This window comes from Microbacterium sp. SZ1 (assembly GCF_002362255.1).
GTDB lineage: Bacteria > Actinomycetota > Actinomycetes > Actinomycetales > Microbacteriaceae > Microbacterium.
Map to the genome: position 1 here is coordinate 111,183 of NZ_LPVV01000004.1, position 56,741 is coordinate 167,923.

A 56,741-nucleotide genomic window follows, 5' to 3' on the forward strand; every position below is an offset into this window, starting at 1 on the left:
GCGCGGAGCGCCGGCGATCATCGCGGGGTGGGCCACGGGCGGACTCTTCCTCTCGCTCGGCGCGACCATCGTGCGCAGCGAGCTCGGCGAAGAGGCGCACACCTGGCAGGGGCTCTCGGTCGCGATGCTCGCGGGCGTCGGCGCGATCACGGCGTTCGCGTTCCGCCACCGCTCCCCTCGGACGTCGGTGATCTTCGGCACGGCCGCGCTCGCCGTCGGTACGGCGCTCTCGCTCGTGGCCCTGGCCGTCGGATCGCTGCCCTGCTACCTCGCGGTCACGGCCATCACCGGCATGGGATTCGGCACCGCCTTCTCGGGCGTGGTCGCATCGCTGGCACCGCGCATCCCGGCGACCGAGCGTGCCGACGCCTTCGCCGTGATCTACGTGCTCGCGTATCTCGCTTTCGCCGTGCCCGCGGTCGTCGCCGGCATGCTCGTCGGCGTCTTCGGTTTGGGAGCCGTGTGCGTCGGGTACGGCGCTGTCGTCATGCTGCTCGCCGTGATCGCGCTCGTACTGCGCGTGCGCCGGGGCGCGTAGGGGCTGCGGGCTCCTGCACCCCGCGCCCGCCCCTGCCCACGCATTGCAGGAGATCTCACCCACTGCAGGAGCATCCGCCCCGGAATCTCCTTCGTAACGCGCGAACTCCTGCAATAAGGGGCGTGGCACCGGCTGCGTCGCACTTGTACACCCGTGTCGCAGGGTCGCGCCAGATCCCTGCGACGCGAGGGCGAATCTGCGACCGCAGATCCGCGGGATGCGCTACTCCGCAGGACGGCAGACGGCGGAAGCAGGATGCCGGATGCCGAGCGCGACAGCACCTCGCGCCAGTGCCCCCGCCCGCACGCGCCTCTTGCCCCGACACACGCAATGCAGGAAATCTCACGCGATGCAGGAGCATCCGCTCCGGAATCTCCCTCGAAAGGCGCGAACTCCTGCAATACGCGTGCGGGCATGACGTCGGATGCCGGATGCCCGGGGCCACCGCACCCGGCGCCCGTTCTCCACTCGAGCCCGCACGCGCCCCTGCCCCGCTCGCACACATTGCAGGAGATCACACGCACTGCAGGAGCATCCGCTCAGGAATCTCCTGCGTAACGCGCGAACTCCTGCAAGACGAGCGCGCAGGATGCCGCGACGGCGCCGCCCCAGCATCCAATCGGCCTTGTCCTTTCGAACGATTAACGATAGATTCCTGTTGTTCTTCGATGAGAGGGTGCAGTCATGGGTCGAGCGACGATCGTCGTGCTGAGGGTGCTGATCGCGATCGCGCTGGTGGGGTCGGTGGCCGTGCAGGCCCTGATCGCGCCGATGCTGTGGCTCGATCTGGGGGCCGAGGAGCTGTGGGGACGCATCGCGATCGTCGGCCTCATCGTGCTGGGGGTCGGCACGATGCAGGTGTTCGGCATCTGCGTGTGGATGCTGCTGACCAGAGTCCGGAAGGGGTCGATCTTCTCGGCATCCTCGTTCCGGCTGGTCGACGTGATCATCGGGGCGATCCTCGTCGCGGCAGTGCTGACGTTCGCGTTCGCGGCACTGCTGGCTCCGGGCGATGCGGCTCCGGGGATCGTGCTGCTGATCGGAGGCGCCGGACTCGTGCTGTGTGGCATGGCGCTGCTCGTCGTCGTGATGAAGGCGCTGCTGCGGCAGGCGATCGATCGCGACGTCGAGGCGCGCTCGCTGCGGTCCGAACTCGACAACGAGGTGATCTGATGCCCGTCGTCGTCGACATCGACGTGATGATGGCCCGGCGCAAGATGAGCGTCGGGGAGCTCGCCGAACGGATCGGCATCACTCCCACGAACCTGGCCGTGCTGAAGAACGGCCGCGCGAAGGCGGTGCGGTTCACGACGCTCGACGCGCTGTGCGAGGTGCTGGAGTGCCAGCCCGGAGACCTACTGCGCTGGGAGCCCTGACCGCGCGGTTCTTCCCGCGGCCGGATGCCGTTCGCTCGGCCACATCCCGCGGCCGGATGCCGTTCCCGCGGCCACATCCCGCGGTCGGATGCCGTTCGCTCGGCCACATCCCGAGCGCGCGGCCGAAGGAAGGCGAGAAGGCCGAGCGAGCGGGCCCTACCGCTCCGCGAGCAGCTCCTGCAGCCGCGCGACCTCGGCCTCCGGCATCCGGTATCCGTGCTCGGGCGCGGGATACGCACCCGACCGCACCTCGTCCGCGTACGCCGCGACTCCGGCGACGGACGCCGCCCGCACCTCGGCATACCGCTTGACGAAAGCAGCGGCCGGTCCGTCGTAGATGCCGAGCAGGTCGTGGAACACGAGCACCTGCCCGTCGGCATCCGCTCCAGCGCCGATTCCGATGACCGGCACTCGCAGCAGCGGCATGAGCGCCGCGGTCACCGCCGACGGCACCGCCTCGACCACGATCAGCGAGACTCCGGCATCCTGCAGCGCGAGGGCGTCGTCGATCACGGCGAGCGCGGCCTCGGCGGTGCGCCCCTGCGCGCGGAAGCCGCCGAGCGCGGTCGCGGTCTGCGGCGTGAGGCCGACGTGTCCGACGACGGGGATGCCGGCATTCACCAGTGCGCGGGCGCGATCGACCGTCGTGCCTCCGCGCTCGATCTTCACGAGGTCGACGCCGGCCTCTTTCACGAAGCGCTGCGCGGTCTCGAGCGCGAGCGCGTCGGACGCCTCGTACGACCCGAACGGCAGGTCGCCCACGAGCAGGGGTCGCGAGAGTCCGCGGCGCACGGCCTTCGTGAGCATGAGCATCTCGTCGATCGTGACGGGCACGGTGCTGTCGTAGCCGAGCACGGTCATCGCGGCGGAGTCGCCGACCAGCACCATGTCGACCCCGGCCTCCTCGACGATCCGCGCGCCGGGGTGGTCGTAGGCCGTGACCATGACGATCGGCTCGCCGGCATCCTTCTTCTTCGCGAGGTCGGCGATGGTCACGCGGCGGGTCGGAGCGGCGTGGGCGCTCATGCGGGGGTTCCCCTCAGCAGATGGTTGTCGATCAGGCGGGCGGCGCCGACACGGGCGGCGACGAGCAGCAGGGAGTCGCGGTCGGCGCGGGCGACGGGCTCGAGCGTCTCGGCATCCCGGAGTTCCAGGTACTCGGGCGCGATACCCGCTTCGCTGAGCACGGCGAGGGCAGCCGGCACGATCTCGTGCCCGGCCCGGTACGCTGCCTCCCCCGCATCCAGCGCCCGGCTCAGCGCGGTGGCCTGCGCCCGCGCGTCCGGGTCGAGATAGACGTTGCGCGAGCTCATGGCGAGTCCGTCGGGTTCGCGCACGATCGGGCACGCGACGATCCGCACGTCGAGGTCGAGGTCGCGCACGACGCGGCGCACCACGAGCACCTGCTGCGCATCCTTCTGCCCGAAGAACGCGACATCGGGACGCACGATGCCGAAGAGCTTGGTGACGACCGTCGCCACGCCGTCGAAGTGGTGGGGCCCGCGGCTGGCGCCATCGAGCACGCCGGTGATACCCGCGACGTGGATGTTCGTGGCGAAGCCATCCGGGTAGATCTCGGCGGGCTCCGGAGCGAAGAGGATGTCGACACCCTCCGCCTCAGCGAGCGCCGCATCACGCGCCTCATCGCGCGGGTAGGTGCTGAGGTCTTCGTTCGCGGCGAACTGGGTCGGGTTCACGAAGAGCGAGACGACGACAAGGTCGGTCTGCTCTCGCGCCGCGCGCATGAGCGAGAGGTGCCCCTCGTGGAAAGCGCCCATGGTGGGAACGAGTCCGACGCTCTGGCCGGCCGTTCGTGCGTCGCGAACAGCGGCGCGCACCTCAGCGATCGTGCGCAGGATTCTCATGCTCGGGGCTCCTCTGGGGTGGCGGACCCGTGGGGCGCGCGCTCGACGATCGCGCGGGTGGCGGCCGCGAGCGCGTCGAACAGCTCTCGGTAGTCGGCGGATGCTGCGCGCTGCCGCGCCACCGTCTCCTCGTCGCCGCGGACGATGGGCCCGGTGAGGGCGGATGCCGCGCCGGACGCCGTCCAGTTGTCGACCGTCTGGCGGACGAGCGGCGCGAGATGGGCGCGGTCGACACCGGCATCCTTGGCGAGGTGCTCCGCCGCATCGAGAACCGTGAGCACGAAGTTCGAGGCGAAGGATGCTGCGGCGTGATACTCCGCGCGATGGGCGTCGTCGACGCGGAACGGGTTGGCGCCCAGCGCCCGCGCCAGACGTTCCGCGACCTCGAGCCCCTCGGGTGTGCGGCCGTCGACGGCGACGCCGATGCCGCGGAAGACGTCGGACGACTCGGTGCCGGTGAAGGTCTGCAGCGGGTGGAGGCTGAAGTCGACGTCGATGAGGGGCGTCGCCCCCGAGACATGGGCGACGAGCCGCGAGTGCGGTCGAGCGGCGAACGCCACCGCCGCGATGGCGGAATCCGGAACGCAGAGCAGGGCGATGTCGGCATCCGGCACCGTGTCGTCGCGACGAAGCGGTCCGATGACGATGAATCCCGCCGCGCGGAGGGCCCGCGCGAGGACGCCGCCGAGACGGCCGGCGCCGACAATGGCGATGGTCGCGTGGGGAGGGAGAGCGGGGGTGCTGTGCATGGTGGGGTCCGCGTGAGGTTGGCGTCGCGGGATGCGTCGAGTATCCGCCCGCGGGGCGTGCCGCGCCAAATGAGGGAGCAGGTAGACACGCGCGACACGGGTTCTGATGGTGAACATGCGCATTCTGTAAACGCCTCACTGCGCATAGTGCTCCAGGCATCCGCGCCGTACCCACCGTTCCCGAACGGCGACCAAAGAGTGATTGACCAATCACTCTCCCGCTAGTACAGTCGGTGACATGACCCCGCGCACTCCCGTCCTCTCGACCGCCGACGTCCGCCGACCCCTGGTCGCCGCCGCCGCGCTGGTGGAGTTCGCGCGGGGTGGCTACTTCCGCACGACGGTCGCCGACGTCGCGCGCGAGGCGAAGATCTCGCCCGCGTACGTGTTCAAGCTCTACCCGCGCAAGGAGCAGCTGTTCGTGGCGGCGCTCGAGGCGTGCTTCGAGCGGATCGTCGAGGCGCTGGATGCCGGTGCCGACGCCGCCGAGTCCCCCACACCCGATGAGGTGTTGGATGCCATGGGCGAGGCGTATGCCAACCTCATCCGCGACCGGTCGCTGCTGATGCTGCAGGTGCATGCGCAGTCGGCGGCGGAGATCCCCGAGATCGGCGATGCGCTGCGCGCCGGACTCGCGAAGGTCACCGAGTTCGTGCGGCAGCGCTCGGCCGCGAGCGACGATGCCGTGCAGCGCTTCATCGCGTACGGGCAGCTGTGCCACCTGATCGTCACGGCTCGCGTCGACGAGAGCAGCGCGCCGTGGGCGAAGATCGTCGCGCACGGCATCCGTCATCCCGAATGAACCATCCCGCCCTCTTGCACTTTCTCATGCTCTCTTGAGTGAGTGACCACTCACTAACATCCACATCACTAAGGAGTTCATCATGACCCTCACCACACCCACACCCACCGCGACCGCGGGAAGCAGTCGGCGCTGGCTCGCCCTGAGCTTCCTCGCTCTCGCGCAGTTCCTCGTCGTGCTCGATGCGTCGATCGTGAACATCGCGCTGCCCGTGCTCGGCGAGCAGCTCGCCATGAGCACCGCCGCGCTCGCCTGGGTGATCACGGCGTATGTCCTCGCGTTCGGCGGGCTGCTTCTTCTCGGCGGCCGGCTCGCCGACCGCTACGGCCACCGCCGTGTCTTCCTGATCGGCACGGCCGGGTTCGTCGCGGCATCCGCTCTCGCCGGGCTGTCTTTCTCGAGCGAGATGCTGCTCGGAGCGCGTGCCCTGCAGGGGGTGTCGGCGGCGCTGCTCGCTCCGTCGGCGCTCGCGCTGCTGACCCGCCTCTTCCCCGAGGCGCGCGATCGGTCGAAGGCGCTCGGCGTCTGGGGCGGCGTGGCCGGCATCGGCTCGGCTGCCGGGGTGCTCCTCGGCGGAGTACTCACCGGCGCGTTCGGGTGGCAGTCGGTGTTCTTCGTGAACGTGCCGGTCGGGATCGTCGTGCTCGTGGCCGTGCCGCTGCTGATCTCGCGTGACGCCGCGTCGACGAGCGAACGGCTCGACGTGTGGGGAGCCGTCACCATCACCGGCGCGCTCGTCTCGATCGTCGGGGCGCTCAGCGCGGTCGAGCAGGTCGGGATCCTGCATCCGCTCCCGCTGGGCGTGCTCGTGGTCGCGGTCGCGCTCGGAGTGGCCTTCGTGATGATCGAGCGGCGCACGGCATCCCCGCTCGTGCCGCTCGGGATCTTCCGCACCCGCACCCTCGCGATCGGCAACCTCGTCGTGCTGCTGGTCGGCGCCGGGATGGTCGCGCTGTTCTTCGCCCTCTCCGTCTACATGCAGGCGGTGCTCGGCTATGACGCGCTCACCACCGGACTCTCGCAGCTCCCCCTTGCCGGAGCGCTCGTCGTAGTCGCCGGCATCGTGCCTGCGGTCGTGCAGCGGGTCGGGCTGACGACGACGCTGATCGGTTCGCTGCTCGTGCTGGCGGCGGGGCTCGTGTGGCTGTCGTCCGCACCCGCGGATGCCGGATTCCTGGCACAGCTGCTCGGCCCGACACTGCTGATCGGCGTCGGTCTCGGTGGCGCGTTCGTCACCGCGACGCAGCTGTCGGTCGACGGGGTCGAGGGCGGCGAGGCCGGTCTCGCCGGCGGACTCGTGAACACCAGTCAGCAGATCGGCGGCGCGCTCGGACTCGCGGTGCTCGGCACGATCGCCTCGCTGCGGACGGAGGCGCTGACCTCAGCCGGGGTGTCGGCGCCGGAGGCACTGACCGGCGGGTTCTCGTGGCTGTTCCTCGGGGCAGCGGTGGTCACCGTGGCCGGGGCTGTCGTGGCGGGGTTCGCGCGGCGGCGGTGAGGTCGTTCGCTCGGTGATGTGCGCTTCGCTCGGCCGGATTCCGTAGATCAGGCCGCGCGAAGCTTCTTTTACCGCGGTAGCCCGCAGGTCGTCGAGCGAGCGAAGCGAGACGAAACGCGGTGAGCCAGTCCGGAACGCGTTTCGTCTCGTCGCTGCGCTCCTCGCTCAACGACCGCGCGGCGGCGGAGCCACGGCATCCGCCGTACTCTGGACTGTCGGCCCCTTTCGCGTGGCCCTTCTCTGGAGCATCCCCCATGTCTGCACTCACGGTCGATGATCGTGCCCGCTATCGGGCGAAGCCTTCTGTTCTCGACGCGTTGAAGAGTCCGCGGATGCTGACGCGCGAGGTCCTGGCGGGGCTCGTCGTGGGGCTCGCGCTGATTCCCGAGGCGATCGCGTTCTCGGTGATCGCGGGCGTCGATCCGAAGGTCGGGCTGTTCTCGTCGTTCATCATGGCGGTGTCGATCGCGTTCCTCGGCGGGCGCCCGGCGATGGTCACGGCCGCGACCGGAGCCGTCGCGCTCGTGATCGCACCCGTCGCCCCGACGTACGGCATGGACTACTTCATCGCGACCGTCATCCTCGCGGGGATCTTCCAGGTGATCCTCGGGGTGCTGGGAGTCGCGAAGCTCATGCGGTTCATCCCACGCAGCGTCATGGTCGGGTTCGTGAACGCGCTGGCGATCTTCGTGTTCAGCTCGCAGTTCCCGCAGCTGATCGATGTGCCGTGGCTGGTGTATCCGCTGGTGGCGCTCGGCATCCTGGTGATGATCGTCATGCCGCGGATCACGAAGATCGTGCCAGCGCCGCTCGTGTCGGTGATCATCGTGACCGCGGTCGTGCTGACGATGGGCATCGCGGTGCCGACGGTCGGCGATCAGGGTGAGCTGCCGCGGAGTCTGCCGTCGCTGTTCCTGCCCGACATCCCGTGGACGTGGGAGACGTTCGGCATCATCGCGCCGTTCGCGCTCGGTGTCGCGCTCGTCGGACTCATGGAGTCGCTGCTCACCGCGAAGCTCGTCGACGAGATCACCGACACGCACTCGAACAAAACGCGCGAGTCGTGGGCGCAGGGCGTCGCGAACATGCTGTCGGGATTCTTCGGCGGCATGGGCGGATGCGCGGTCATCGGCCAGACCATGATCGGCGTCAAGGCGTCGGGCGCGCGGACCCGCATCTCAACGTTCTGCGCCGGACTGTTCCTCTTCGTGCTCGTCGTGGTGTTCGGCAACTTCGTCGGGACCATCCCGATGGCAGCGCTCGTCGCGGTCATGATCATGGTGGCGATCGGCGCGTTCGACTGGCATTCCGTGAAGCCGTCGACTCTCAAGCGGATGCCGAAGAGCGAGACCTTCGTGATGGTCGCGACCGTCGTGCTCGTGCTGTTGACCCACAACCTCGCGATCGGAGTGGTGGGTGGAGTGCTGGTCGCGTCGGTGCTGTTCGTGCGACGGGTGGCGCACTTCGTCTCTGTGACGCGCTCTGTCTCGGGCGATTCCGTGACGTATGTCGTGGACGGGGAGCTGTTCTTCGCGTCGAGCAATGATCTGACGACGTTGTTCTCGTACTCGGAGGATCCTTCGCGGGTTGTCGTGGATCTGTCGCGATCGCACGTGTGGGATGCGTCGACCGTCGCCGCGCTGGACGCGATCGAGACGAAGTATGCGGCGCTGGGGAAGACCGTGGAGATCGTCGGGATGAACGACGCGAGTGAGCGGATGCGGGGACGGTTGACGGGCGGGTTCGAGTAGGGCGCCTCGCGGGTCGTTGAGCGAGCCGCCCCCGAGCGCACGCCCCCTCCCGGGTCGTTGAGCGGGCGGCTCCCCTTCCGGTCGTTGAGCGAGCGAGCGCACCTCCGGGTCGTTGAGCGAGCGAAGCAAGACGAAACGCGGTAACAACGCGAATCAACCGAGGTTCATGTCGGAACGATAGGCCTTGACCGCTCGAGACCCGTGGCACGACGGGCGAAGGTCCCGCGCAGTACACCGGAATGAACTGCCACGAAAAGCCGGCGAATGCCCACCCCGGCGCCGTCGACCCGACCTGCTACGGTGTTCCACAGCGTCGCGTGTCGGTGGCAGTCTGTGTCAGGCATGGAGGCGTGGGACCCGAGGAGGACGACCGTGACAACGGCGATCTCTTCGCCCTCTCGTGTCTGAGGGCGAGAAGACCAGGCTGATCGCCTGGGCGAACGAACTGCGCGCGGTGCACGGACGGCTGCGCGCGGCATTGAAGATGGCGCAGGATGCCGTGGCATCCGGCGCTCCCGCGGAGGTCGCGTCCCGCGATCTGCTGCTGTTCTGCCATGGATTCTGCGTGGCCCTGAACGGGCATCACGAGGGCGAGGACCGCACGCTGTTCCCCGCGCTCAGCGCGGCGCATCCGGAGCTGCGCGAGACGATCAGCAAGCTCAGGCAGGACCACTCGATGATCGGGCACCTGCTCGGCGGGCTGCAGGCGGCCGTCTCGTCGGGCGCGACGACCACCACGATGGCCTCGCATCTGGAGGGCATCGCCGCCATCATGGAGAGCCACTTCCGCTACGAGGAACGCGAACTGCTCGACGTGCTCGACGGTTTCATCCTCGACGCGGATCCGGCGGAGGTCTTCGGTCCTCTCTGAGCTGGCACCAGTTTGTTCTGGCATCGGCATCCGACCCCCTTCTCGAATGGAGCATCATGACTGACACGACCTGCCACATGTCCATCTCGCTCGACGGGTTCGTCGCGGGGCCCGATCAGAGCCGCGAGAACCCTCTCGGGATCGGCGGCGTCGAGCTGCACCGGTGGCACATCGGCGATCCGCGAGCGGTGGATGCCGACGCCACCGCGAGCTCGTGGCTGGGGCGGCCGCGAGGCGCGTACGTGATGGGTCGGAACATGTTCGGTCCGATCCGCGGTGAGTGGGATGACGAGGAGTGGCGTGGATGGTGGGGCGAGGAGCCGCCGTACCACGCGCCCGTCTTCGTGCTGTCGCACTTCGCGCATGAGCCGATCGAGATGCAGGGCGGCACGACGTTCCACTTCGTCACCGACGGCTTCGACGCGGCGTATGCGGCGGCGGTCGAGGCTGCGGGCGATCAGGGCGTCGACATCGCGGGTGGAGCGTCTGTCGTGCGGCAGGCGCTGCAGGCCGGCGTGATCGACGAGCTCACGCTCGACATCGCGCCGGTGCTGCTCGGGTCGGGAGAGCGGCTCTTCGACGGGATCGATGAGTTCGGCTTCACCCCGGTCGAGGTGCTGCACTCGCCGCTGGCGACCCACGTGCGGTATCGGAGGGATGGTGAAGCAGGTCGCTAACCGAGCCGACAAGAGCGCGTTTCGGGTCGTTGCGCGAGCCCGACGAAGTGGAGCCCCGTTTCCGGTCGTTGAGCGAGCCCGACGAAGTCGAGCGAGACGAAACGCGGCGACCGTCCACGCAACGCTGCTACGAGGCTGATCTACCCAGGTGAGTCGCTGTATCAGGCTGGCGGACCGTCACCCGCGAGGCAACAGTCCGCCAGCGACGATCAGCGTCCCGAACAGTGCCCGCACATCGGGTACCCGTTCGTACCCGAACGCTTGTTCTGAGGCGGAATCTGTCTTCCACTCACGCAGTCGTCGTAGACGTGATGAACGTCCGGGTCACTCGGATTGATCGAATAGTAGGGCGAGACTCGCATCATGCTCCTTTGCATCAAGGGCGCGGGGCCACCCCGCGTCTGTCCTACAGGAGCATCGAGCCCAGCGTTTGATACAGGCGATAAATCCAATAGGCCCTACTAAACGACTCGGGCCGTAGCCCGTCGACGCTTGCTCAGTCAGCCGAGCGCAGCCTGAATCTGTCCGGCGAGCTTCTCGACGGCCTTCTTGTTCTTGACACCGTCCATGAGTGCCGGCGGACGGTTGTGGTGCACGTTCAGAGACAGGTGCACGTCGGATCCGGATGCCGCGGGCACGACGTTCGCACGGCCCAGCAGCTCCCAGTTGAACATCGTCTTGCGCGTCTGGAGATCGATCTGAGTCCCGTCAGGGCTCTGCCCGAGGATGGTGCTCTTGTTGTCGGCGAGCACGCGCTGCACGGCGGCCGCGGTGGTCGCCGCGTCGGCGTTCGAATGGAACGTGGTGGTCGCTTCAGATGACATCGTGATCCCCCTCAGGTCGTGGTGGTTTTCACGATAGCCAACGGGGACGTCAGTCGCCGGTTTCGCGGCGGGGCGAAATGCCCGGGGAGTTCTCCCCATCCGTCGTTGCGGCCGCGAGCCGTTGTTCCGCACGGGTGAGGTGGCGTGCCGTCAGGCTGGAGGAAACAGCATCCAGGGCGACGCGGTAGAACTTGGGCCAGCGGAAGAGGAGCGCGACGCCGTGCAGGGTCGAGATGACGATCACCAGCCAGCCCATGAGCGCAAAGTCGACGACACCGAAGAACGTGTACGCGAACGCTGCGTTGGCAAGAACACCGATGGTTGCGAACGCCCATCCTCGCCAAGCCCTCGCTTGTGGTGATTCCGCTTTGTCGGCGGTTGACAGCCAGGCGAGCGAATAGATGATCGAGCCATAGCCCGCCAGAAGCGGCACGGGCCACCAATGCGGCGAGAGTCCGAAGGCGCCGCCCTTCACCGCGATCGCGAGTACGACCCCGAGGAGCGCCTGCACGGCGACAGGCGCGGTCGCGAGCGCCGCGAAGCCCCACCAGGCGCGCCTCGCCGACACGGGGGTCCACCGCGCCCCGAGCGCTGACCTCGCCCAGAGCTGACGGCTGCGCAGGTCGCGCACGCGCTGGTCGGATTCCGCCTCAGCAGAGAGCGCGGCCGGAGGATCGAGCCGCTCGGCGAGCACGAAAGTGACGAATCCCAGCAGCAGGGCGAAGAGCACCTCGGGCAGGACGTGCGGATCGACGACCACCACGACCACGACGAAGCTGAGCACGAGGGCCAGGGCGACGCGCACCGCCCAGGCGATCAGCCGGGCCGCCTCACGCAGTTCGCCGGTGTTCTCCCTCGTGAGGCCCAGTCCGCTGAGCACGCTGATCAAAGTGGTGAAGATCAGGAGCTCGGGTGAGAACAGTCCGCTCACGAATGGGAAGAGGAACTCGAAGACCGTTGCGATCGGCAGGCTCACCGGAGGCGTTGACGCCATCACCGCGGCTAGCACTATGGTCAGGTTGCCGGTCGCGGCGATCCACACCCATGCCATGCTGCGGCGAAATAGGGAGGGACTCGTCGATGGCGTCATCCCACTCGTCTACCAGAGACCGCTGACGTTCGGGAGACCTTCACTACGGATGCCGCGCCGCAGTGACACACGTCGGCCACCAGTATCCGCGTCGGCCATGATCGGTGTCATGGAAACAGCTCCGATTCTCACGTGGACCCTGCAGCAGGAGATCCCCGTCCCGCCCGATGTCTACGCCCTGCTCGTCGAGGGCGAGCAGCCGATCACCTCGTTCAAGACGTTCCGAGATTCAGCGACGTTCACGACCAAGCGCCTGATCGTCCGCGACGCCCAGGGCGTCACGGGCAAGAAGGTCGAGATCTACTCCTTGCCCTACAGCGCGATCAACATGTGGTCGTCGGAGAACGCGGGCACTCTCGACTGGAACTCCGAGATCGAACTGTGGACCCGCGCCGGACACATCAAGGTGAAACTGTCGAAGGGTGCGGATGTGCGCCGTATCGACAGCCTGATCGCGTGGGCTGTGCTTCAGGCGCACTGAGCTGTGAGATGCGCGGGCCGAAGGCGCTGCCGTCAGTCGGCCCGCACCTGAACGGCGCTGACATCGTTCAATTCGATCTGTGCGACGCCGTCGTAGTTCGTGATCGTTCCTGAGGTGCACACCTCTGTGCCAGAGGGCAGCGACTCGACTCCTCCGACGTCCCAGAGGACAATCGTGAAACGCGCGACGTCCGGATAGTCGCGACCGAGGTTCAGGAACACATCGTCGTCAGAACCGCGGATGCTGGCGAGCGGCCCGCACACATGCCGACTTTCGCCCACGTGAGCTATGGCCTGGTCCCACCTGATGCTGCCGTCGGACGGTGCCTGAGCGGGTGCCCCGGCCGACACGCTGCAAAGTTGCTCTGCCCGGAGTAGTGCGGTCGCGGCTTCACCGACGCGATCGGCCCAAACGTCACAAGTGTCAGCGCCGAACTGCGCAATCGATCCCTTCGCTGAAACGTACCCGACCAGGGCGTCATACTCCTCAGGGCAGGAGCTGCTCAGCCAGTCCAACTTCTCGTTGATGCTCCCGGCTGTGTCGCCCACGCGCTCCTGTCTGAGTGCGGCGTTAAAGACGTCCTGGCAGTTGGCTGGCGTTGCCTGAGACGGCTGTCGATCGTCGCTCGCCTGGGCGTTCCACCACCAGACCCCGCCGATGATGAGAGCGCTGACGACAACCCACGGCGTCCAGTTCTTCTCCGACTCGGGCATGGTCAGCCCGCGAGTTCACAGGCGATGGCCTTGTAGGTCGTGGTGACCGGGCCGGTCCATGTCCGCCACAGCGTGCGATCCTCCATACAGGCTCCTGACACCAGCGGTTCCCGATATATCAGCCTGAGCATAGCGGTCTGCGTCCGTCGTCCACGCGCCGAGACGTCGCCCGTGATCCCCTATGCTGACGTGGTCTTCAACAACTACAGAAAGCACCGTGATGTTCGCACAGCGCGTGGCCGGGATCTCCGCCGCACTCATTCTCGGATTGGCCCTCACCGCATGCGGATCCGGTGAGCCGACTGTCATGCCCGACGTCATCGGCTCCACTCTCGAAAAGGCGAAGAGCGACATCGAGCGAGCCGGGTTCTCGTCTGACGTCGAGGTTCTCGGCGGAGGGATGTTCGGCATCCTGGATGACTCGGCGTGGATGGTCTGCGAGCAGCTACCCGATGCAGGGGACGCCATCTCTGGTGAGCCGCGATTGACGGTCGACCGCTCGTGCGGTGGCGGCGCAGAACAGCAAACCGAAGAGACTCCGGCTCCCGAGCCGGAGTCGGATGTTGTCGTTACCGACACCACCGTCGACGAACTCCTCAACCGTCTCAACGCTCCAGAGATGGGTGGCATCCAGCTCGGCGACCAGTTCCGCTTCACCGGCGAGCTCTTCATGTCCGAGTTGTGGATGACGGGCGCGACCGGTGAGTACACGGTCTACTTCAAGGCTCACGGTGGCGCCCAAGATCTCTTCGTCCTGATCGACGAGTTCGAAACTCTCGAGTGGACCGACGGAACGGTCGTCGAGATGGTCGTCGAGAGCGTGGAAGTCGAGATCGACGGAGAGACTACGGACGGATGGCTTCGAGCCGTGTCCGCGAGCACTTTGTGAGAAATGACGCGAGGCGGCGTGGTCGTCGGGTTCCTCGCCGCTACGCTGTTGTTCGCCGCGTGCAGCGGCGTTGAGGACACCGAGCCGACCTGGGTGTCGGCGCCCGGGGGCGGCATTCGCGAGTATTACGACCTCGATCCGTTCGGTGATCTGTGCACCCCGGTCTTCGACGCTCAAGCCAGCGGCTTCGCTTCGTGCGTCAGCGCGGCTGAGGCGGACGTCGCGGCGTCGATCGCGTACTCCGAGGAGATGAAACGGCGGATCCGGGAACTGGAAGTCGAACTCGAGACTCGGGTGACAACCTGTCGGGATGGTGACGGAGACGGCATCTGCCACGAGCGGTGATACTCGTAGCGGATGCGCAGTCGCAGATCTCGACTACTGCTGTCGTTGCCGAGACGACTGTCCGCTACATGGCGATTGATCGCCTGGTGCGTAGATAGGACCACCACCTGCAAGATGGTGATGTGACAGAGCAATCGCCGAGTGACGATGAGCCGGTAAGTGAGTTACGACTAACCCTGCCGCGCGAATCTGCGGCTGACACCATGGTGGCCGCCGGCGCGGCTGTAGCCCTCGGCGTCGTGCCGTTGATCGGCTCGGCGCTATCAACGAGCTTCCAGTCAGCAGTGCAAGCCGTGAGTCAGCGCGAGATGGAAGCGTGGCTCGCGCGGATGGCCGAAGTCGTGGACGCTCTCGCCCACCTCACAGAACTTCGCGTCGACGAGATCGTTGGGGATGGGCAGTTTTATCAGTCGTTAGTGCGCGCGTCACGTGCAGCGCAGGAGACGACGGACGCGACGAAGCTGAATCAGCTTGAGGCGGGAGTCGCGCACAGCGGCTCCTGGACGCAGCGATCCCCCCTTCTAGAGCGGACCCTCATGAGACTCTTAGTCCAGTTCGAGCCGGAGCAAATCGAGCTTCTCGAGCTCGTTCACGATCCGCGGCGGTACGCGCTCGCCCACCCTGAACTCGGTGAGATGTTCTCCCTACACGATGTCTACAAGCAGGTTCTTGGCGTGGCCGACGCGGGCTCCCTTGAGATCATCGGGCGGCAGCTCAACGACCTCTACATGTCCGGTGTGACGCGATCCGGCTTTGGCCCAACCTTCATGCCGCTGCGTGACAACCAGGGCGGGTTCGCGCTCACAGACCTGGGCACTGAACTCATGGGTTACTGCGCGCGCGTCAGAGCCTCCCCCGCCGAAGCCCGGTCTTGATCGAAGCGCACTGCCTCGCTTCACCGGTCCGCGGAGGAAAGATATGGTGAACGACGTATCGGCATACGAATGGCAACCGCGAGGGCACCGGTGAACGAACTCAAGACGGCGGAGCGAATCCGAGTGGCGATGGAGCTACTCGCGGAGCGCGCACCTGACGGCGACTACGTGTCCATCAACGACCTCTGGGATGCCTCGCTCGCGCGGGTTCCTCTAACGCCTCACGAAGCAGAACTCAACACGAAGGGGCTCGCGCGCGGTCACACGAACTGGCGGTTTGCGAGCTCGGAGTTCATCACGCCGGGCTGGTTGAGGAAAAACCCGTCGCTTGCTGGGGAGTGGGCGATCACGAAGCAGGGCATCGCGGCGCTCGACGAGCACCCCGATGACGAGCTCTTTGCCGAGGCTCAGCGGATCACTGGTGCCGAGCGCGCCCGGTTGCGAGACGAGACAGCAAGGTCCTTGCGTGAGGTCTGGCTCCCGACCGATAAGTCGCAGCGGCGTCTGCTCGCTGCTGCTGACATCATCGTTCAGGAGGGCTTGCGACAGGGGCTCTCTGCCTTCGCACCCGGGCGTGAAGTGTGGTCAGCGCGGAACATTCAAGACGTCCACGCACTGTGGGCAACGTCCGAGCGCGCCGAGGGACAGAACTTCATCGGGAATCTGCAGCTGCAGTTCGCCGCTGCGACTGACGATCAGCGTCTACTCATGGCTGAAGTGGTCGCCCTGCAGGTACTGCCTATTGGATGGATCATCGGGCACGCGAAGAAGCGCGAGCGCGTCCAGGCGATGCTCGACCTCATGGATCACCCGGTACAGATCCCCCGAGTGTTCGACGAAGCATTCAGCGGTGGCGCATTCCACCCAGGGCAGGGGATGCAGACGCACATCCAACGTGCCATCACCGTCATCCTCGATGTCTTGCTCGCATGGACCAAGCTCGACCACGACGCACAAGCTGATGCGCTCGCGAACCCGATCGCGTGGCGTGACATCGTGCTGTCGACGGGCGAGGCCTTCCCCACCCAGCGATTCGCCCTGCTCTATCTGGTGCATCCAGGATTCTTCGGCCCAATCGTCGCTCCCGAACACCGCTCACGCATTCGCTCGGCCTTCATCGGAGAAATCGGCGGAGCCTTCTCGGACGACCCCGACGCCGACCTGCAGCAGATCTTCATTGCGCTGCAGACGAAGGAGGGCAAGCCGGTCAATGTGTATGACGAGCCACTGCGCAGTTCGTGGCAATCGGCAGACGCCGAGATCACCACGCCTGTAACTGAAGAACAAACGGAGCCCACCGTTCGCGACGAGCAGTCCCACCCTCGCGGGTTCGTCCCCAGCGACGTCGACACGACGACCCTCGCCGCCTCGACCCACCTGTACGAGGAGTGGCTCGTCAAGGCCACGAAAGCGCTGCACCGCCGGGGACAGATCATTCTGTACGGCCCGCCTGGCACAGGTAAGACGTATGTCGCCCGAGCTCTCGCTGAGACATTGCGTCAACCCGGAACCGTCATCAAGCGCATCCAGTTCCACCCCTCGTATACCTATGAGGACTTCTTTGCCGGATATCGGCCGGTGACGGATGCCGCGGGCCAATTGTCCTTTTCTCTGACGCGCGGCCCGCTTCGAGAGATCGCGGACGAAGCGCGCAAGAACCCGGATGTCCCGCACGTGCTGATAATCGACGAAATCAACCGGGCGAATCTCAGCAAGGTCTTCGGCGAGCTGTACTACCTGCTCGAGTACCGCGACGACGCGATCGACGTGCTCTACGCGGGCTCCGGCGATGACGGCGGCAAGGCGTTCACCCTCCCGGCGAACGTGCTCATCATCGGCACGATGAACACCGCAGACCGCTCGATCGCACTTCTCGACTCGGCCATGCGCCGCCGCTTCTCGTTCTTCGAATTGCACCCCGATGTCGCACCGGTGAAGGACATCCTCGTCCGCTGGGCCGTGCATCACCCGCAGAGCCTGCCGGTGGCCGAGCTCTTCGAGCGCCTCAATTCGAGCATCCGTGATCGCGATGACCGCATCGGACCGAGCCATCTGCTGCGAACGGATGATCTCAGCGAAGACGACCTGAGCGCTGTGTGGGAGGAAAGCATCCTGCCGTTGCTCGAGGAGCGCCACATCGGAAGCGGGGTTGACGTGCATGTGAAGTACGGACTCAAGACGCTGCTGGACGGACTCGGCGCCGCTGAATCCGAGGCGACAGCGTCGGAGACATGAGTTCGACGGCGGTCGGCATCCGCGTCGAGGAGATTGCTGAGAAAGGCGAGTCCGTCGTCGCGCTGTCCGTGTCACAAGCGGCGCGTCTGCAGGAGTTGAAGTTCTGTCGCGTGTCTCCGACAGGGGATGCGGAACTTTGGCGCATCACCGACGTGACGCGCGTGGGAGTCGTCACGCTCGATGAACTTCGACTGATCATTCGACCCAAAACTCCCTTGCGGAGCCTGATCTTCATGGCCTCGTACTCGGGCGTGCAGGCTGACGTGAGCCACGCGACCTTCGCATTCGATGCTGATCACGATCTGCCCTCAACGCTGGCCTCAGCGCTGATGCGAGCAGTGCGCGCCGCAACAGGGCGAGGGCTGCTGAAGGGCTATGTGTCCGTCGAGGAGGCGGGCACGGTGATTCGCGGCCGATGGGACGTGGCACGCCAGTTGAGGGCACGGCCCGGCATTCCGGTGCCGGCTGAACTGACCTATGACGACTACACCGAGGACATCGCGGAGAACCGAATCGTCAAGTCTGCGCTGCGCGCGCTGGCGCGACTCGAACAGCTGCCCCGACGCGTCGTCGACGAACTCGGCCCGCTGCTGGGGATGTTCTCCGAGATCTCGGATCTGCGGGTTGGCGGTCGGCTCACCTTGCCGGCAGAGACCCGATTGAACGCGCACTACCAGCCGGCGCTTCGCCTCGCGCAATGGATTCTCGAAGCGACATCGTGGGCGCACGCAGAAGGAGCAAGTTCCGGTTCGACATTCCTGCTGAACGTCGCCAAGGTTTACGAGGACTTCGTCGGCTCGGTGCTCTGCGCGACGCTGAGGCCCGGAGGGTTCGAGGTCGATCTGCAGGTGTCGGACTGGCGATTGGACACCGCCGGCAAGATCCGGATGCGACCGGACATCGTAATCTCGCGTCGGGGTCGCGTCGTGGCTGTGGCCGACACGAAGTACAAGGTCTGGGGCGAGGGTGATGGCTCTCCGCCGAACGCCGACATATACCAAGGCCTTGCGTACGCCGTCACCGCACACGTGCCTGAGGTGCATCTGCTGTACGTGTCGAGAGACGTAGAGCCGCGGCGCTACGAAATTGCCGCGACTCAGACTGCGGTCGTGGCCCACGCAGTGGACATGGGCGGCAGGCCTGGAGAGTTGATTTCTCGAGTTGCAGATCTTGCGCGGGCGCTCGTCGGTTCAGCGGCGGTCTCACTGAATCGCTGAGGCGGAAGATTCCGCGATCACCCTCGGCACCGTCCGCGGGACATAATCGACGCAGTCCGATGACGCCTGACGAGGAGGGAGCGCACGGGCTTTTGAGCTCCCTTCTGGCGGCCTCACCCCGCCCCTCAGACCCGCTCACGGAATCACGATCACCTTCCCCGCGATCCGACCCTCCGCAGCCTCGGCATGCACCACAGGCAGTTCCTCGAGCGGAACCCGCCGCGTGACCTCGACCGTCAGCACCCCGGCATCCACGAGTCCGACGAGTTCGCGCAACTTCTCGGCGTCGCTCTGCACGAACACGACGACCGAGCGCACGCCGCGCTCGGCGTCGTCGGGTGCGGGCATCCACGCGGTGGTGCTGACGACGACTCCGCCGTCGCGCACGAGGCCGACCAGGGCGGTGAACTCGTCGGGCTCGATGGGGGCGAGGTTGAGTAGCAGGTCGACCTGGTCAGTCACGGCATCCTGCACCGTCGCCTGTGTGTGGTCGATGATCTCGTCGGCGCCGGCTGCGCGCACGGCATCCGCACTCCGGGGGCTCGCGGTCGCGATGACGTAGGCGCCCGCGCGCTTGGCGAGGGCGATCGCGTACTTGCCGACGACTCCGCCGGCGCCGACGATGAGCACGCGCTGGCCGGCTTCGAGTCCGCCCTCGTCGAACAGCGCCTGGCGCGCGGTGAGGGCGACCGACGGGAGTGCGGCGGCATCCGCCAGCGGAACACTCGTGGGCGCCGCGACGATCGAGTCGGCGGGAGCGACGACGTACTCGGCGGCACCTCCGTCGTCGGTCATCGGCAGGAAACCGATCACCGGGTCGCCGACCGCGAAGCCCTCTACGCCGTTGCCGATGGCGTCGATCGTTCCGGACACGTCGTATCCGGGGACGTGCGGGAGCCTCACCGGGATTGGCAGGAATCCGGCGCGCATGCCGTTGTCGGCGGCGTTGAAAGCGGATGCCGCGACGCGCACCCGCACCTGACCGGCCGCCGTAGTGGGCTGGTCGATCTCCTCGATGCGGAGAACCTCGGGACCGCCGACCTCGTGGAACCGTATTGCCTTCATGACTTCTTCCCTTTCGTAAGTACTTCGAATTCGAAGCACACGGCGACAGTAGCACTGCTTCGAATTCGAAGCAACCTATACTGGGATCATGAGTCGTCCCGCGCAGCTGTCCCCGCTCGAGCTCTCGGCGTACTTCGCGTTCACCGAGGTCAGTAGCCTGCTGCGGCACGAGGTCGAGAAGCAGCTGCGCGACGTCGGCAAGCTCAGCTACGTGCAGTTCCAGTTGCTCGCGCGGCTCGGCGATGCCCCCGGCGGGTCGCAGCGGATGACGGATCTCGCCGACGGAGTTGTGTACAGCCGGAGTGGGCTGACGTATCAGGCGCAGACGCTGGAGGAGCGCGGGCTGGTCACGCGGGCGCCGTCACCGGAGGATGAGCGGAGCACTCTGGTGACGCTGACCGATGCGGGGCGTGCGGTACTGGCGGAGGTGTTCCCCGGGCACATCGCGGTCGTGCGGAGGTTGCTGTTCGAGTCGCTAGATGAGCGGGATGTGGAGGTGCTGGAGCGGGTGATGACGCGGGCGAGTGGGCATCTGCGGGCTAATCCGCCGCGGAGTGCTGGGGGGCGGAGGAGCGACAAGTCGCGCGTCAAGTGAAGGCTGGCTAGACACCCTCGACGCGGCACGCGAAGGACGCACACAGAGGGGGTCTTTGGGGTCTCAGCGACGCCTTCGATCTCCGAGGCCCCGAAAATGGTCGCGGCATGGAGAGGTTCCGGGTGCTTGTCCTGCAATCGTGCGCATCGCATAGCAAGCTCGGAGACCTTCGAGAAACACTGGCTGAACGAGAACGCCACTTCCAGCAGAATCGCGTAGCCGCTCTTCTGCGACTCGCTTAACTGCCGTATCGCTTGTGTACCTTCATCGGATTGCGATCATCCTCAACTTTCGTAACGATGCCCCGCTGCTTCAGGGACTCGAGCAGCCTGAGGTTGTCGGCAGTGTTCGGCACCCTCGGCTTGTCTCGACCAAATCGGGTCAGCTGACTGTAGTCACTACCAAGGGAGTTCAGAACGCCGAAGAGCTGCACGTCCGACGCGGAGTCCAGGTAGGGCATGAGGTGATGCAGCACCTCGCTCTTCCCAATATGGCGACTTGCCATCTGTTCGACGACCGAAAAACTCACGAGGACTCCGAGCCTTCGAGCAGCCTTCCCGATTTCGACAAAACCAGCTGCCCCACCGGCTGATGTGTACTCGTCAGCATTCTCAGTGATTACCCGCTTCGCCTCGTCCGTCACCGAGGCGCTCGCAAGCACCTTCGCCAGGTCGACCCCGACGAGCTCCGGTGTTACCCATTCGGCGAACTTCGGCGATACGGCGATGACGCGCTCACGCGTCGCCCAGTCCGCAGAAGCAAGATGCTCGTAGGTCGCGGCGCTGCCGGAGATCACCCGGCGAGCGACCAGCTCGGGATACAGCGCACCCGACTCGACGGGCAGATCAGCGACCGCGAGCCACGCCTTCAGCCCGAGACTTTCCGCCAGCTTCGCTCGAAGCTCAGCACCAAGTGTGGACGGGGTGGAGATCAGGGTTACGGCGAGGCTGCGCTTCTCGTCCTCGTCGGCATCTTCGTGCTCGGTGATCTTTTCCGCCGACGAAAGCACCACAGCGAGATTCACGTCCGCGCTGCCGACCTGTTCGATGTATCTCGTCACGTTCGAGAAGGTGGCCGGGAACTTATCGTGCGCCGCGAGCACGGGCCAAGTCTCCTCGGGCGCGTCCTCGACATCCGCAATGCGGCTCTCGTCTGAGACGCTCCCGATGAAGCGCTCGAGCAGCTCTGGCGCCGCCTCCTGCACTTCGGTTATCACGACGTGGAACCGGTCGGCCGCATGGTTCGTCGCCGAGTGACCGTCGACAGCGTCAAGGTAGCTCAACAGCTCGGCAAGCACCTTCGCATAGACGTCTGCACGGTGAGAAGCCCTGAGCTGGTCGAGGCCAAGGCCGACCTCGTCGCCGACCGCCGCCTGGAGGTTGGACAGGCTCATCTCATACAGACCGAGCTTCACGAAGGCCGGCCGCACGGCGTCGCTGGTTCCTGATAGGTCAGGCAGCGACAGCCCGGCGTCCTTGAATAGAAGCGCGATGCGTTCGGCTCGCGCAGCAGGCAAAGCGTCGCTCGCGATTGCGGGCAGCTGCGCGTAGTTCGCCGCGAGGTAGGCCTTCGTCTTCTCTGTCACGGTTTGCTTCGGCTTTGTAGCCAAGCTCGCGAGGCAGGCGCTGACGAGCGTGATTCTCGTCTCGTCATCCAGGTCGACGTCCGCTACCAAGTAGTTGAGTACTCGCGTGCTCCGTGCCGTGAGCTTCCTCACTAGCTCCTCGCGCGATGCACCGCTGCTCAGGTAGCTCTGGAGGAATCGCGTGCTATCGGCATCGAGGCGCGCAAGAGCCGTGACCATGATGTCGGCGTCTGGACTACTCGTTGTCAGCAGGTAGTCCAGGATGGCGATATTGAACAGCGCAGAGTCTGCCAACGAGCGAGGGCTACGCTCACGAATGACGGCTTCCGCGTCTTCGGCGGTCAGCACAAACTGCTCGTCCATGAGCCCACGCTCGACGTGGTGGATGATGAAGTTCGTGGCCGCTGGACTGACCCGGTCCCCATGGAACGTCGATGTGTAGAGCGTGAAGTTGCGATCGATATAGCCCGCACGGATCAGATTGAACGCGAGTCCCTTGGTCAGCAGCTTCTCTGCCACAGCGGCGAGGGACTGTGCGGTGCCCTCATGCTCAACCAGGAAATCGGGCCGGTTCATCAGTTCGCCCATGTCAGACGTACGTAGGAACGCGAGCTGCTCCTGCAACTCTCGTACTTGCTCAGACTCGGCCTCATCGTCAGCTTCACGCCAGGCGTCGGCGTCGAGCGAATCGCTGACAAGAGCGGACACATCCGAACGCCGCAGCTCTATGTGATGACGGCTGTAGTGAGGGTTCTGCCAACCGAGCGTGGGGTCGCCCTCGCCGCTCGCGAGCTTGCGCCAGAATTCAACTGACTCGAAAGCAGCTGGCTCGACTCTCTGCCCATCGATGTAGTAAAACGCGTTCGGCTTCTGGTAGCTTCCTGTCCGCACCATGAGATCGATGCGAGACACAAGCTGCTTGCCGAGCCGTGAGGCGCGCTGCTTCGCCAAGGTGCGTCGCGAGATCTCCATGCGTGCGACGCGGAGCTCCCGCTCGGCTCGACGGATGTTCTCCGCCACCAACGTCCGGCTGATCTCGTAGAGCTTGTCGAGCTTGCTCTTGCCGAGCCGGATGACCTCAAAGTCACTCAGGTGCGTGCTCTTGTAAAGCATCATCGCGAACAGCTGCGTCTCGCTCAGCTCGAGCTGCTTCCCGTCCCCGGCAAAGATCCTGTCGCGGAAGACGATGAACTCGTTGCGCACATTCTTGAGCAGACGCATGTCCGGCACGAACCGGCCGGCAAGATCGATCAGGTCTGGCGACACGTCGTGCTCAATGCCACGCAGGATCTGCGTGGTCAAGTTGCGCGCGCTTCGATGCGTGATGAACGGGACGACCGGAATGACGAGGTCGAAGAACTTGGTGCGGTTCGCACGCACGATCTCAGCCTGCGCTGGGTCCTCAATCTCGATGAGTGCCACGTCGACCTTGCGTTTCTCGTGCTCGAGACTCACGCGGTCGAAGATGCTGTCCTTGATGGCGTAGATGAAGCGGATCGGCTTCTTGATCTGCGGTGATGCGTTGAGGAGCGCGTTCAGGGAGCGCAGCGTTTCAAAGATGTGTGAATCGTTGAAGCGGTCGATGTCTTCGAAGATCACGATGTCGCGCTTCGAGGTCTCGAAGAAGTAGACGATCTCGTCCAAGTACTGATCGAAATAAGAGACTGACTTCTCGTCCAGCGTCACGGCGGCAGGGCCAGCCGAGAACTGGCGGATGTGGATCCGGCCGTGAAGAAGAGCGCGAGCGGCAACGATGCCGACAGCCGCGAGTACCGCGATGATCGGGTACACCCAGAGACTCAGCTCAAACAGCGGTCGGAGCGTGCGTTCGATCGTCCCCGCCCATCCCAAAATCATGAAGGCAATCGAAACGACCACGCCTCCCATGAGGGCAAGCGCAATCTCGCGTCCCCAGCTGAAACCTTCGATTCGACGGAAGCGTGAAGCCCGCGCTGACTTCGGTTCTTCTCGATAGAGCAGCTGCTTGACGATCTCCTGCTGGATGCGGTTCGTTGGCGTCCTTGCTTGAGCCGGGACCGAATCATCGACCTCGGAGTCGTCAATCGGTGAAAGAGTCGAGAGCGAGAGTTCGACCACGCGGCCATCATGATCCCCAGCGACGCGTCCCAAGATGCTGCTCTTGCCGACGCCGTAGTTTCCGGAGAGCGCGATGTTCAGGACATCGTCCTTCTTCAGGTTCTCGGCGATGGCCTCGGCGTATTGTGCGTGCTCGGTTTCGATGAACTCGGGCGTAAGCGCGGTCAAGTCCCAGCTCGGAGCCCCAGGCTTGGCGTTGAGAGCAATGTCGGCCTTCTTCGCGCGCCGCTCCTCGAAGTAGTCCTTCACCCGCCTGATCACGACTCTGTCTCCGTGACCTCATTAAGGGGAAGCTCGTCGCTCGCCTCTATGTTCGACGCAGATAGCGGTTTGCGCACGTCGACCACCGATGACCGCAGCGTCATTCCGGTTCTTGACGCTGCGACGGCGACAACCGAAGGGAGTCGGCGAATGCGGTCGACGGAGCTCTTCGTGCCGCGATACTGCAGCGCCAGGAACCATCCGTGCGTGGCGCCATCGGACGTGAGGTAGCTCGGAAGCTGCGCCTCGAGGCCGTTCCAGAACTTGCCGTTATGCAACTTCTTGACCTCGATCAAGACTCGCGTTGTGGTTCCGGACGCCGCCTTGAAGTCGACCGGTCCTCGTCCAAGTTCCACCTCACGGTCGATCTCGACATTGAACTGGCGTAGGTAAGGCTGCGCCAATCCGAGGAACAGCAATTGCGCCGCCTCCTCGGGCTTTTCCGATCCATCCGAGTTCCAGAGCAGGCTCCATCCACGTTGCTGCTCTACAAAGTGCTGGAACCGGTCGACGAGCTCACCGACCAATATGAGCAGGTCGTCATGTGACGTGATGGTACGCGCTGTGAGGGGATACTCAGCTGCGTACGCAACTGGCGCCTGGTCCCACTGAACGACGCCGAGCGGATCCGCGCTGAAGTCGTAGCCGTGGAGGTCTTGTCGACTCGTCTGTTCACGAGCCCATTCGCGCACTCGATCCGGGTGGCGGCGTGCCCAGCTGACGATGTCGGCCTTCCGCACGGCTTCGCCGACCTGGAGGTTGAGGGTGAGTCGGATGTCTTCGTTGAAGTGCGAGTCGAACCAGTCATCGGCGTTCAGTGTCGGAAGCTCGTTGAGCAGCGCTCGCGGCAGCAGGATGACCGGTCGACCGTCATTCGGGTTCGTTGGAAGCTGCACATCTTCGGCGATCCAGCGGGCTGCATCGAGCGAGACACGTGCCGACTTCACACGGTGTGTGTCGAGCGGGATGCCGTGCCGTTCGGCGATCATCTGGGTGTATGCGATGAAACGCGCCTTAAGCACGTTGACTGTGGCGTCGGAAATCCGGTCGGGACCAATGCCGACATTGAGGATGCCGATCTCCTCGATATGTTCAGGTTGCGTGAGTCCGGCTGCGATCGCAGTCGCGATGCCGTCCGCCATGGTCGCGGCAAATCGATCGCCCGAACCCGAGCCGCTCGTGCCGCTGGCCGTGTATCCCAAGCCAACCTCGAATGGCTCCGGGAACGTCAGGAGCCGCCGAGCTGCTTGCGCCGAAACGGACGTCGAGCTGGTCGCTCTCGCCACCAGGCCGTAGCAATGGACGAAGTGCGCAATGAGCTGCTCGTGGGCACTGGCCCACTCCCCTCCGGCTTCGAGGAGCAACAGCGGATCGATGAACAGCTTGGTATCGACCGTCAGATGGGGGTCGAACCAATCGTCAGCAGCTGTCTGAGTGACGCCGAAGTGCTCCGAGAATCGCATGGCTACGCGCACCTCCGAAGAGGCTTCGTGGATGCGGAGTCGACACGGCTCATCATCGCTGTGCCTTGCTGCCAGCGAGGACTTCGGCCTGCTCGAGCACCAGCTCAATCGCCTTCGCCTCTGCGTCCGGCGGGTAGTCGTACTTCGCCAGCAAGCGCCGAACCTTCGTGCGCATCGCAGCGCGGACTGAATCCTTGAGGTTCCAGTCGATCGTTGCCGATGCACGAACCGCGGTGACGAGTTCCTGCGCGATCTTCTTGAGTGTGTCGTCACCAAGCTCGAGTACCGCGGCATCGTTGAGCCGGACGGCGTCGTAGAAGGCTGCCTCGTCTTCCCTCAACCCGAGCGACTTGTGGCGGGCGTCCTCTGCGCGCATCGTCTTCGCAAGCTTCACGAGCTCCGCAATGATCTCTGCCGTAGTCAGCGATCGGTTCGTGTAGCGGTTGATCGCCTCTTCGAGCTGCTCGGAGAACTTCCGGGCCTGCACGACGTTGGTCCGCTGCACAGTGCGGATCTGGTCGTTCAGCAACCGTCGAAGCAGACCCATCTGGAGGTTCGGCTTCTCCTTCTCCGCGAGCGAGTCAAGGAACTCCTCCGACAGAAGCGACAGCTCAGGGGTCTCGACGCCGGCCAGCTGGTAGACGTCGATCACCTGATTTGCCGACACGGCCTCGTTCAAGAGCTGACCGAGGGCGGTGTCGATCTCGACACTGCCGCTGCCGCCCCGACCCGAGTCGGGGTTCTGGATCTTGAGAATCGCCGCACGTACGTCAGTGAACAAGCGGACGTCGTTCCGAATGGCCGCCGCTTCATCGCGCGCGCCGGCCAGCGCGAATGCCTTTGCGAGCGCCAGCACCTGATCGTTGAAGCGGCTCGTTCGATCGGGATCGGCCATCACGAAGTCGAGCACCTTGGCGTACTCCGCAAGACGCTGCGATGGTGACAGTGCCGGGGACGCGTCGTAGCTCACGCCGTGAAGTAGTCCCCGCACGACGTCGTGCTTCTCGAGCATGATGTTGACCATGTCCTCGATCGGCACACCAGCCTGATCACGGTCGGACGGTGAGTACTCGCTCAGCGCGCTCTGCAGGTTGTCGAAGATGCCGATGTAGTCGACGATCAGTCCGCCCGGCTTGTCCCGGAACGTTCGGTTCACGCGTGCGATGGCCTGCATGAGCCCTGCGCCCTGCATGGTCTTGTCGACGTACATCGTGTGCATAGACGGTGCGTCGAAGCCCGTCAGCCACATGTCCCGCACGATGACCAGCTCAAGCGGATCATCGGCGTTCTTGGCCCGCGCCTTGAGATCCTTGCGCACGTCCTTCGAGTGAATGTGCGGCTGGAACTCTGCCGGGTCGGCCGCCGAGCCGGTCATGACGACCTTGATCTTGCCCTTGGTCGGATCGTCGGAGTGCCACTCCGGGCGCAGCGCCACGATCTTCTCGTAGAGGCGGACCGCGATGCGGCGGCTCATTGTGACGATCATGCCCTTACCGAGGATCGACTCGCGTCGCTTCTCCCAGTGCTCAACGATGTCTGCAGCCACCATGTCGAGACGCGCATCGGCGCCGACGATCGCTTCCAGCCGCGACCACCGCGACTTTGCGGCAGTGGCAGCGTCCTCTTCGACCTGCTCGGTGACTTCCTCGACAAGTTCGTCGAGTGCGGCGTAGTCCTCGGCTGACAGATCGACCTTGGCGAGGCGGGATTCGTAGAAGATGCGGACGGTCGCACCATCCTCGACAGCACGCGTCAGGTCGTAGACGTCGACGTAGTCGCCGAATACGGAGCGCGTCGACTTGTCCGCCGAGTCAATCGGCGTTCCGGTGAAGCCGAGATAGGTAGCCCCTGGCAAAGCGTCGCGCATGTGCTTCGCGAGACCGGCCTTGAGTCGTCCGCTGCGGTCGAGGTACTCGCTGAAGCCGTACTGCGAGCGATGCGCCTCGTCCGCGATCACGATGACGTTGCGTCGATCCGTGAGCACGACGTTCGCGTCACCGTCCTCGCCAGGTGCGAACTTCTGGATTGTCGTGAAGACGATGCCGCCGGATGCGCGGGTCAGTCTCGTGCGCAGATCCTTACGGGTCTCGGCCTGAACGGGCGATTCAGGCAGGATGTGCGCTGGCGCAAAGACTTCTTCGTAGAGCTGGTTGTCCAGGTCGTTACGGTCCGTGATGAACACGAGCGTCGGGTTGGCCATCCGCGCATCACGCATCACCTTCGCGGCGTAGAACACCATCTCAAAGCTCTTGCCCGAACCCTGGGTGTGCCAGACGACACCACCACGACGGTCACCGGATGGACTCGATGCCTGAATGGTCGACTCGACCGCGGCGTTGACTGCCCAGTACTGGTGGTACTTCGCGACCCTCTTGATGAGGACGGAGGTCTTCTGCTTCGTGACCTTATCGGTCACCGTCTCGCGGCTGAACACAACGAAGTTGCGGAGCAGGTCGAGGAAGCGAGTCTTGTCAAAGACGCCTTTGATGAGCACCTCAAGGGCCGGCCGATCAGTGATGACCGTCCTGCCGTCCATGGTCTTCCACGGCGCGTAGTGCTCGAACGCTCCGCTGTAACTACTCATCGCAGCCGATGTGCCATCGGAGATGACCGTCACCGCGTTCGCCAGGAACACCGACGGTATATCCTTCCGATACGTCTGCACCTGGTTCCAAGCGGACTTGAGCGTCGCGTGTTCGGCGGCCGGGTTCTTGAGCTCCAGCAGCGCCAGCGGGATTCCGTTGACGAACACGAGTACGTCGGGGCGGCGGTTCTTGCCGTTCTCGATAATCGTGAACTGGTTAAGCGCGACCCAGTCGTTGCGCTCGGGCCGCTCGAAGTCGATCAGGTTGATCGTGCGCGTCCGGAGGATGCCATCGGAGCCACGCTGCTCGACGGGCACCCCCTCAGTGACGAGCTTGTGTAGCCGGTAGTTCTCGTCGATCGCGCTCTGCGACTCGGCCCGGCGCACGCGCTTGATGGTCTCAACGACTGCATCGTTGTCGAGACCGGGGTTCAGGAGTCGAATCGCGTCGCGCAGCCGATCCCACAGGAAGACTTCCTCATACGACTCACGCTGAGCAGCAGCTTCGCCGGGCGCGAGGCTCGGGCCGTGCAGCGTGTGATAGCCAAGCTGCGCGAAGTACTCGAGCGCGGCTAGCTCTACGACGTTCTCGTTGAAAGCGCTCATCGTGACATCTCTCCCTCGGCTGTCAATCCCAGGCCGCTTCGCAAGGCAGCCTGGACGGTCGCAGTATCGGAGTCAGCCAGATCGGCGACGGCTGCTGCGCGCGAGACCGCGCTCATAACGCCGGCAGCGAAGGTGTCTCGCGCTTGCCAGTCGACGGGTAGATCTACCTCAAGGCGTTCTAGCCGCCTTTCCAGCTGCTCAAAAAAGCTCGCCGGATAAACACCACGCAGTGGATCTACGACGGCTCTCCAGTCGAACACCTCGCTGGCTACAGCCGGGACCGCTGGCGCCGTATCCGCCTCGGCTGATTCGAACAGAATGTCTGAAAATGGGAAGTCTGAAGACTCCAGGCCGTTCTTCGCCTGTTGAGATAGCTGTAGCCCCTCGATTTCCATTGCTTCTGGCAGCGTCGCCCCATCAAGGAGCAACGTTGCGTCAAACCTCGCTCGCCGAAGGTCCAGTCCAGATGACGCATCCAAATCATTCGCGGCCACTTCTGACGGAAAGCGTGAATTGGAGAGATCGACGTAACCGACAGCTCCGCTCAGGTCCAGCTGGGGACCTCGAACAGCGTTACGTAGACGCAGGCCGCCGAAGGTCGAGTCCGCGACCGTCAATGAAGTTGCGGGACGCGAATCATCTTCCCTCACCGGTTGAGAGAACGATGTCTTCAGCGTGTCAGAGCCGATTCGAGCTTCCCCTCCAATCACCATCTGATCGAGATAGATGCTCGCCGTGAACTCTTCGAAAGCGAGCGCGACCTCCCCACCAACCTCGGCCTCAGTGGCACGCAGATCGTAGTCGAGGATCTGCCCAGCTACTGATAGCGAGCCACCCACCCGCGCCGAGGAGAGGTCGAGGGACTCTTTCACGTGGTCTACTGGCCGGTTCACGTTGTCTTGCTCCCAGTTCAAGATGACGTCGCCGTCGCACTCGATTCCTGAAAGGACGGGGACGACGGAGTCGGCGCGGCGTGTCAGCGATAGATCTCCGAGCACCCGGGCACCCGTGAAGTCGACTGCCTTGAGTTGCCCCGCAATAACGAGATCGAGATCGCCAAGGACAGTTCCGCGGAAATCCCACGATGCAATACCCCATGCCGCTTCCGTGCCCGTGAGCCGTCGCGCGAGCTCTGCTGTGATGAGTCGAATCTCTTCCCTTACCCCCGGGCCGAAAATCGAATCGTCTTCGATCGCCTTTTTCTCACCTAGCGCCCGCAAATGCGACGTCAGCACGTCGAAGCAGCGCTGCGTGCCAGACTTCCACTCGTCGCCGAGCGCGAGTACCAGATGAGCTCCCGCGATGCGAGAGATCGGCTGCGCTGTCGCGAGCAGGCCGACTGCCTTCGAGAAACGCTCAATGAGCGCGAACTCCTGATCGGCACGATGCTTGTCACCCGCGCGCTGGTCTTCCTGAGCATCGATCTTCCCTCGAGCTTCAGACAGCAGGTGAGAACGGAACTTGAGTACTGCGTAGGCTGCGGTCAATACACCAGCGATCAATGTCGCAGCGACGATCACTGGGCTCGCGATGTTCGCCTTGTCCGGCAGCGAGAAATCCTCGGCGCCGAAGGCGAGCAGCAACAATATCGAGTAGAGCGCGATCAGGCCAGAAACCACCGCAAGCACAAGCCGCAGCAGCGGAGCCCTTAGCAGCCATGGTTCGGTGCCGGTGCTCGAGCGGCGCTTGTTGGACCCGATCAGCATCCAAATCACGAGGATCACAAACACTGCGCCGCAGACAACTGCAGCCCAGGCGGTCACCGGCCACTCCGGCCATCCGTTCATCCGGATTGACCTTTCAACTCCGTCGGAGAAATCCGGCCCGACAGCAGCTCGGGGAGAAGCGCGTCGCGCAGCGCCGTGAGGCGTCGGGTTTCATCACGCAGCGAGGTCATGCGGTCGAACAACGGCATGGCGAACGAATTGAACGCAGAAAGTGCTTGCTGTGAGGGCTCACCAATGCGGTATTCGTCGAAGCCGGAGGCCTGGAACCGTTGGCGTCCCGATGATCCCGTCATGCGCCGAATCGCCCATTCACGGAGAGTGTCGCTTCGCGCAAGAGCGTAAATCCATGGCGTTGTAAACGCTCCCGACGGGGAGAGCACGATGTACTCAGTAGAGCCCCATCCGACCTCGCCATCGTCGAGCATGTCGACGATGGCGGTCTTCCCGTTCTCCAGGCATGGGGTGATTCGTGCCATCAAGACATCACCGTTGACGAACTTCTGTCCAGTTCCGAACGCCCGGATGTCCCAGTCGTACACCGTCGGAGAGAACTCCGGGAGTGCTGACATCCCCACATACGTAGCTTCAGAACCTCGACTCAGCTTTCGCCTGACGTTGACGTCAATTAGATCGGAAAGGGCCGTCCCTGTACGCGACATCTCGATGTCAAAATCGCGATCGAAGCGTGCGCGCACAAGTTGATCAATCAGATCGATCGACCTCAAATTCGACTCGATCTTGTCATCAAGTGTGCCGAGCGTCGCCGAGATGTCGCGCTGCTCGGGCAGACTGGGGACAGTCACCGGAATTGCAGCGAGGTCTTTCTGTCGAAGGTACGGCAGGGCGCTTCCTTCAGCCCACGACGAAAGACGAACGCTCTCGAGTAGGAAGAGCAGAAATCGCTCGTCAACTGAGCCGCGCTTTGGGATTGCGGCCATCATATTGTTGTCCATAGCCGTCGGACGAGTGATCTGGCGCAGACGTTCGGCTTTGAGGCCCTCTCCAATCTTGGCGAAGGCTACCGAACCAGCTGGGGCGAGTTTGACCTTCATCCGTTTTGCGGTCTCGTCCGTGACCCAGTTGTTAGCTGCGACTATGCGCTTACTGTTTGCGGGGAGGGTCATATCGCTGACCTTGATGAACGGATAGTCTCCGACGATGTGCCCTTGCTCGGATTGCGGGAACGCTCCTCCGGCCTGGAACTGACACAACTCCCCTAGCGGCATGCTGCGCCACCCCGCTGTCACGCGAGTTCTCCTAGCCGCGCGCGCACTTCATTCTCGAGATCGCGTCCACGGTCGAACTCCGCAATCAGTTCGTGCCTAAGGCGCTCGAGCCGCGCCGCTATTGGCTCGTCATCCAGCTCGGCTTCCGCAGCTCCGACATAACGTCCCGGCGTCAGCACGAAGTCGTGCGCCTCGATCTCGTCGAGCTTGGCCGCCTTTGCGAAGCCGAGGACGTCTTCGTGCACACCACCGTGATTGCGCCAGGCGTGGTAGGTGTCCGCAATCTTCGCGATGTCCGAGTTGCCTAGTACGCGCAAGCGACGCGACTCCATGCTGCCGAGCTTGCGAGCATCGATGAACAGAACCTCGCCGCGCCGCTCGCGGTGCCCGTTGCCGTGACGCTCCTTACTGATGAACCAGAGCGAGACCGGGATGCCTGTGTTGAAGAAGAGCCTGTCGGGCATCGCCACGATGCAGTCCACAAGGTCGGCCTCTACGAGCTTGCGTCGGATCTCATCTTCGCCACCGCTCTTGGATGAAAGCGAGCCGTTCGCGAGCACGAATCCCGCCGTGCCCTTCGGGCTCAAGTGGTGAACGAAGTGCTGCACCCAAGCGAAGTTGGCATTGCCCTGCGGGGGTGTCCCGTACTTCCAGCGCGGATCATCCGCGAGCTTGCCGTCCCACCAGTCGGAGACGTTGAACGGCGGGTTCGCGATGATGAAGTCCGCACGGAGATCTGGGTGAAGATCCTCTGTGAAGGAATCGGCTGACTTCGGGCCGAGGTCGGCCTCGATGCCTCGTAGCGCGAGGTTCATCTTGGCGAGCTTCCACGTCGTGTCCGTGTACTCCTGCCCGTAGACCGAGATGTCGGTGCGCTTGCCGCCATGCGCCTTAACGAACTCAGCGGACTGCACAAACATGCCGCCTGAGCCTGCAGCTGGGTCGTAGACGCGGCCCTTGTACGGCTCGAGCATCTCGATCAGCGTCTTAACGACGCTTCGCGGCGTATAGAAGGCACCAGCATCCTTGCCAGTCTCCTTGCCGGCGAACTGCCCGAGGAAGTACTCGTAGACGCGCCCGAGCACATCGTCGGCTCCATGGTCGTCAGTGCTGGTGAAGCCGATGCCGCCGATCAGGTCGACGAGCTCACCGAGGCGTCGCTTGTCAAGTCCGTCACGCCCGTAGTTGCGCGGAAGTACACCTCGGACAGACGGGTTCTCCTTCTCGATGAGGTCCATCGCCGTGTCGATGTCTTGGCCGACCGTCGTAAGCTTCGCGCGCGACTGCACGTAGCCCCAGCGCGCGTTCTCGGGCACCCAGAAGACGTTCTGGCTGGTGTACTCGTCACGGTCCTCGAGGAAGGATGCGACCCGCTCCGGCTTGATTCCGTCTGCGAGCAACTCTGACTCCAGCGACCCGCGGCGTTCCTCGAAGCGGTCTGAGATGTACTTCAGGAAGACGAGCCCGAGCACGACATGCTTGTACTCGCTCGGCTCCTGATTTCCGCGCAGCTTGTCGGCAGCGTCCCACAGTCGCTGCTCCAGCGTCTTCGTTGGTTTTGGCTTCGCGGTTCGTCCTGCCATGGTGTGCTGTCGTCTCCTTGATTCCGAGCGCCTCGTCACCTGGTGCCGGCGGTGTTCTCGATCTCACGGTATCGGTCGCATACCGGCATAGCGCGATCACAGCGCTTTCCGTGCCTCGTGTCTCGTTCGCTCTCATCCCCTGCCCTACACTGACTCTTTAGTAAACGCACCGTTGCGAAACCCAAGCCCGAAGGAGACCACCATGGCCCTCACTGCCCACTCCACGATCGGCGACTGGCTCAACGACCCGACCGGCGGCCCGCTCATCCGCGGCCTCTTCGAGCAGACCGGCGCCGACCCCGCACTCCTCACCCCCGTCCTCGGCCTGCCGCTCCAGCAGCTCGTCGCGATGAGCCAGGGCCAGCTCCCGCAGTCGGTCGTCGACGACCTCGTCCGCGCAGCCAACAACGGCGAGCTCCCTGAAGCCACCGCCACCGAAGGCTGGACCGAGACCCCCACCACCGGGCGCTTCGCCGGCAAGACCGTGATCGTCACGGGCGCCGCGTCCGGGATCGGCAAGGCCACGGCATCCCGCATCGCCTGTGAAGGTGGACGCGTCATCGCCGCCGACATCTCCGCCGAGAAGCTCGACGCGCTGAAGTCCGAGCTGCCCGACATCGTCACCGTCGCTGGCGACCTCACCCAGCAGGACGCGATCGACGCCGTCATCGCCGCCGCGGGCGACACCATCGACGGCCTCGCGAACGTCGCCGGCATCAACGACGACTTCTCGCCTGCGGGCGAGACGACGGATGCCGTCTGGGACCGCGTCATCGCCATCAACCTCACCGCCCCGTTCAAGCTCATGCGCGCGGTGCTGCCGATCATGGAGAAGGCCGGCCGCGGCTCGGTCCTCAACGTCTCGAGCGAGGCGGGTCTGCGCGGCAACGCCTCGGGCAACGCCTACACGGCGAGCAAGCACGGCATCATTGGCGTCACGAAGTCCGCGGCGTTCATGTACGGCCCGAAGGGCATACGCGTGAACAGCGTCGCTCCCGGCGGGGTGGCCACCGGCATCCCGATGCCCCCGAACATGTCGGAGTACGGATCTGGACGCCTCGCCCCGTTCCAGCAGGCCATCCCGACCGTCGCAACGGCCGAGCACCTCGCGGCGTCGATCACCTTCCTGCTGTCGGACGACGCCGTGAACATCAACGGCGCTGTCCTGGCTTCGGACGGGGGATGGTCGGTCCAGTAAGCACTTCGTACCCTCAGGACGGAACGCCCTCAGGACAGCACGCCCTCGCGTTCGCGCTCCACGCTCGCCCGCGCTTCGGCCACCGCCGCGTCGACACGCTCCTCCGTGCGCCGACGCGCCCGACGCACCCCACGGATCACGAGCAGAGCGATGCCCGCGAGCACCACGAGCCCGATGCACACTCCACGGCACGGCGACCACGGTGAAGCCGGAACTCACGGCCCCCGGAGCCGCGAACGCGTCATCGCCGAGCACCAGCGGCGTCACCGTGACGTCACCCATGAGCAGCAGGAGCGGAGAGATCGCGATCTCCTACACACGTGTCGTGGTCGCATCGGGCAGCATCTTCATCGCCTCACCGGCCTGCGCACCCGATGCTCCGATCCCGAACGGCACGAACACGGCGACACCGCCACTCGCGCCGAACCTCACGTTGCCCGTGTTGGCGCCGGTGTACTCGACCGTCAGCACACCGGCGTCGAAGGGATTCCAGGATGCTGCGCACAATGTCTGCACCTCCGACACCTCGAGCGCCGGTGCGATGTCGCCGGCGACCTGAAGGTGGGCGCGCACGCCGATCCAGTCGCAGATATTATCTCAACTCCTTCTGACGATCCCTGTCTATCAGCCCCTCGATCCGCTCGACGATCTTGGTCTCTTTCGGGATGACGAGCGTGCCCGGGGGTGAAAGTGCACTTTCAAGCGCGAGGTCGAGCGCTTCCTTGTTCTCGCGAAACTTCACGGGTTCGTCGGACCGCTGCTTTCGCATCACTGCGGCTCGGCTCCGCGCGGACCATTTACCGATAAGCCGATATGACGTGATGGTCCGCCAGAGAGTCCTCGATGCCGCATCCGGCTCCCACCTCTGGTATCTCAACAGCGCAGCGGGCTTGCGTTCGGCGAGCCTTGTCAGGCCTCGTTTCGCCGTGCTCTCCGAGATCCCGTACCAGATTGGAGCGCGGTTGTAGGGGAGTTCGAAGGTCGGCTTCGAGCTGAGGGCGATCATCAGCATCATCTTCTCTGGTGCCCCGAGCGTTTGGTCCCATCCGTCCAGCCAATAGGTGTGCGGGAGGGAGAACCAGCGATCATCATCGACTGTCTTCGGCCGCGTGTAGGGGTCGCCGCTGCCAGACTCGTGCAGCAGATAGTAGCGAACGCTTCTCCCGGAGCCTTCTCTTCGGATGAGCCCCATCTTGGTGAGCTTGGTGACGGATCGTGACCACTTCGACTTGGCGCCTGTCATTGCGGAGAACCTCGTGAAACCGGCCATGATGGCCCAGGCACTCGACTGGTAGCGCGCGTCGTATGGGGTTCGCGAGCTCGCGAGAGCATGTATCAGCAGGTAGACGTCGAGCGTCGCGGGGTCATTGACCAGGCTCGCCATCGGTCCCTGCCGGGTGCCCTCGGTATCCGGCTCGGCCGACTGCACGAACGCCCGACGGATGGGAACGCCACCTCGTCCCGTGCTGTTCAGCATGGTGCGCAGTAGGTCCACGCGCTCGGGATGACTTTCGGGCTCAGACTCCCCCGGATCGACCTCTGCCTCGTCATCATTCATCCGAGAAGTATGGCAGGGAAGGAAATCTACCGGGATAGAATTGTCCTGATCGTTATCGTTTCAGGCCCGTCTATGTTATGCATGTTATATCGATGTGATTGCACTGTCAATCATTGTTATGTCCCCTCGTGCGCGCGACAGGATCGGCGCCATCGATGCGTAGCGTTCGGGCGCAGCTGTAGGAGTTTGAGGGCGTTCGTTGGCGATCGTGCATTGACACCCGAAAGCGTGTACCCCCGGCCATAGACTTGAAGCAAGGCGGGAAGCTCCGAGAACCGCCCCGGGACACAACAACAAACGCCCAGGCGGCAACCTGGGCGTGTTGGTTCCTCGTCTGAAGAGGATCTGTGGGAGGCAGTAGCTCCCGGTGGTTCACACCAAGGCTACAGCGGATTTCGCCACCTGGCAATTTCCGCTTCTCCCTCGGAACCCTTCCTTCGACGACGTGAGTCAACGAAGGAGGTGGTGCGAATGGAATCCTCCAGGAAGCACCCGAACCGTGGTGGAGCGGCGGTGTGGATCGGCCTTGCGCTTAGCGCAGGATCGTTCATCGTCAACATGCTTCGCCTGTTCATGTAACAGCGGGACGCTACCCCCGGCCTAGGCCGGGGGTAGTCGTCCGCATGCCCCATCTCTCATCTGGGCGATATAGCCGCATGCCATCTCAGGATAGAAGCGCGTCCACGCACGGCGCCGGCGCGGTCCGGGTACGGCCGATCTCCGGGGTGCCGACGCCGGTGAGCGCGAGGACGCCGACGAGGGCGGCTATTCCCTCCGTAGCCGCGACGGTCACGCCGCCTGGTGGGCCTGATCCAGATGCACGATGGGCGCCATGGCGCTGACGGCCTGGTCGACGCCTGTGGGCTGTTCCATCGCGACGCAGGCGGCCTGCTCGTCGGGGTAAGCCAAGCGGATGGTTTCGAAGCGCATGGGTGCATGGAAGCACACGTACGACGACACCGCTCGAGGTTCGCAAGGTTGTCCAGCTGCCGCCCTCCAGTCCTCACATCTCAGCCCGCTACCCTGGCTCCGATGAAGAAGCTGCCTGCACTCGCGACCCTGGCCGTCGGCATCCTGCTCCTGTCGGGATGCTCTCAGGCCGCCACTCTCGCGGCGTGCGGGCAAATCGCGTCCGAGGCTGTTCAGGTCTCGGGAGCCATCAACGAGCTCAGTTCGCCGACTCCCGAGGCGGCGCGGGCGGCGCTCAACGAGGTGCGCGCGGTGTCGGAGAAGATCCGCGGGATCGACGGGCCCGAGGAGTTCGTCACGCTCCGCGACTCGTGGACCACGAGCATCGACGCGTTCGTCACCGAGGGCGGGAAGGCCCTTGCCGGAGACGTCAGCGGGGTGGATGAGGCATCGAACCAGATGCGCACCGCGACCGATGCGATCGTCGCGTACTGCACGCCGTAGCGACGGGTCGGTTCACGACGGCGGGTCGTGACGTCTACCGCGCGATGCCGCGCAGCAGCCGTGTGACCGTTTCGTCGATGCGATCTTCGCTGAGCGGCTGCCCGATGAGCGCCGCGTACGACGCCATCGCGATGAGCTGATCGGCGATGGCATCGGCATCCACATCCGGGCGGATCTCGCCCGCCGAGTGTCCGCGGTCGATACGCTCCGCGACCCACGACCGGATCGGCGCCGCCAGCCGCTCGTTGAGCGCGAGTCCGAGCTCGTGGTCGGTGGCCGTCACGGCGATGAGCGCCCGGGCGAGGGCGACGCCCTCGTCGCTGGCGAGCCCGGCCGACATCGCCGAGAACCACGCGTGCAGGTCGGCGCGGATGTCGTCGGTGATCGGCACCTCGACGTCCGCGCCGGGCAGGTCGCCCTCGAGCAGCGCCTCTCCGAGAATCGCCGCCTTCGTCGGCCACCAGCGGTAGATCGTCTGCTTGGCGACTCCCGCCGATTCCGCGAGTCCCTCGATCGTCACAGCCTCGTACGCGCCGGCGACGACCGCCGTGCGCATCGCGTCGAGCACGGACCGGCGCGCAGCTTCACTACGAGGACGAGGCATGAGGACAAGGCTACTGACGGATGCCGCGAGCTTCAGCGTCGCGCGGAATGCCGCCATGACGTCAGGCGGGGTGTTAGCTAGGACGCATGACTGCTCACGGCACATCGGAACGACGATCACGCGGGTCGGCCATGACCCAACGAAGCGTGGTTGCCAGCATCCTTGCGCTCGTCGGTGGAGCGATCCTCCTCTGGTGGGGTGCGTCCGAGCTGTTCGCCGCGGGGGTGGCGGCCGATGCGGCCGGAACCGGTGGCGGCTTCCCGACACTTGCGCTCGGCGCTGCGGCGATCGGACTGATCGCAGCGGTGTGGGGTCTGTGCGCGCTCGCGTGGCAACTCGGTCTGGTGCTGAGGCAGCGACGCGCAAAGTCAGGCCACTGAGCGGACCTCACGTCAGTCTTGGATCCCCGCATCTCGGCCGTATCGGGTTTCAAACTCCCGCGTTGCGCGCCGGGCGGCGAGGAGCTTGACAGCTCCGTAGACCGCGCCGCCGATGAAGACGACGACCCCGAGCCAGTGGAACCACCCAGCCGTACCCTCGACGAAGCGCGTTACCAGCAGCATGCTGCCCGCGACGAGCGGCCCAACCGTCATCCACACTGCCAGGTTCCTCTCTCGGCGCAGTGCGAAGCGCTGCTGGATCAGCGACGGGGTCGGCTCCGGTTGGCTCATCCGTCCGCCCTCCGGTAGACCTGCGCCACCGCGCCCGACCCGAATTCGCGCCGCTCAACCGGCTCCAATCGCACCCGCTCGCGCAGACCGTCGAGTAGGTACGGGCCGTGCCCCGCGACGATCGGATGCACGACGAAGATGTACTCGTCGATCAGCCCGAGATCCGTGAGCGCGGTCGACAGCACGAGCCCGCCGACCGACAGACCCTTCCCCGACTGCTCCTTCAGTCGCCGCACGGCCTCGCCGAGGTCGCCCTGCACGAGCTCGGCATTCCAGTCGACCTCCTCGAGCGTGCTGGAGACGACGTATTTCTTCGCCCGGTCGAGGGTGTCGGCGAACTCCTGCTCGCCTTCGTCCATCCAGTCGGGCCAGACCCCGTCATCCGGACGCTTCCACGCCTCCCGCATCATCTCGAATGTGACGCGGCCGTAGAGCTCGGCATCCGAGTTCTCCATCTGCTCCGTCCAGAAGCGCATCAGCTCGTCATCGGGAGCGACGCCGGCCTCGTGATGGACGCAGCCGTCGAGCGTGACGTTGATGGCGTACCGCAGTGGTCTCATGGCGCTGCTCTCCTTTGATGCGCGAAGTGCGGGGCGGATGCGGTACAGAGTACGCCCCGCGAAGGGAACCGCGTTTCGTCTCGCTCCGCTCGCTCAACGACCCGGGAGGAGGGAACCGCGTTTCGTCTCGGCGCGCTCGCTCAACGACCGAGGGAAGTGCGCAGGTAGCGGTGACTTCTGCCCGCGGCTAGGGCAGGGTGGTCGCATGCGCGTCATCGTGAGCGGAGCGGGCCTCGGCGGACTCGTGCTCGCCCATGCCCTGCGCGATCACGCCGAGGTCGTCGTCCTCGACCGCGACGCCAGCGCCGGTGACACCGGCGGCTACCGCATCGCCCTCACTCCCGAAGCGGTCGCCGTGGTGGAGCAGCACATTCCAGCGCGGCTCGTCGACCGCATCCGCTCGGTGTCCGACGGGCCGCGCACGTTCTCGCAGTTCATCATCGCCGACTCGCGCCTGCGGCCGATCGTCGTCGCGCCGGAGCCGCCGGGGCAGGATCGGATGCTGTGCCAGCGCCGCGCCCTGCGGCAGATCCTCGCCGAAGGGCTGGGCGATGGCATCCGCTTCTCGTCGACCGTCGCGTCGGCCGAGGCTCACGCGAGCGGCGCGTCGGTGACGCTGACGGACGGCACCCGGATCGACGGCGACCTCGTGGTGGCGGCGGACGGCGCGCGCTCAGCGACCCTGCGGACGCTCGCTCCGGACACGAGCGCCGACACCGGCCTCGTCGGCATCGCCGGGTCGACACCCCTCACGCGCGGGGTGCGCTTCCCCCGCTACCTCGACCGCGGTCCGGCTCTCGCGGTCGACCGGCTCGGCACCGGGATGTTCCTGTCACTGACCTCTCGCGGCCTCTCATCGATTCCCGCCGACCTCGCGGATGCCGTCGGGCCGCCGTCGCTCGTGTGGGGTCTCATCGCACGACGCCAGGCGCTGCCCGACGTGCGGGAGGCCGGTCCGGAAGAGTTGGCGCTGACGGCATCCGCTCTCGTGCGCCGCTGGCATCCGTGGATGCAGGACGCCATCCTCGGATCCGCGGCCGACCGGACCGCCGCCTTCTCCTTCCGCGCGGCGGACCCGTCGGCGCCGCGCTTCCCATGGGCGCCATGCCGCATCACCGCCATCGGAGACGCCGTGCACGCCATGCCCCCGACCGGCGGACGGGCGGGGGCGACCGCCATCCGCTCGGCCGGCGCTCTCGCGGACGCCCTCATCGCCGAGCCCGACACCGACGCCGCCGTCGCGCGATACCAGTCGCGCGTGGACGAGTGGGCGCGCCCCGCCATCGTCGAGTCGCTCGGGCCGGTGCGCGTGATCGCCGCGCTGCGGCATCCGCTCGCGCAGCTCCTCGCGGGGCCGGCTCTCGGGGTTGCCGGCGCGCTCGGGGCGGCAGCGTATCGGCGGCGGGTGCGCGCGGCCGCGGAGCGGTGATTCCCGTCATTGCAAGGGCCTGTCACGGCATCCATCCCGCGCCCTAGCCTGACCGGCATGCTGAAGATCGTCTCGATCGTGATCCGCGTGGACGACCTGCCCGCGCAGGCCGAGTTCTGGAAGGCCGCCCTCGACTACGTCGAGCGAGACCCGGCATCCGACGACTGGGTCGTGCTGAAGCCACGCGACGCGGAGGCGCCGTGCATCGCCCTCGACGCGCATCACTCCGAGCGGGTGCTGCCGCCGCGCATCCACCTCGACATCTACGCCGAGGACCAGGATGCCGAGGTGCGCCGTCTCTCGTCACTCGGCGCGACCGTGGTTCCGTGGGACGGGCGTCCGGACGACGCCGACTACGTGATCATGCAGGACCCGGAGGGCAACCGCTTCTGCATCGTCGACCGGCCGGACTGGGTGGGGTGGCGCTGATCCTGATCGCCCGTCAGAGGGAGCGGGAGTAGTAGAACGCCCGCTCGCCGGTCGCGGGGTCCGTGCCGCGGAAGCCGTGGGACTCGTAGAAGCGCATCGTGTCGGCATCCGATTCGTCGACGTTGATCTCGATCTCGGCGACGCCCAGCCGCTGACACGCCTCGACCATCACACGCAGGATCTCACCGCCGATGCCGCCGCCGCGCTCATCCGGCGCGACGTACATCTCGTCGAGCAGCGCGACCGGCCCGTCCGACCAGACGTTGGGACGGATGGTCACCAGAGCGACGCCGATCGCCGGCTCACCGCCGATCACCGCGAACGTCGAGGGTCCGGCGAGAAGGGTGCGCAGCCGACGTGTGAGCACCTCGACGCCCGGGGTGTCGGTGTCGAACTCGGTGTTGAAGTCGTGCAGCAGCTCGGCGATGCGCGGGCCTTCGTCGGGCGTGGCGGTGCGGATGCGGTACGCGTGCGGTTCGTCGTTCATCTCCATTAATCATTCCCTTCGACTACCGCAGGCGGCGGGGCGCTGCTTGTCACACTGTTCGTGAATCCGAGGTAGTCGCTGGCCTCAAAGAGCACGCTGCGTGCTTGATCTCGTAGTTGCTCCTTCACCGTTCGGCCCTTCTCATCGAGTAAACCGACCTTCGCCCTGACTTCTCGGCCACGTTTATCCCGGATATCTGCCGCTGGCTGCTCGAGAATTAGGTAATGTCCGAACTCTTCCCGAAGCTCGGCCGCAAGATCGGGGACGTCGTTATCCAAGATCGCCACGACTCGAGAGAAACCCAACTCCCGCAGCAATCTCAGAAAGCGCGGAACGTTATAAGCTCCACCGGATCCCCACCCAAAAATCGAGCCATTGAATGGAACTGCCAATTGTTCAAACGCTCGCGGCAGAAGAGCCGCGTCTTCCTGGCCCTCTACGACCACCACGCCGTCATCCAGGAAGAGCGCTGCATTAGCGTCCCATCCGAGCGCATGAGGGTTAGTCCAGCCGCCGCGGGCCTTCGTCACCTCATCGATCGCTCCTCGACTGGCTTGCGCGATCTTCGACTCTCCGTCGCGCCTGAACACCCGAGCGACTTCTCCACCGGCGCCGATATCGTCCCAAGAGATTAGCTCTGGCGCGTGCGTGAAAATAACTATCTGTCGATCTGAAGCGAGCCGAGAGATCACTCGCCCCAACCGCCGTACAAGTTGCGGGTGCAACGAGAGTTCCGGCTCATCGATGGTCAATAGCGTCCCGGGCTCAGAATCGTAGAGGGCGTTCAGGATAAACATCAAGCTAATAATTCCGTCGCCGAGACCGTCGCTTGTGTGACTGCCGCTCTCGCTTTTTACTTTGAGATAATACGACTGCCCGAACTGCCCGTCGGCAAGTTCAATGCTCCAGTTAAATTCACGCCCAACGACCTCCGCCATCAGATCGTCGAATCGCGCCTTTTTTGCATCGTCGTTATGCAAGTCGAAAAGACGCCCTGTGAACTGCGTAAACTGGTCCGCCTGTCGGGCCCTCGAGAAATCTCCCCCGGACACCATCCAATCTCGCGCTATCGTTCCACTCTTCCCAAAGCTCGGTTGAAATTGGCGTCGAGCGGGCACTGAAACGAGCTCGAACACGGCTGAGGCAGACGGGCTAACATTCATCCACTCTCCGCGGGTTTCACTAGTATCCGCGTGGCGGCTTTCGAGTACATACGTCGAACCGTCGGCTCGCTCCATGCAAATGCGAACTCCTCCCGCTCCCATGTTTCGACGCCCCTCGGAGAACGAAACATCCGACCGCATCTTCCGCGCCACCGAATCGAACGCTTCCCACACAGTCGACTTACCTGCATTGTTCTCGCCGACCACAACGGTGAGGCCACTACCATCTGACCCGTTTGGGACAGCAAGCCGCAGAGTCTCGTCGGTTCTGAACCCGCGGAGTCCTCGAAGAGTAAGGCGTTCAACGCGTGCGCTCTCCCCGGCAATTCCAATCACGCGATCATCCTCTCCTGCACCGTTGCGGCTCATCTCGTCATAACGGCTAAATCGTCGCACGCGGCGGTGATTTCGGTCGTAAATGCTTGGCCGATGCGCGGGATCATTGGAAGGCTGAGCGATCAGCCGCTCGGCCTCTTCTGCGTCCACAAGAAACGGTGCTCGTCCCCGCCGCCGATCGGAGTAGGTCCAGAATAAGGCGAATCTGTTCGACGCGTTGTTCCAGGTCTCGGCCTCCCAGTAGATGAGCAAAACGATATCGTCCTGCTCTGCGTAGTCTCGGCCCACCCCATCTTGAAGGACGTAAATGCTGTGCTGCCCTGGTTTGGCCACATTCATCACGAGATCGATAGATGCACTCCCGGAGAGCGTTCGCGGCCGCTCGGTCACAGGGTCCCCCCATTGGCCGCCCCACGGGCTCCCCAGCCCCATGATGTCTATCGAAACGTCTCTGATCTCCATGCCACGCTTCGCGACGAGCGTGAGGAGCTGAGTCGGACGCAGATGTTGGCTGACGCGGATTCGGAACGGGTCCTCTACACGCCTGTCGATAGCGAACAATCTCCGCATCTCACTCCTTCGCGATCAACGGCCCACAGCCGGCTCGGGCAGCTCGACGTCCTCAGTTGGACTCGGCCTTGCGCGAGCCGGCCTCGAGCACGTCGCCGGCGGGAAGCTCCTTGTGCCCGCCGAACTGCAGACGCATCGCCGACAGCACCTGGTTCGCGAAGCGGTCCTCATCGCGCGAGGCGAAGCGCTCGAAGAGGGATGCCGCGAGCACCGGCACCGGCACACCCACGTCGACCGCGGCCTTGACCGTCCAGCGTCCTTCGCCCGAGTCGGAGACGCGACCGGCGAGTCCGTCGAGCGTGGGGTTCTCGGCCAGCGCCGCCGCCGTGAGGTCGAGCAGCCACGACGAGATCACCGACCCGCGGCGCCACAGCTCCGAGACCTTCGCGGTGTCGATGGGGAACTGGTAGTACTCCGGCTCCTCCAGCGGCGCGATCTCGGCGGAGTGCTCGGCCTCGCGCACCCCGGCATCCGCGTTGTGCAGCAGGTTGAGCCCCTCGGCGATCGACGCCATGATGCCGTACTCGATGCCGTTGTGCACCATCTTCACGAAGTGCCCCGCACCCGACGGCCCGCAGTGCAGGTAGCCCAGCTCCTCGGGGCCGAGGTCGCCGGTGCGCCCCGGGGTGCGCTCGATCTCGCCCGCGCCCGGCGCGATCGTCTTCAGGATCGGCTCGATGCGCTGCACGGCCTCATCCGGACCGCCGACCATGAGGCAGTAGCCGCGGTCGAGTCCGAAGACGCCGCCGCTCGTGCCCACGTCGACATAGTGGATGCCGCGCTCCTTCAGCGCCTTCGCCCGGCGGACGTCGTCGCGGTAGTTCGAGTTGCCGCCGTCGATGAGGATGTCGCCCTCCTCGAGCACCGTCGCCGCCTCGTCGGCGACGGCCCCGGTGAGACCGGCCGGCACCATCATCCAGACGGCCCGCGGGGCCTCGAGCTTCGACGCGAGGTCGGCCATGCTGTCGGCACCGACGGCGCCCTCCGCGGCCAGGCTCTGCACGGCATCCGTGTTCACGTCGTAGACCACGCAGTCATGTCCGTCGCGCATCAGGCGGCGCACGATGTTGGCGCCCATCCGTCCGAGTCCGATCATCGCGATCTGCATGAGGTTCCTTCTTTCACCGGGGCTAGGGGATGTCGTCATCCTCACACGCCCGCGGGCTACGGCCAAAGGGGGTGGCGCGTTTCGCGGAGAGGTGAATCAGGGTTGCGCGGAGGGTCACCGCGTTTCGTCTCGCTCCGCTCGCTCAACGACCCGGGGGGAGTTCGCTCGCTCAACGACCCGGGCGGCCCCCGGTCGTTGAGCGAGGAGCGAAGCACCGAGACGAAACGTCGCACGCCGCTCTCCAGAACTCACCGCGTTTCGTCTCGCTTCGCTCGCTCAACGACCCGGGGAAGAGTCCGCTCGCTCAACGACCCTCGGGCTGACCCTTCCGTCGCCGGAGGGCGAACGTGATGCCGAGTGCGATCGCGCCGGCGCCGAGCGCGGCCCAGAGCAGCGCCCACTCCCCAGCGATGCCGGTCGTCGCAAGCGCACCGTCGGCCGACGCCCCACCGGTCGCGGGAGCACCCGGGTTCGCGGCGTCCGGGTCGAGGACGGTGACCTCGTCCCAGCCGATCACGGTCCCGTCCGCGGCGTACAGGGCGAAGCGGTGCTCGCCGAGCGGTGTGTTCGCGGGGATAGCGAAGCTCACCGCTCCGTCGGCCACGGTCGCCCCGCCCAGCGCCACGGGCGTGGAGAAGAGGAAGCCGTAGACCGTCTCGGCCTCTCGGCCCTGCGGCACGGACACCCGAACGGTCGTGCCCGGCTCGAACCGGGACGGATCGACCGAGATCAGCCCAGCGAACTCGGGCGTGAGATCGGTGTCGACGGGAGCCCAGGGCTGTGCGGCCTCTCCGATCACGAGCACTCCGTCGACGGCGGTACCCGACCGGGTACCGAACGACGGCACGACCGACACCGTGTGCGAACCGGATCCGGCGATCGGCGTGGTCAGCGGCACCGTCCACGAACCGTCAGGCGCGACCTCGGCCGATCCGGCGGCGGCACCGTCGACCGTCACGGCGACCGACGACCCGGGGTGGCCGGATCCCTCGAGCGTCGAGACCACGGCATCCGCCGGGCGCACCGAGGTGAGGTCGGTCGTCACCCGCAGCGTCGATGAGATGTCGACCCGCTGGTAGAGGAACTGCGACGACTCCAGGGCGTGGTCGACGACACGGGTCTCCCCCACGCAGCCGTGCCAGCCGTGCTCGACCTCGGTGTTCCAGGTCGAGGCGCCGATGATCCACGGCATGAAGTCCGCGGCCATCATTCCGCCCGTTCCAGATGCGTTGCGCAGCACCGGCACGCCGTCGACGTACATGATGACCGTGTCGGCCTCGGGGTCGTTGACGATCGCGACGTGATGCCACGATCCCTGCATGATCTCGCCCGACCACAGGGTGTAGGAGTTGCGGGAGCCGGTGTCCGCAGCCGAGAACTGGTACTCGCGCAGGCTCGAGATGCCGAGCCAGGCGGCGCCCGCTCCGGGGTCGGAGGAGTCGTTGATGCCGATCCACTGGCGGGCACCGCCGCGGGTGAGGGCTGCACTCCAGCGGTTCGCCGCCTCGGTCCACTCCTCGTCCAGCTGCAGGAACGACTCGACCGTGTATCCCGACGACGAAGTCAGATCGGCGAACGTCGCCGGAGCCCCGTACTCGGTGGAGATGTACGACATGTTGTCGGGCCCCGAGGCGTTGCGGTGCACGTCGGCGAAGCACACGGCACCGCGGTCGGCGGAGTAGAAGGGCACGTTCGAGTGCGACACCTGCACGTCCTTGAGCTTCTCGGGCGCATCCGTCTTGTCGATGGCGCTGCGGTGCATGGGGCTGCCGCCCTCGACATCCGGGATAACCGTGTTCTCGTCGACGATGCCCTCGTCGACCGCGCCGAAGCGCCAGTGCGCGACGGTGCCGTCGACCCGGACGTAGTCGTCGGCACGGCCGGCGGGCGCCCACTGCTCGCCGACGCCGTCGCCGTCCCAGCCCTCCGAGACGATCTCCTTCGCGCGCTCCGACAGGTCGCCCTGGGCCGCGGCGGCCGGCTCGTACCCGAAGCGGGCCTCGAAGTCCATCGGAATGCTGAACGACTGCCACGGGCCGTCGAGCACCGGAGTGTCGTTCGCGGTCAGCGACTGCTTGTCCTTGACGGTCACCCACGGCGAGACGGACTCGACGTCGATGCGGTCGTTCGTGAGGTCGAACTCGAACAGCGTCATGTAGCCGTTCCCGCCGTCCGCAGCCATCTGATAGTCCGTGAGCACCTGGTAGACGGGGTGTCCGAAGTCGTTCGTGCGCTCTCGCATGGTGGTGCCGTGGAAGTGCCCGTTGACCGTGAGGACGATCTCGTCGTTCTTGCGGATCAGCTGGTTCCACAGCTCCTCGCCCCACCACCAGTCGGCGGGAGACGTCTGGTCGAGAGCGATGTTGATGATCGCGTGCGACGACAGCACGACAGGGATTCCGGGGTGCGCGTCGAGAACGCCCTGCGCCCACGCGAAGGTGTCGGCCGAGGCGTTCCAGGCCAGCGCTAGCGACATCCACTGATGTCCCTCCGCCTCGAAGACGTATGCGGTCGACAGGCCGTTCTGGAAGCTGTCGACGAAGGTCGCGCCGCCCTGCGCCTGCATCCGGCTCGCGTCGAACCGCTGCAGATACTGCCAGGAGTTCGCCTCCGAGGACCGCGCGTTCATGTCGGCCACGTCGTGGTTACCGGGAACCACCGAGTACTCGACCCCGCCGTCCGCGAGGATCTGCATGGCCTTGGCGGCCGCGCTCCACTCGCTCGTGACCCACTGCTGGTCGACGACGTCGCCGACGTGCACGGCGAACGGGATGTTCAGCTCGTCCTGGTTGTCGACGATCCACCGCGTCTGCACCTCGAACGGGTTGGTGTCGTACTTGGGGTAGAACTGGGATTCGCTGTAGCGCGAGTAGAACTGCGTGTCGGGAATCACCGGGAGCGTGAAGCTGGAGCGCAGGTCGGCGGCCGCAGCCACACCCGCAGCGAGCGCGCCCGTTGCGGGGTTCTCGGGAGCGGGATCGTCGGATGCCGCGACGGCGGGCGCCGCGGTACCGACCAGGAGTCCGATCGCGACGGCCGCGCTGGTCAGCGCACGCCAGGGACCGCGGCGGGCAGGAGTGATCATCGTTCTTCCTCGGGTGTCAGTGCGGATGCGGGTCAGCCGGCGAGCTCGGGGCCGTAGGCCTCGACCTCGGACAGGCTCATCCAGTTGTCGTTCGTCTTGTTGGTGATGACGACCCGCAGCCCGGTCGCGAGAACAGGCGCGCTGTCGACCTCGAGTGCGAGGTTCGGCGTCGCGTTGACGTAGGGCCAGGTGACGGCATCCGTCGGGAGGTCACTCCAGCCGCCGATGAGGTCGCGATACTGCACCGTGACGCCGCCGACGTTGTTGCGGCCGTTGTTGTCGAACACGGCCGCCCCCGTGAGCTGACGCGGCTGGTCGAAGTAGAACGAGACGGTGTTCGGATTCACGCGGTTGGCGGCTCCGCCACTGCGCCAGTCGTCGAACCCGGCGACATCGCGGTTGCCGTCGGTGAGAGCGAAATTCGTGCCGTTGAGATGCGTGTAGTCCCAGTGGATGCCCGCTCCGCGGAGGATGTTCACGCTCTCAGTGCGTGTGATCGTGATCACGAGACGCGCCTCGAACCCGGTGGATGCCGCGGCCGGGATCTCCACGACGCCCTCGGTGCTCGTGGCGTCGTCGGCGAGGGCGGACCAGTCCCAGCTGACCGGCGTCGTCACGGTGGTGTCGGAGCCGGACACGGTGCGCTCGACGGCGGTCGGCGCGTGCATCTGCAGCTCCTTCAGCGTCATGCCGACATGGCCCGTCATCGTCGCATCCGCCGCCGGGGCGCCGAGCGAACCCACGAGGTACGAGGCGGTGACGCCGACGCTCTCGCCGAAGTATCCGATGCCGGTGCCCTCGACGATCACGATGCCGTCGGTCTTCCACACGTCGGCACTCGGTGCGTCCCACGTGACGTCGGTCAGCGTGGTGCGCAGACCCCATCCGTAGCGAGCGGTCAGCTGCGTGGGGAATGACGGTGCGATGCCGGTGTCGACCCTCTGCTCGACGGTCGGGACGGTCGGCGTGAGGCTGTGCAGACGCCACTTCTGCACGTTCGCGCTCCCGGCGTCGTAGGTCTGGACCTCGGAGCCGGTGGCGGTCGCCCAGTTGTACATGTCGAGTCCCGGAACGGCGCCGTTCGCATATGCCTGCACGTTACGCAGATACGACAGGCCGCCACCCGCATCGGTGATCGTCCACTGAGCGCGCGGATCGCTCGCGGCCTCGTCGAGCGTCAGCCCCTCGATGGTGAGGTAGCGGTAGTCGGGATCGTCGTTCGCGCGACGCACCAGCACATCGCCCTCCGCGTTGGCGAGGACGACGCGCTCGGGAGAGGCCTCGACCGGGTACGCGAGCACGGCCTGTGCCCGCAGCGCCTCGGGTGTCTTCGCGAAGGGGAAGACGGCGGCCGCCGCCGGCGTGCTGCCGGGAAGCGTCGGCTGAGCGGCAGGGTTGCCGATCTCGACGACCTTGCCGGGCGCGGAGAGGCTCTCGACGAGGTAGGTCGCCGGGTCGCCGAGCAGGCTGGGGTCCTGCTCGGCTTCGGCGACGGCGACGGTGGGAAGAAGGGCGACGGCGGTGAGAGCCGTGACGCCCAGGGTCGCGATGGCACGCCGGCGGGCACGCCGAGTGGGGGTTCTCATGCGGGGGAGTCCTTTCGACGGCGGAGGCGATCAGGGTTTCGCCGCGCCGTCGTCGAACCTATCGACCCGGAATTCCGGTGAGCGGCGGGATCGTTAATGGGATGTGAACGTCGTTCGGCCGTCGCGTGAACCCGCCGCAGGTGCCGAGCGGCGTGCGAATAGGTATGCCCGCCCCTCCGCTCCGTATATTTATAGATATAAATAGCTTTAATACTTTTTTCGGGTTACAGTGGCGATGTCGCCCAGAGCGGGGCGGCCCGAGATCGACCGAGGAGCATCGTGGCTCAGACCCATTCGGCCTTCATCCACTCCGTCGCGGAGCGTGTGCGCGCCCGCACCGACGAGGCCACAGCGGCGATGTTCGAGCGCTGCTTCGAGAACACGCTCGGCACCACGCTGCGCGAGATGCCCGACGGGACGCTCTTCATGCTGACGGGCGACATCCCGGCGATGTGGCTGCGCGACTCCACCGCACAGCTCGCGCCCTATCTGCACTTCGCCGCCGAGGACCGGGCGATCAGCGACATGATCGCCGCCGTCTCGCGCCGCCAGATCGACTACGTGCTGCTCGATCCGTACGCGAACGCGTTCAACGCGGCCGCCGACGGCAGCGGACACCAGAGCGACCTCACCGAGCAGTCGCCGTGGGTGTGGGAGCGCAAGTACGAGGTCGACTCCCTCTGCTACCCCGTGCAGCTCGCCCATGACCTGTGGATGCTGACCGGCCGCACCGACCACCTCGGCGAGCCGTTCGCCCGGGCCGCTCGCGCGATCATCGCGCTGTGGCGCACCGAGCAGGACCACGAGGTCCGGTCGACCTACCGCTTCCAGCGCTTCGATTGCCCGCCGACCGACACGCTCGTGCGCGACGGCCGCGGCAGCGAGACGGCGCCGACCGGCATGACCTGGTCGGCGTTCCGCCCGAGCGACGACGCCTGCGAGTACGGCTACAACGTGCCGGGCAACATGTTCGCCGCCGTCGAGCTGCGCCACATCGAGGCCATCGCCACCGCCGTGCTCGACGACCCCGAGCTCGCGGCGAGCGCCCGCGATCTCCGCGGCGACATCGAACGGGGCATCGCGCAGCACGCGGTCGTCGACACCCCCGACCACGGACCGGTGTACGCCTACGAGGTCGACGGGCGCGGCGGCGTCCTGCTCCTCGACGACGCCAACGTGCCGAGCCTGCTCTCCCTGCCGCTGATCGGCTGGAGCGGCGTCGACGACCCCCTCTATCTCGCGACCCGCTCGTGGATCCTCAGCGACGCCAACCCGACCTTCGTCTCAGGCACCCTGCCCTGGGGCGAAGAGGCGCGCGGCCTCGGCAGCCCGCACACCCCGGCCGGCCACATCTGGCCGATCGGACTCTGCATCGAGGCGCTGACGACCGACGACCAGAGTGAGAAGCAGCGCATCCTGCGACTGCTCCTCGAGACGGATGCCGGCACCGGCCTCATGCACGAGTCCTTCCTCGCGACAGACCCGTCGGTGTTCACCCGCGAGTGGTTCTCGTGGGCGAACGCGATGTTCTGCGAGCTCGTGCTCGACATCACCGGATTGCGCGCCGTGAAGCGCGAGCCGCTGAAGCGCGAGCCGCTGAGCCGCGAGCCCCTGACCGAGACGCGGCCGGCATGAGCGCGCAGATCACCGCCGAGCCGGCATCCGTCTCTCCCGAGACCCCGACCACGCCGCGCCGCCCCACCAAGGCGCGCACCTCGCGCAACCCGTCCGCCCGGCAGATGACGTGGAACGCATGGCTGTTCCTGCTCGTTCCCGGCGTGCTGTTCGTCGTCTTCATGGCGCTGCCGATCGTCATGGCGCTCGTGCTGAGCTTCACCGACTATGCGATCGTCGGCGACTTCGAGTGGCTCGGCCTCGAGAACTACCTGAACATCGCGGTCGATCCGTTCTTCTGGATCGCGCTGCGCAACACCGCGTACTACACGCTGCTCTACGTGCCGGCGGGGCTCATCGTCGCACTCGGCACCGCGCTGCTGCTCAACCGCCGCCACCGCGCGGTGCGGCTGTTCCGCACGCTCTTCTACATCCCGGTCGTCGCGTCGACGGTCGCGACGGCGACCATCTGGTTCTGGATGCTGAACCCGCAGAGCGGCCTGCTCAACGTGGCGCTCGGCTGGTTCGGCATCGACGGACCCGCGTGGCTCTACGAGTCGCAGTGGGCCATGATCGCGATCGTCATGATGAGCGTCTGGGCCGGCTTCGGCGCCAACATGATCATCTTCCTCGGCGGACTGCAGGGTGTGCCGGGCGAGCTCTACGAAGCGGCGCGACTCGACGGGGCGAACGCCTGGCAGCAGTTCCGGTACGTAACGCTGCCGTCGCTCACCCGCACGACGTTCCTCGTGTCGACGCTGCTCATCATCGGCGCGTTCCAGGTGTTCGACCAGGCCTACGTGCTCACCAAGGGCGGACCCGGCAACTCGACCGTCACGATGGTCTACTACATCTACAACAAGGGCTTCGGGGCGCTCGAGATGGGCTACGCCTCCGCCCTGTCGTTCGTGCTGTTCCTCATCATCCTCGTCTTCTCCCTGGTCAACGCCAGGCTCACGAACAGGAGGGACGCGTGATGACGAACACCCTCAGCGGACCCCGCACCGTCGCCACCTCGATCGCCGCCGGCACCACGCTCGCCCCGGTGCCGACCTCGCGCCGCAAGACCTCGCGACAGCGCCTCGCCACGATCGGCTGGTACGTCGGCGTCATTCTCATCAGCGTCATCACGGTCGCGCCGCTGGTGTGGACGATCTCGACGTCGCTGAAGCCGGCGAGCGAGATCCTCTCCGGCGCCCTGAACCTCATTCCGGCGAATCCCACCATCGAGAACTACCTGCAGGTGTTCGAGGAGGTGCCGTTCGGCCGCTACTTCGTGAACTCGCTCGTGCTGGGTCTCGGCGGCGCCGCGACGAACATCTTCTTCGGCGCCCTCGGCGGCTACGCCCTCGCGAAGCTGCGCTTCAAGGGTCGCGCGGCGGTGTTCGCGGTGTTCCTGTCGTCGCTCATGATCCCCGGCATCGTGACGATGATCCCGTCGTTCCTCATCCTGCGCGGCATCCCGTTCGCCGGCGGCAACGACGCCCTCGGCCAGGGCGGTCTCGGCCTCATCAACACCTACTGGGCCGTCATCATCCCCGGCGCCGCCGGCGCGTTCGCGGTGTTCTTCATGAAGCAGTTCTTCGAGACGCTGCCCGACGAGCTCGGTGAAGCAGCCCGCATCGACGGGGCCAGCGAGTTCCGCATCTTCACGGTCATCTACTTCCCGCTCGCGAAGGCCGGGCTCGCCGTGCTCGGCATCATCAGCTTCCAGGCCGGATGGAACAACTTCCTCTGGCCGCTGATCGTGCTCAACAGCCAGGACATGATGACCGTCCAGGTCGGCCTCGCCTCGTTCGTCAACAACTACGAGACCGCCTACGGCCCGCTCATGGCCGGAACCGTGATCGCCAGCCTTCCCGTGCTGCTCGTCTTCCTGTTCGCGCAGCGCTGGATCATCGAGGGCGTCGCGCACGTCGGCTCGAAGTAACCCCACCCCACCACCACAGCACCACCATCCATCAAGGAGATTTCGATGAAGAAGAACCTGCGAGCCCTGGCCGTCGTCGCGACGGCCACCCTGGCCGTCACCGTCGCGGGCTGCGCGTCCGGCGACTCGGGCGGCGGCAACGGAGACGGACCCGAGCCCGTCGTCATGTGGGGATCCTGGTCGGGCGACCAGGTCGACCAGCTCGAAGAGCAGGCGGCACGCTTCAACGAGTCGCAGGACGAGTACGAGGTCTCGTACGTCCCGCAGGAGCTCGTCGAGGAGAAGCTGCTGACCTCGCTCGCGGGCGGCCAGGTGCCGGACGTCGTGCTCTGGGACCGCTATCAGACCTCGCTCTACGCCCCGAAGGGCGCGCTCGCCCCGATCGACGAGTTCGTGAAGGAGGATGCCGTCGACACGAGCATCTTCTACGAACCCGCGCTCGGCGAGATGGAGGTAGACGGCGAGCTCTACGGCCTGCCGCTGCTCGTCGACAACCGCTCGCTGTTGTTCAACCAGACGCTGCTGGAGGATGCCGGCGTCACCCCGCCCACCAACTGGGACGAGCTGAAGACCGCCGCCGAGGCGCTGACGGTCAAGGACGGCGGAAAGCTCACCCAGGCCGGCCTCGACCTCAGCGACCCCGGACTGTTCAACATGTACCTCGCACAGGCCGGCGGCCAGCTGCTGAACGACGACCAGACCAAGACGGCGTTCAACAGCCCCGAGGGTCTCGAGGTGCTCGAGTTCTGGCAGAGCCTGCTCGACGCCGACGTGTACGAGCAGGGCTTCGGCGACACCGGCGACTCCTTCGCCGAGAGCAAGACCGCCATGAAGCTCGACGGACCGTGGGCGCTGTCGACTCTCGACCAGGTCGACGGGCTCGAGTACGGCGTCGTGCAGCCGCCGGCCGGGCCGAACGGCGACAAGGGCGCCTACATGGGCGGCTTCGGACTCGTCATCCCGGAGGGGGCGAAGAACGCCGAAGGCGCGTGGGAGTTCATGAAGTGGTGGACGACCGAGGCCGAGAACGGCGTCGCGTTCGGTGAGATCGCCGGATGGATCCCCGCCAACATCGAGGCGGCGAACGACCCGTACTTCACCGAGGACGAGCACTACGCGGCGTTCATCGAGGCCATGAACTACGCGCAGACCCGCCCGAACGTGCAGGGCTTCTCCGACGTCGAGGGCAAGGCTCTGGTTCCCGCGCTCGAGCGCTTCCTCTCCGGCGAGATCTCGGCCGAGCAGGCGCTCAAGGACGCGCAGGAGCAGGGCGACCAGATCCTCGCGCAGAACCGCTGACCGCAGCATCCTCGCCTCCGGTCGCGGAAACGGCCGCGTCTCGCCACGAGATGCAGCACTTTTCGCGACCGGAGCGACCCGAATCCCCAGAGAAGGACACATGAACGACACCTCCTGGTCGGCGCGAGCCGACACCGCCCAGCACAGCATCGACCACTGGTTCGGCGCCGACGGCATCCAGTTCCTCGCGAACAGCCATCCGCGCGATCGCGGCAACACCGAGGTCTTCAACTACTGGTGGCTCGCCCACGTGATCGACGCCCGCGTCGACGCCTGGCTGCGCACCGGCGACCCGGAGTGGACCGACCGCGCGATCGCCGCCCGCGACAACATCGTCGAGCGCAACGGCGGGCAGCTGTTCAACGACTACTTCGACGACATGCTGTGGTTCGCGCTTGCGCTGGAGCGCGTGCACCGGGCGACCGGCGAGCAGCGGTTCCTCGACGAGGCGATCGCGATCTGGGACCACGTCATCGCGGCGGGCTGGAACGACACCCTCGGCGAGAGCCTCGCCTGGCGCAAGCAGCAGCTGTACTACAAGAACACGCCCGCGAACGGACCGCTGATCATCCTCGGCGTCCGGCTCAGCCGTCACGAAGAGTCGCGCGACTACCTCGGCTACGCGCGGCGGGCGTTCGACTGGCTGACGACGAACCTCGTCGGCGCCGACGGATTCGTCGAAGACGGCGTCAACCGCGAGGAGGACGGCCGGGTCGACACCCAGTGGCGGTTCACCTACAACCAGGGCCTCTACGTCGGGGCCGCCGTCGAGCTGCACGCCGCCACCGGCGACCGCGACTACCTCGATCGGGCCGTGCAGACGGCCATGACCGCGGTGCGCGAGCTCAGCGACGGCACCGTCTTCCCCGACGAGGGTGACGGCGGCGACGAGGGCCTCTTCAAGGGCGTGTTCTACCGCTACCTCGGCGAGCTGATCGCGGCGCTGGCCGACGACGAGGAGTACGCCGACGAGAAGGCCGCGCTCGAGGACTTCCTCCGCGCGGGCACCGATGCCCTGTGGGCGAACGGCCTCATCGACGGGCACCTGCGCCCGGGCAACGACTGGTCGAAGCCCCCGGTCGAGTGGATCCCCTACTCGACCCTGCTCAGCGCGGTGTTCGCGGTCGAGCAGCGGGCTCGCCTCGAAGCACGGGATGCCGGAGCGGATGCCGACGCGACGGCGTCCGTGGGGGTCGCCGGCTGACGGCATCCCTTCCCCGCCCCGCGCGCGCCCGCCCGCCCGCCTCACCTTCAGTTGGCACCTCCCGTGGGAATTTCTCGCGAATTCCGGCAAGAGGTGCCAACTCGGCGTGAGGGGGACGAATATCCCTCCCCGTTCAGTTGGCACCTCCTGCGGGAATTCCTCGCGAATTCCGGCAAGAGGTGCCAACTCGCGTGAGGGGGACGCGGGGCTCGGGCGGGAGCGGGCCGGGTGCGCGACTCAGCGGCGCGGCGCGGCGGACGACGCCCCGACCACCAGCTCGACCGGCAGCACGACCTTCTCGATCTCGCTCGGCGCGGCGATCTGGCGCCGCACGGAGTCGACGCCCTTCTCCCCCAGCTCGCGCTGCTGCTGCCGGATGTGCGTGAACCGGAACAGCCGGGTGTCGAAGAACGCGTCGGGGTGGTCGAAGCAGACGATCGAGATGTCACGCGGCACCTCGAGCCCGAGGCGGTCACAGGCCTCGCGCAGCATGAGGGCGATGTTGTACTCTCCCACCACGTATCCCGTGATGTCGGGATGCTGCTCGACGAACTCCATGAGACGGGCGATGTCGTGCTCGGTGGTCTCGGAGCTGCCCGGCACCGTCGAGCCGATCGTGCGCAGCTCGGCCTGGTTCTCGAGTGGCAGGTGGTTCATCGCGTGCGCGTGGATGTACCCGTTGCGGCGGTCGTCGCTCGACGACACGTGGCTCGCCGAGCTGACGAACCCGATCGTCTGGTGCCCGAGCTCGAGCAGGTGCTCGGTGGCCGCGCGTCCGCCCGCGAGGTTGTCGGAGCACACGGCCGACACCGGGATGCCGTCGAACAGCCGGTCGAGGATGACGACGGGGAACTTCCTGGCGACGAGTTCGAGCGCAGCGGGCGGGATGTACTCCGACGAGCTCGGCAG

At 65.7% G+C, this 56,741-nt stretch carries 51 protein-coding genes (2 of these 51 cut by a window edge); 25 read left to right on the forward strand and 26 right to left on the reverse strand.

All coding sequences use genetic code 11. From position 1 onward, the window contains the following. The 3 genes from AUC47_RS04060 to AUC47_RS04070 all read left to right on the forward strand — a co-directional run. Nucleotides 1-538: the final stretch of an MFS transporter gene (locus AUC47_RS04060; RefSeq protein WP_096713931.1), read on the forward strand. Its footprint begins 689 nt before the window's first position; 538 of the gene's 1,227 nt are visible here — the last part of the coding sequence; its start codon lies beyond the left edge, outside the window; the stop codon is at nt 536-538. A gap of 684 nt (nt 539-1,222) precedes the next feature. Beyond that, nucleotides 1,223-1,711 (forward strand): DUF2975 domain-containing protein, encoded by a 489-nt coding sequence (locus tag AUC47_RS04065; protein ID WP_096713932.1) that lies wholly within the window; start codon nt 1,223-1,225, stop codon nt 1,709-1,711. Then, nucleotides 1,711-1,914 carry a helix-turn-helix domain-containing protein gene (locus AUC47_RS04070; RefSeq protein ID WP_096713933.1) on the forward strand — a complete coding sequence of 68 codons (204 nt, stop codon included), beginning with the start codon at nt 1,711-1,713 and terminating at the stop codon, nt 1,912-1,914. The genes AUC47_RS04065 and AUC47_RS04070 overlap by 1 nt, the downstream gene beginning before the upstream one ends. Nucleotides 1,915-2,070: 156 nt before the next feature. Here AUC47_RS04070 and panB read toward each other — a convergent pair whose 3' ends face one another. The 3 genes from panB to AUC47_RS04085 are packed head-to-tail and all read right to left on the reverse strand — an operon-like array spanning nt 2,071 to nt 4,528. Next, the gene (gene panB, locus AUC47_RS04075; RefSeq protein WP_096713934.1) at nt 2,071-2,940 is read right to left on the reverse strand and encodes a 3-methyl-2-oxobutanoate hydroxymethyltransferase; all 870 of its coding nucleotides are present in this window, start codon (nt 2,938-2,940) and stop codon (nt 2,071-2,073) included. Then, nucleotides 2,937-3,779: a pantoate--beta-alanine ligase gene (gene panC, locus AUC47_RS04080; RefSeq protein WP_096713935.1), complete on the reverse strand. Its 843-nt coding sequence runs from the start codon at nt 3,777-3,779 to the stop codon at nt 2,937-2,939. The genes panB and panC overlap by 4 nt, the downstream gene beginning before the upstream one ends. After that, nucleotides 3,776-4,528, reverse strand: coding sequence for a Rossmann-like and DUF2520 domain-containing protein (locus tag AUC47_RS04085; RefSeq protein WP_096713936.1), 753 nt, complete (start codon nt 4,526-4,528; stop codon nt 3,776-3,778). Before AUC47_RS04085 ends, panC begins: the two co-directional genes overlap by 4 nt. A gap of 238 nt (nt 4,529-4,766) precedes the next feature. Between AUC47_RS04085 and AUC47_RS04090 the strand changes: the two genes are divergently transcribed. The 5 genes from AUC47_RS04090 (at nt 4,767) to AUC47_RS04110 (ending at nt 10,127) form a co-directional block, all read left to right on the forward strand. Beyond that, nucleotides 4,767-5,330: a TetR/AcrR family transcriptional regulator gene (locus AUC47_RS04090; RefSeq protein ID WP_096713937.1), complete on the forward strand. Its 564-nt coding sequence runs from the start codon at nt 4,767-4,769 to the stop codon at nt 5,328-5,330. Nucleotides 5,331-5,412: 82 nt separating this feature from the next. Then, on the forward strand, nt 5,413-6,828 hold the full coding sequence (locus tag AUC47_RS04095) for an MFS transporter (RefSeq protein ID WP_096713938.1): 1,416 nt from the start codon (nt 5,413-5,415) through the stop codon (nt 6,826-6,828). A 254-nt stretch (nt 6,829-7,082) separates the two neighbouring features. Continuing rightward, entirely contained in the window at nt 7,083-8,579 is a 1,497-nt protein-coding gene (locus tag AUC47_RS04100) for a SulP family inorganic anion transporter (protein ID WP_096713939.1), read from the forward strand. Nucleotides 8,580-8,979: 400 nt separating this feature from the next. Then, complete coding sequence (locus AUC47_RS04105) at nt 8,980-9,450, forward strand: hemerythrin domain-containing protein (protein WP_096713940.1); 471 nt, start codon at nt 8,980-8,982, stop codon at nt 9,448-9,450. Nucleotides 9,451-9,506: 56 nt separating this feature from the next. After that, nucleotides 9,507-10,127, forward strand: coding sequence for a dihydrofolate reductase family protein (locus AUC47_RS04110; protein ID WP_096713941.1), 621 nt, complete (start codon nt 9,507-9,509; stop codon nt 10,125-10,127). Between the two features lie 500 nt (nt 10,128-10,627). Here AUC47_RS04110 and AUC47_RS04115 read toward each other — a convergent pair whose 3' ends face one another. After that, nucleotides 10,628-10,951, reverse strand: coding sequence for a hypothetical protein (locus AUC47_RS04115; RefSeq protein WP_096713942.1), 324 nt, complete (start codon nt 10,949-10,951; stop codon nt 10,628-10,630). Nucleotides 10,952-11,000: 49 nt separating this feature from the next. Next, nucleotides 11,001-11,993, reverse strand: coding sequence for a hypothetical protein (locus tag AUC47_RS04120; protein ID WP_143740695.1), 993 nt, complete (start codon nt 11,991-11,993; stop codon nt 11,001-11,003). Between the two features lie 157 nt (nt 11,994-12,150). Between AUC47_RS04120 and AUC47_RS04125 the strand changes: the two genes are divergently transcribed. Then, nucleotides 12,151-12,522, forward strand: coding sequence for a PH domain-containing protein (locus AUC47_RS04125; RefSeq protein ID WP_096714187.1), 372 nt, complete (start codon nt 12,151-12,153; stop codon nt 12,520-12,522). 32 nt (nt 12,523-12,554) lie between these two features. Here AUC47_RS04125 and AUC47_RS04130 read toward each other — a convergent pair whose 3' ends face one another. Further along, nucleotides 12,555-13,235, reverse strand: coding sequence for a hypothetical protein (locus tag AUC47_RS04130; protein WP_096713944.1), 681 nt, complete (start codon nt 13,233-13,235; stop codon nt 12,555-12,557). 217 nt (nt 13,236-13,452) lie between these two features. On the opposite strand from AUC47_RS04130, the gene AUC47_RS04135 reads away from it, so the two are divergent. The 5 genes from AUC47_RS04135 (at nt 13,453) to AUC47_RS04155 (ending at nt 18,796) form a co-directional block, all read left to right on the forward strand. After that, nucleotides 13,453-14,124: a PASTA domain-containing protein gene (locus AUC47_RS04135; protein ID WP_143740696.1), complete on the forward strand. Its 672-nt coding sequence runs from the start codon at nt 13,453-13,455 to the stop codon at nt 14,122-14,124. 18 nt (nt 14,125-14,142) lie between these two features. After that, on the forward strand, nt 14,143-14,469 hold the full coding sequence (locus AUC47_RS04140) for a hypothetical protein (RefSeq protein WP_143740697.1): 327 nt from the start codon (nt 14,143-14,145) through the stop codon (nt 14,467-14,469). Nucleotides 14,470-14,672: 203 nt separating this feature from the next. Continuing rightward, on the forward strand, nt 14,673-15,344 hold the full coding sequence (locus tag AUC47_RS04145; protein WP_096713947.1) for a hypothetical protein: 672 nt from the start codon (nt 14,673-14,675) through the stop codon (nt 15,342-15,344). A gap of 90 nt (nt 15,345-15,434) precedes the next feature. Further along, nucleotides 15,435-17,579 carry an McrB family protein gene (locus AUC47_RS04150; RefSeq protein WP_179297505.1) on the forward strand — a complete coding sequence of 715 codons (2,145 nt, stop codon included), beginning with the start codon at nt 15,435-15,437 and terminating at the stop codon, nt 17,577-17,579. Beyond that, the gene (locus AUC47_RS04155; RefSeq protein WP_096713949.1) at nt 17,576-18,796 is read left to right on the forward strand and encodes an McrC family protein; all 1,221 of its coding nucleotides are present in this window, start codon (nt 17,576-17,578) and stop codon (nt 18,794-18,796) included. The genes AUC47_RS04150 and AUC47_RS04155 overlap by 4 nt, the downstream gene beginning before the upstream one ends. A 135-nt stretch (nt 18,797-18,931) precedes the next feature. Here AUC47_RS04155 and AUC47_RS04160 read toward each other — a convergent pair whose 3' ends face one another. Then, on the reverse strand, nt 18,932-19,861 hold the full coding sequence (locus AUC47_RS04160) for an NADP-dependent oxidoreductase (RefSeq protein WP_096713950.1): 930 nt from the start codon (nt 19,859-19,861) through the stop codon (nt 18,932-18,934). Between the two features lie 88 nt (nt 19,862-19,949). Here AUC47_RS04160 and AUC47_RS04165 point away from each other — a divergent pair, with 88 nt between their 5' ends. Continuing rightward, nucleotides 19,950-20,456 carry a MarR family winged helix-turn-helix transcriptional regulator gene (locus AUC47_RS04165; protein ID WP_096713951.1) on the forward strand — a complete coding sequence of 169 codons (507 nt, stop codon included), beginning with the start codon at nt 19,950-19,952 and terminating at the stop codon, nt 20,454-20,456. A gap of 238 nt (nt 20,457-20,694) precedes the next feature. Here the strand turns inward: AUC47_RS04165 and AUC47_RS04170 are convergent, their stop codons facing one another. Genes AUC47_RS04170 through AUC47_RS04195 form a run of 6 tightly spaced genes read right to left on the reverse strand, consistent with a single transcriptional unit; the run spans nt 20,695 to nt 33,588 of the window. After that, complete coding sequence (locus tag AUC47_RS04170; RefSeq protein ID WP_441338619.1) at nt 20,695-24,399, reverse strand: YobI family P-loop NTPase; 3,705 nt, start codon at nt 24,397-24,399, stop codon at nt 20,695-20,697. Further along, nucleotides 24,396-25,862, reverse strand: coding sequence for a hypothetical protein (locus AUC47_RS04175; RefSeq protein ID WP_096713952.1), 1,467 nt, complete (start codon nt 25,860-25,862; stop codon nt 24,396-24,398). Before AUC47_RS04175 ends, AUC47_RS04170 begins: the two co-directional genes overlap by 4 nt. A gap of 52 nt (nt 25,863-25,914) precedes the next feature. Next, on the reverse strand, nt 25,915-29,052 hold the full coding sequence (locus tag AUC47_RS04180) for a type I restriction endonuclease subunit R (protein WP_096713953.1): 3,138 nt from the start codon (nt 29,050-29,052) through the stop codon (nt 25,915-25,917). Next, nucleotides 29,049-30,815 carry a hypothetical protein gene (locus AUC47_RS04185; RefSeq protein ID WP_096713954.1) on the reverse strand — a complete coding sequence of 589 codons (1,767 nt, stop codon included), beginning with the start codon at nt 30,813-30,815 and terminating at the stop codon, nt 29,049-29,051. Before AUC47_RS04185 ends, AUC47_RS04180 begins: the two co-directional genes overlap by 4 nt. 20 nt (nt 30,816-30,835) lie before the next feature. Further along, complete coding sequence (locus tag AUC47_RS04190; protein WP_143740698.1) at nt 30,836-32,026, reverse strand: restriction endonuclease subunit S; 1,191 nt, start codon at nt 32,024-32,026, stop codon at nt 30,836-30,838. Next, nucleotides 32,023-33,588 (reverse strand): class I SAM-dependent DNA methyltransferase, encoded by a 1,566-nt coding sequence (locus tag AUC47_RS04195; RefSeq protein ID WP_096713956.1) that lies wholly within the window; start codon nt 33,586-33,588, stop codon nt 32,023-32,025. The genes AUC47_RS04190 and AUC47_RS04195 overlap by 4 nt, the downstream gene beginning before the upstream one ends. A gap of 202 nt (nt 33,589-33,790) precedes the next feature. Between AUC47_RS04195 and AUC47_RS04200 the strand changes: the two genes are divergently transcribed. Next, the gene (locus AUC47_RS04200; RefSeq protein WP_096713957.1) at nt 33,791-34,786 is read left to right on the forward strand and encodes an SDR family NAD(P)-dependent oxidoreductase; all 996 of its coding nucleotides are present in this window, start codon (nt 33,791-33,793) and stop codon (nt 34,784-34,786) included. 29 nt (nt 34,787-34,815) lie between these two features. Here AUC47_RS04200 and AUC47_RS16640 read toward each other — a convergent pair whose 3' ends face one another. The 4 genes from AUC47_RS16640 to AUC47_RS16645 form a co-directional block, all read right to left on the reverse strand. Further along, the gene (locus AUC47_RS16640) at nt 34,816-34,968 is read right to left on the reverse strand and encodes a hypothetical protein (RefSeq protein ID WP_179297506.1); all 153 of its coding nucleotides are present in this window, start codon (nt 34,966-34,968) and stop codon (nt 34,816-34,818) included. 130 nt (nt 34,969-35,098) lie between these two features. Beyond that, nucleotides 35,099-35,359, reverse strand: a complete 261-nt coding sequence (locus tag AUC47_RS04205) for a hypothetical protein (protein ID WP_096713958.1) — start codon at nt 35,357-35,359, stop codon at nt 35,099-35,101. A gap of 19 nt (nt 35,360-35,378) precedes the next feature. Beyond that, nucleotides 35,379-36,344 (reverse strand): hypothetical protein, encoded by a 966-nt coding sequence (locus AUC47_RS04210; protein ID WP_143740699.1) that lies wholly within the window; start codon nt 36,342-36,344, stop codon nt 35,379-35,381. A 789-nt stretch (nt 36,345-37,133) separates the two neighbouring features. Next, on the reverse strand, nt 37,134-37,274 hold the full coding sequence (locus tag AUC47_RS16645) for a hypothetical protein (RefSeq protein ID WP_179297507.1): 141 nt from the start codon (nt 37,272-37,274) through the stop codon (nt 37,134-37,136). A 102-nt stretch (nt 37,275-37,376) separates the two neighbouring features. Between AUC47_RS16645 and AUC47_RS04215 the strand changes: the two genes are divergently transcribed. Continuing rightward, a complete protein-coding gene (locus AUC47_RS04215; protein WP_096713960.1) occupies nt 37,377-37,757 on the forward strand; it encodes a hypothetical protein in 381 nt (126 codons plus the stop codon). A 34-nt stretch (nt 37,758-37,791) separates the two neighbouring features. Here the strand turns inward: AUC47_RS04215 and AUC47_RS04220 are convergent, their stop codons facing one another. Beyond that, entirely contained in the window at nt 37,792-38,418 is a 627-nt protein-coding gene (locus AUC47_RS04220; protein WP_256999438.1) for a TetR/AcrR family transcriptional regulator, read from the reverse strand. Between the two features lie 74 nt (nt 38,419-38,492). On the opposite strand from AUC47_RS04220, the gene AUC47_RS04225 reads away from it, so the two are divergent. Then, the gene (locus AUC47_RS04225) at nt 38,493-38,741 is read left to right on the forward strand and encodes a hypothetical protein (protein ID WP_143740700.1); all 249 of its coding nucleotides are present in this window, start codon (nt 38,493-38,495) and stop codon (nt 38,739-38,741) included. A gap of 12 nt (nt 38,742-38,753) precedes the next feature. Here AUC47_RS04225 and AUC47_RS04230 read toward each other — a convergent pair whose 3' ends face one another. Further along, on the reverse strand, nt 38,754-39,032 hold the full coding sequence (locus AUC47_RS04230) for a hypothetical protein (RefSeq protein ID WP_096713962.1): 279 nt from the start codon (nt 39,030-39,032) through the stop codon (nt 38,754-38,756). Then, the gene (locus AUC47_RS04235; RefSeq protein ID WP_096714190.1) at nt 39,029-39,592 is read right to left on the reverse strand and encodes a dihydrofolate reductase family protein; all 564 of its coding nucleotides are present in this window, start codon (nt 39,590-39,592) and stop codon (nt 39,029-39,031) included. Before AUC47_RS04235 ends, AUC47_RS04230 begins: the two co-directional genes overlap by 4 nt. A 205-nt stretch (nt 39,593-39,797) precedes the next feature. Between AUC47_RS04235 and AUC47_RS04240 the strand changes: the two genes are divergently transcribed. After that, complete coding sequence (locus AUC47_RS04240; RefSeq protein WP_179297508.1) at nt 39,798-41,021, forward strand: FAD-dependent oxidoreductase; 1,224 nt, start codon at nt 39,798-39,800, stop codon at nt 41,019-41,021. Nucleotides 41,022-41,078: 57 nt separating this feature from the next. Next, entirely contained in the window at nt 41,079-41,450 is a 372-nt protein-coding gene (locus tag AUC47_RS04245; protein WP_096713964.1) for a VOC family protein, read from the forward strand. 13 nt (nt 41,451-41,463) lie between these two features. Here AUC47_RS04245 and AUC47_RS04250 read toward each other — a convergent pair whose 3' ends face one another. From AUC47_RS04250 to AUC47_RS04270, 5 genes are all read right to left on the reverse strand, one after another. Next, the gene (locus AUC47_RS04250; RefSeq protein ID WP_096714191.1) at nt 41,464-41,937 is read right to left on the reverse strand and encodes a GNAT family N-acetyltransferase; all 474 of its coding nucleotides are present in this window, start codon (nt 41,935-41,937) and stop codon (nt 41,464-41,466) included. Nucleotides 41,938-41,942: 5 nt separating this feature from the next. Beyond that, nucleotides 41,943-43,775, reverse strand: coding sequence for an ATP-dependent nuclease (locus AUC47_RS04255; protein ID WP_179297509.1), 1,833 nt, complete (start codon nt 43,773-43,775; stop codon nt 41,943-41,945). 283 nt (nt 43,776-44,058) lie between these two features. Continuing rightward, nucleotides 44,059-45,114, reverse strand: a complete 1,056-nt coding sequence (gnd, locus tag AUC47_RS04260) for a phosphogluconate dehydrogenase (NAD(+)-dependent, decarboxylating) (RefSeq protein WP_096713966.1) — start codon at nt 45,112-45,114, stop codon at nt 44,059-44,061. 304 nt (nt 45,115-45,418) lie between these two features. After that, complete coding sequence (locus AUC47_RS04265) at nt 45,419-48,199, reverse strand: LamG-like jellyroll fold domain-containing protein (protein WP_096713967.1); 2,781 nt, start codon at nt 48,197-48,199, stop codon at nt 45,419-45,421. A 32-nt stretch (nt 48,200-48,231) separates the two neighbouring features. Continuing rightward, a complete protein-coding gene (locus AUC47_RS04270) occupies nt 48,232-49,785 on the reverse strand; it encodes an Ig-like domain-containing protein (protein ID WP_096713968.1) in 1,554 nt (517 codons plus the stop codon). Between the two features lie 279 nt (nt 49,786-50,064). Between AUC47_RS04270 and AUC47_RS04275 the strand changes: the two genes are divergently transcribed. From AUC47_RS04275 to AUC47_RS04295, 5 genes are all read left to right on the forward strand, one after another. Then, nucleotides 50,065-51,420 (forward strand): glycoside hydrolase family 125 protein, encoded by a 1,356-nt coding sequence (locus AUC47_RS04275; protein WP_256999439.1) that lies wholly within the window; start codon nt 50,065-50,067, stop codon nt 51,418-51,420. Next, nucleotides 51,417-52,376 (forward strand): carbohydrate ABC transporter permease, encoded by a 960-nt coding sequence (locus tag AUC47_RS04280; protein ID WP_218838198.1) that lies wholly within the window; start codon nt 51,417-51,419, stop codon nt 52,374-52,376. Before AUC47_RS04275 ends, AUC47_RS04280 begins: the two co-directional genes overlap by 4 nt. Further along, complete coding sequence (locus tag AUC47_RS04285) at nt 52,376-53,329, forward strand: carbohydrate ABC transporter permease (RefSeq protein ID WP_096713969.1); 954 nt, start codon at nt 52,376-52,378, stop codon at nt 53,327-53,329. Before AUC47_RS04280 ends, AUC47_RS04285 begins: the two co-directional genes overlap by 1 nt. A gap of 45 nt (nt 53,330-53,374) precedes the next feature. Then, on the forward strand, nt 53,375-54,628 hold the full coding sequence (locus AUC47_RS04290) for an ABC transporter substrate-binding protein (RefSeq protein ID WP_096713970.1): 1,254 nt from the start codon (nt 53,375-53,377) through the stop codon (nt 54,626-54,628). Nucleotides 54,629-54,728: 100 nt separating this feature from the next. Further along, entirely contained in the window at nt 54,729-55,832 is a 1,104-nt protein-coding gene (locus tag AUC47_RS04295) for a glycoside hydrolase family 76 protein (protein ID WP_096713971.1), read from the forward strand. Between the two features lie 237 nt (nt 55,833-56,069). Here the strand turns inward: AUC47_RS04295 and AUC47_RS04300 are convergent, their stop codons facing one another. Further along, nucleotides 56,070-56,741, reverse strand: the 3' portion of a protein-coding gene (locus AUC47_RS04300; RefSeq protein ID WP_096713972.1) for a GntR family transcriptional regulator. The gene runs 438 nt beyond the window's last position; the window shows 672 of its 1,110 coding nt (coding positions 439-1,110); the start codon falls outside the window, past its right edge — the gene reads right to left on this strand; the stop codon is at nt 56,070-56,072.

What these genes read in the sequence shown, in the direction of transcription:
- AUC47_RS04255 (WP_179297509.1), bottom strand. Translation starts at nt 43,775, where the DNA reads ATGAATGTGGCCAAACCAGGGCAGCACAGCATTTACGTCCTTCAAGAT.
- AUC47_RS04240 (WP_179297508.1), top strand. Translation starts at nt 39,798, where the DNA reads ATGCGCGTCATCGTGAGCGGAGCGGGCCTCGGCGGACTCGTGCTCGCC.
- AUC47_RS04100 (WP_096713939.1), top strand. Translation starts at nt 7,083, where the DNA reads ATGTCTGCACTCACGGTCGATGATCGTGCCCGCTATCGGGCGAAGCCT.
- AUC47_RS04195 (WP_096713956.1), bottom strand. Translation starts at nt 33,588, where the DNA reads ATGGCAGGACGAACCGCGAAGCCAAAACCAACGAAGACGCTGGAGCAG.
- AUC47_RS04220 (WP_256999438.1), bottom strand. Translation starts at nt 38,418, where the DNA reads ATGGCGGCATTCCGCGCGACGCTGAAGCTCGCGGCATCCGTCAGTAGC.
- AUC47_RS04295 (WP_096713971.1), top strand. Translation starts at nt 54,729, where the DNA reads ATGAACGACACCTCCTGGTCGGCGCGAGCCGACACCGCCCAGCACAGC.
- AUC47_RS04290 (WP_096713970.1), top strand. Translation starts at nt 53,375, where the DNA reads ATGAAGAAGAACCTGCGAGCCCTGGCCGTCGTCGCGACGGCCACCCTG.
- gnd (WP_096713966.1), bottom strand. Translation starts at nt 45,114, where the DNA reads ATGCAGATCGCGATGATCGGACTCGGACGGATGGGCGCCAACATCGTG.
- AUC47_RS04200 (WP_096713957.1), top strand. Translation starts at nt 33,791, where the DNA reads ATGGCCCTCACTGCCCACTCCACGATCGGCGACTGGCTCAACGACCCG.
- AUC47_RS04155 (WP_096713949.1), top strand. Translation starts at nt 17,576, where the DNA reads ATGAGTTCGACGGCGGTCGGCATCCGCGTCGAGGAGATTGCTGAGAAA.
- AUC47_RS04225 (WP_143740700.1), top strand. Translation starts at nt 38,493, where the DNA reads ATGACCCAACGAAGCGTGGTTGCCAGCATCCTTGCGCTCGTCGGTGGA.
- AUC47_RS04095 (WP_096713938.1), top strand. Translation starts at nt 5,413, where the DNA reads ATGACCCTCACCACACCCACACCCACCGCGACCGCGGGAAGCAGTCGG.
- AUC47_RS04245 (WP_096713964.1), top strand. Translation starts at nt 41,079, where the DNA reads ATGCTGAAGATCGTCTCGATCGTGATCCGCGTGGACGACCTGCCCGCG.
- AUC47_RS04160 (WP_096713950.1), bottom strand. Translation starts at nt 19,861, where the DNA reads ATGAAGGCAATACGGTTCCACGAGGTCGGCGGTCCCGAGGTTCTCCGC.
- AUC47_RS04125 (WP_096714187.1), top strand. Translation starts at nt 12,151, where the DNA reads ATGGAAACAGCTCCGATTCTCACGTGGACCCTGCAGCAGGAGATCCCC.
- AUC47_RS16645 (WP_179297507.1), bottom strand. Translation starts at nt 37,274, where the DNA reads ATGCGCTTCGAAACCATCCGCTTGGCTTACCCCGACGAGCAGGCCGCC.
- panC (WP_096713935.1), bottom strand. Translation starts at nt 3,779, where the DNA reads ATGAGAATCCTGCGCACGATCGCTGAGGTGCGCGCCGCTGTTCGCGAC.
- AUC47_RS04115 (WP_096713942.1), bottom strand. Translation starts at nt 10,951, where the DNA reads ATGTCATCTGAAGCGACCACCACGTTCCATTCGAACGCCGACGCGGCG.
- AUC47_RS04210 (WP_143740699.1), bottom strand. Translation starts at nt 36,344, where the DNA reads ATGAATGATGACGAGGCAGAGGTCGATCCGGGGGAGTCTGAGCCCGAA.
- AUC47_RS04110 (WP_096713941.1), top strand. Translation starts at nt 9,507, where the DNA reads ATGACTGACACGACCTGCCACATGTCCATCTCGCTCGACGGGTTCGTC.
- AUC47_RS04215 (WP_096713960.1), top strand. Translation starts at nt 37,377, where the DNA reads ATGAAGAAGCTGCCTGCACTCGCGACCCTGGCCGTCGGCATCCTGCTC.
- AUC47_RS04250 (WP_096714191.1), bottom strand. Translation starts at nt 41,937, where the DNA reads ATGAACGACGAACCGCACGCGTACCGCATCCGCACCGCCACGCCCGAC.
- AUC47_RS04180 (WP_096713953.1), bottom strand. Translation starts at nt 29,052, where the DNA reads ATGAGCGCTTTCAACGAGAACGTCGTAGAGCTAGCCGCGCTCGAGTAC.
- panB (WP_096713934.1), bottom strand. Translation starts at nt 2,940, where the DNA reads ATGAGCGCCCACGCCGCTCCGACCCGCCGCGTGACCATCGCCGACCTC.
- AUC47_RS04235 (WP_096714190.1), bottom strand. Translation starts at nt 39,592, where the DNA reads ATGAGACCACTGCGGTACGCCATCAACGTCACGCTCGACGGCTGCGTC.
- AUC47_RS04285 (WP_096713969.1), top strand. Translation starts at nt 52,376, where the DNA reads ATGACGAACACCCTCAGCGGACCCCGCACCGTCGCCACCTCGATCGCC.
- AUC47_RS04280 (WP_218838198.1), top strand. Translation starts at nt 51,417, where the DNA reads ATGAGCGCGCAGATCACCGCCGAGCCGGCATCCGTCTCTCCCGAGACC.
- AUC47_RS04165 (WP_096713951.1), top strand. Translation starts at nt 19,950, where the DNA reads ATGAGTCGTCCCGCGCAGCTGTCCCCGCTCGAGCTCTCGGCGTACTTC.
- AUC47_RS04145 (WP_096713947.1), top strand. Translation starts at nt 14,673, where the DNA reads ATGGTGGCCGCCGGCGCGGCTGTAGCCCTCGGCGTCGTGCCGTTGATC.
- AUC47_RS04130 (WP_096713944.1), bottom strand. Translation starts at nt 13,235, where the DNA reads ATGCCCGAGTCGGAGAAGAACTGGACGCCGTGGGTTGTCGTCAGCGCT.
- AUC47_RS04065 (WP_096713932.1), top strand. Translation starts at nt 1,223, where the DNA reads ATGGGTCGAGCGACGATCGTCGTGCTGAGGGTGCTGATCGCGATCGCG.
- AUC47_RS04090 (WP_096713937.1), top strand. Translation starts at nt 4,767, where the DNA reads ATGACCCCGCGCACTCCCGTCCTCTCGACCGCCGACGTCCGCCGACCC.
- AUC47_RS04270 (WP_096713968.1), bottom strand. Translation starts at nt 49,785, where the DNA reads ATGAGAACCCCCACTCGGCGTGCCCGCCGGCGTGCCATCGCGACCCTG.
- AUC47_RS04265 (WP_096713967.1), bottom strand. Translation starts at nt 48,199, where the DNA reads ATGATCACTCCTGCCCGCCGCGGTCCCTGGCGTGCGCTGACCAGCGCG.
- AUC47_RS04070 (WP_096713933.1), top strand. Translation starts at nt 1,711, where the DNA reads ATGCCCGTCGTCGTCGACATCGACGTGATGATGGCCCGGCGCAAGATG.
- AUC47_RS04230 (WP_096713962.1), bottom strand. Translation starts at nt 39,032, where the DNA reads ATGAGCCAACCGGAGCCGACCCCGTCGCTGATCCAGCAGCGCTTCGCA.
- AUC47_RS04085 (WP_096713936.1), bottom strand. Translation starts at nt 4,528, where the DNA reads ATGCACAGCACCCCCGCTCTCCCTCCCCACGCGACCATCGCCATTGTC.
- AUC47_RS04175 (WP_096713952.1), bottom strand. Translation starts at nt 25,862, where the DNA reads ATGCGATTCTCGGAGCACTTCGGCGTCACTCAGACAGCTGCTGACGAT.